The organism is Pseudomonas sp. A-RE-22 (assembly GCF_019956035.1).
GTDB lineage: Bacteria > Pseudomonadota > Gammaproteobacteria > Pseudomonadales > Pseudomonadaceae > Aquipseudomonas > Aquipseudomonas brassicacearum.
On the sequence record NZ_JAHBCZ010000009.1, the window covers coordinates 1 to 57671 of the forward strand.

Below are 57671 nucleotides of genomic sequence, written 5' to 3' on the forward strand. Positions count from 1 at the left end.
CTCCGCGTGGGAATGCCGCCAGGGACGCTCCGCGTTCCGCTTCTGGAAGGTGACGCAGAGCGTCACGGGATGCATTACCACGCAGAGCGTGGGAACGATCAGGCTGCGGCGGCGGTGGAAGATCGTTCCTCACGCTCCGCGTGGGAATGCCGCCAGGGACGCTCCGCGTTCCGCTTCTGGAGGCTGGGTTTATCGCTCGGATTTTGGCGTTGCGACTTTGTCCCGCAGGTAAACGGGTTGCGCATCATCGGCCGGGATGGCTTCACCACGGGCCCAGGCGAAGCGCGCCAGGGCCAGCAGGTCTTCGGCGTGAGGCAGCAAGGTGGCGTCCTGGCCGGTCAGGCTGACGGCGATGCGCTCGCCGTAGCCCCAGCCGGTACCGGCACCGAACCAATCACCGTCGGCCCCGCTCGGCAACGCCGCCGCTTCGGGCGGCAATACCGCTTCGGCACCCACCAGACGCATCTCGCCGTCGGTTTCGCGATAGCAGCCCCAGTACACCTCGTCCATGCGCGCATCGATGGCCGCTGCGACTTGGCGGGCGCCTTGTTCGCGTAAAGCGCGCTGGGCCAGCACCGCCAGGTTCGACACCGGCAACACCGGCCGCTCCAAGGCAAACGCCAGTCCTTGCACCACGCCGATGGCGATGCGCACGCCGGTAAAAGCCCCCGGCCCGCGACCGAAGGCAATCGCGTCCACTGCCTGCAAGGTCGTCCCGGCATCGCTCAGCAGTTTCTGGATCATCGGCAACAGCTTCTGCGCATGCAGGCGCGGGATCACCTCGTAATGGCTCGTGACCTTGCCGTCGTGCAGCAAGGCAACGGAGCAAGCTTCAGTCGCGGTGTCCAGGGCCAGCAAGGTGCTCATCGATGTGTCCGTAAATCAGGTGGAAAAAAAGTGCGCCAGTATAAACAACTACGGCCCGCAAGCGGGCCGTAGTTGTTGCAACTGATCAGACTTTTCAGCTCAGCGCTTCGAGCACCTTGCCGGTGATCGCATCGACCGTGCCAACGCCCGGGATGTGGCTGTACTTCGGCTTGCCCTGGGCAGCCGACAGATTCTGGTAGAACGCCACCAGCGGCTTGGTCTGGGAATGGTAGACCGACAGGCGATGACGCACGGTTTCTTCGGTGTCGTCCTTGCGCTGCACCAGCTCTTCACCGGTGACGTCGTCCTTGCCCGCGACTTTCGGCGGGTTGTAGACGGTGTGGTAGACACGGCCGGACGGCTCGTGGACACGACGACCGGCAATGCGCTGGACGATCTCTTCGTCGTCGACCGCGATTTCGACCACGTGATCAAGCTCAACACCGGCAGTCACCAGGGCTTCAGCCTGGGGAATGGTGCGTGGGAAGCCGTCGAACAGGAAGCCGTTGGCGCAATCGGCTTGCGCGATACGATCCTTGACCAGGGCGATGATCAGGTCATCCGACACCAGGCCGCCGGCATCCATGATGCTCTTGGCCTTGACGCCCAGCTCGGTGCCCGCCTTGACTGCGGCACGCAGCATGTCGCCAGTGGAAATTTGCGGGATACCGAATTTTTCGGTGATGAACTTTGCCTGAGTACCTTTACCGGCCCCGGGAGCTCCCAGCAGAATGACGCGCATCGATGTGCTCCTCAATTTTTTTATGTAAAACGCTCGGATTCGCCTCGTGGGGCCAATCTTCGAAAAACAGGATCGTGACCGCCCAAACGGCCAAAGGCTGATCAAGATACACAGCAGGCCCGACCCACACAAGCCGCCGAAAGTCGGAGGAACCCGCGCCCGATACGACCTTCGGAGGGGGTGGCGAGAGTCGCAACCGGGCAACGAACTGTCGCCTGGCCAATCTGTTCCCTCCCCCGAGGGACAACGCCCGGGAACGCCGGGAGAGCCGTTTCGGTGCGCTGCCTAACCTTAGCCGGTATTGCGCAAACCGGCGGCAATCCCCGCCACAGACACCAGCAACGCCTGTTCCACGGGGCTGCCCTGGGCTACATCCTGCTGCCGCGAGCGCGCCAACAGTTCGGCCTGCAACAGGTGCAGCGGGTCGAGGTAAGTGTTGCGCAGACGAATGAATTCCAGCGTGGCTGGGCTATGTGCCAGTAGCTGCGACTGACCGGTCAACCCAAGGACCACCGAGCAGGCCTGCGACAATAGGTCGCGTAAATGCGCACCCAAAGGCAGCAGCCCAGGTTCCACCAAACGCTCGTCGTAGGAGCGGGCAATATCGGCGTCGGCCTTGGCCAGCACCATCTCCAGCATGTCGATGCGGGTCCGGAAGAACGGCCATTGCTCGCGCATCTGCCCCAGCAACTCACCTTCGCCACGCTCCAGGGCCTTGCTCAGTGCGGTTTCCCAGCCGAGCCAGGCCGGCAGCATCAGGCGGGTCTGGGTCCAGCCGAAGATCCACGGGATCGCCCGCAGGCTTTCGATGCCACCGGCCCGACGCTTGGCCGGACGGCTGCCCAGGGGCAGGCGCCCCAGTTCCTGCTCGGGGGTGGACTGGCGGAAGTACTCGACAAATTGCGGGTTTTCCCGCACCACGGCGCGGTAGGCCTTGACGCCATCGGCCGCCAGTTCGTCCATCAGGTGCCGCCACTGCGGCGTGGGCGGCGGCGGTGGCAGCAGCGTCGCTTCAAGCACCGCAGCGAGATAAAGGTTGAGGTTCTGTTCGGCGATGTCCGGCAGGCCGAATTTGAAACGAATCATTTCACCTTGCTCAGTGGTACGGAAACGCCCGGCCACCGAACCCGGCGGCTGGGACAGGATCGCCGCGTGCGCCGGACCACCACCACGGCCCACGGTGCCGCCGCGACCATGGAACAACAGCAGTTCGACTTGCTGCTCGCGGCAGATGTCCACCAACCGCTCCTGGGCCCGATACTGCGCCCAGGCCGCCGCGGTGGTCCCGGCGTCCTTGGCCGAATCGGAATAGCCGATCATCACTTCCTGGGGGCCTTGCAGCCGCGAGCGATAGCCGGGCAGCAGCAACAGCCGCTCGATCACCGGCCCGGCGTTGTCCAGGTCGGCCAGGGTCTCGAACAGCGGCACCACGCGCATTGGCCGCAACACGCCGGCGTCCTTCAATAACAGCTGCACCGCGAGGACATCGGAAGCCGCACCGGCCATGGAGATCACGTAGGAACCCAGGGATGCCGCTGGCGCCGCAGCCACTTCCCGGCACGTCGCCAAAACTTCCGCCGTGTCAGCCGATGGCTTGAAATGGGCCGGCAGCAGCGGACGCCGGTTGCTCAGTTCCGCCAGCAAGAAGCTGATGCGCTGCTCCTCGTTCCAATCCTCATAGCGCCCCAGGCCCAGGTAGTCGGTTATTTCCGTCATGGCAGCGGTATGGCGCGTCGAGTCCTGGCGCACGTCGAGGCGCACCAGGAACAGGCCGAAGGTCACTGCCCGGCGCAGGCAATCTAGCAGCGGCCCGTCGGCAATCACGCCCATGCCGCATTCGTGCAACGAGTGGTAGCACAGTTCCAGGGGGTCCAGCAGCTCGCGGTTGTGCTGCAACACGTCGGCGCTTGGCGGCGTGGCGGCGCTCAGGGAGGCGTGGGCCCAGTTGCGGGTGGCGCGCAGGCGTTCACGCAGTTGCTTGAGCACTGCGCGATAAGGTTCGGCGCTGTCGCCGGCCTGGGCACGCAAGGCCTCGCTGGCGTGTTGCATCGACAGCTCGGCCGCCAGTTGATCGACGTCACGCAGGTACAGGTCCGCCGCCATCCACCGCGCCAGCAACAGCACCTCGCGGGTCACCGCGGCGGTGACATTCGGGTTGCCGTCACGGTCGCCGCCCATCCACGAGGCAAAACGGATCGGCGCGGCCTCCAGCGGCAGGCGCAAGCCGGTGGCGGCATGCAGCGCCTGGTCAGCCTTGCGCAGGTAATTGGGAATGGCCTGCCACAGCGAGTGCTCGATTACCGCGAACCCCCACTTGGCCTCGTCCACCGGGGTCGGCCGGGTGCGGCGGATTTCTTCGGTGTGCCAGGCTTCGGCGATCAAGCGTTGCAGGCGTTCGTGAATCTGCGCGCGCTCGGCGCTGGTCAGGTCGCGGTGATCCTGGGCGGCCAATTGCGCGGCAATGGCGTCGTATTTCTGGATCAGCGTACGGCGAGCCACTTCCGTGGGGTGGGCCGTGAGGACCAATTCGATCTCCAGCCGCCCCAATTGCCGGGCCAGGGCCTCTGCGCCATGGCCTTCGGCCCGCAACCGGGCGAGCAACTCGGGCAACACCCGCGCCTCGAAGGGTTCCGGCTGCGATTCTTCGCGGCGGTGGATAAGTTGGTATTGCTCGGCGATGTTGGCCAGGTTGAGAAACTGGTTGAACGCCCGCGCCACCGGCAGCAGTTCGTCCTCGCTCAACTGGTTGAGGCTGGCGCTGAGTTCGGCGTCCACGGAACCGCGTCGATCAGCCTTGGCACCCTTGCGGATCTGCTCGATCTTGTCGAGAAACGTGTCCCCGTATTGTTCACGGATGGTGTTGCCCAATAGCTCACCGAGCAGGTGAACGTCTTCGCGCAAGCGTGCATCGATATCGGTCATCAGCATTTCTCCAGCAAAAAGTCCGGACAGCTCTTGGATTAGAGAGTGCCGATGCCCACCGTTTCTGACAAGCGACGAAGGGACTTTAAACCTTGCAGGACAAAGCTAGTCTCATGATTAAGCCACACCACGGCTTGTCACTCACCGCGCCTGCCACGAGCAGGCTTATTGAGGTCATCATGAAAATTCGTGAGCTTGCCCAGCATTGGGAAGAAAACGCCAAGGGCCGTCTGACCCAGACTGGCTACACGATTCATCTGGACGTGGAAGCCGCCGCACGGCTGGCGGCGATCTGCGACATGTACCCCAAGCGCCAGCCCGAGGAGCTGCTCGGCGAGCTGATCGGGGCGGCACTGGAAGAGCTGGAAGCAAGCTTCCCCTACATCAAGGGTTCGCAAGTCGTCGCGACCGATGAAGAAGGCGACCCGCTGTACGAAGACGTGGGTCCGACCCCGCGATTCCTCGCCTTGTCCCGGCGGCATCTGCACGAACTTTCCTCGCAGAACGACAAATCCAAACACTGACCGCTTTCATTCCTGGTTGCGACTTTCCGGCGCGATGCTTTCCCACCCGCGCCGGAATACCGCTGCGCGCCTTGAAAGTTCAGCTTTTCTGCGACTGACCGATCAGTCAGTAATTCTTTTGGCGAATGGCCATCTTCGCTGAACTTTTGAAAAACGCCTCGGGTCACACCGAGTAACCATACTGGAACGGTTGTTTAAATAAACGCGCCTTGGCGCCAGCACCAAACCAGACGTCACGGCTTCGGTCCCAGCATGGATTTGTAGTTTTTTCAGGAGTTTTCCAATGGAGTTGAAGCCTATGAATACCTGCACTGCCAAACCCTCGTCCACTGGCCTGCGCGGCTTGAAGTTGGCTGCCCTGGCGATCGGTAGCAGCTTCATTCTCGCCGGTTGCGCCGGTAATCCACCTTCGGAGCAGTACGCGGTGACCCAATCGGCGGTCAATAGCGCCGTCAGCGCCGGCGGTACCGAATTCGCGGCTGTGGAAATGAAATCGGCCCAGGACAAACTCAAGCAGGCCGAAATCGCCATGCATGACAAGAAATACGACGAAGCCAAGCGTCTGGCCGAACAGGCCGAGTGGGACGCCCGCGTCGCCGAGCGCAAGGCTCAGGCCGCCAAGGCCGAACAAGCACTCAAGGACTCTCAGAAAGGGGTTCAGGAACTGCGTCAGGAAGGCATGAACAAGGTTCAGTAAGCCGTTCACGCCACGACGTACTTCTCATTGATAAAAGGACGACAGACTATGATGCACAAACACTTGATGATGCCCGCCCTGCTCGCTGCCTGCGTAGCCCTGGCCGCTTGCTCCCACGACCCTAACGCGAACCTGGAACAGGCACGGACCAACTACAACGGCCTGCAGGCTGATCCAGCGGCGACCAAAGTGGCTGCATTGGAAACCAAGGACGCCGCCGACTTCCTGGCCAAGGCTGACAAGGCCTACATGGACAAGGAAGACGAAGCCAAGGTCGACCAGTTGGCCTACCTGACCAACCAGCGCGTCGAAGTGGCCAAGCAGACCATCGCCCTGCGCAACGCCGAAGCCGAGCTGAAAAACGCCGGTGACGAACGTGCCCGTGCCCTGCTCGATGCGCGTAATGCGCAGATCAAGCAACTGCAGGACAGCCTCAACGCCAAGCAGACCGAACGCGGTACGCTGGTGACCTTCGGCGACGTGCTGTTCGCCACCAACAAGTCCGACCTGCGCGCCAGCGGCATGACGAATGTGAGCAAACTGGCGCAGTTCCTCCAGGAAAACCCGGACCGCAAGGTGATCATCGAAGGCTACACCGACAGCACCGGTTCGGATTCCTATAACCAGTCCCTGTCCGAGCGCCGCGCCAGCTCTGTGCAACTCGCGCTGGTGAAGATGGGCGTCGACCCGGCTCGCATCGTGACCCAGGGCTACGGCAAGGAATTCCCGGTGGCTGACAACACCAGCGTCTCGGGCCGTGCCATGAACCGGCGCGTGGAAGTGACCATCTCCAACGACAACCAGCCAGTGGCCCCACGTTCGACCATGAGCGCCAACTGATCGGCTGAGAGCAACAAAAAAGCCCCGCCTGATTTCTAGTCAGGCGGGGCTTTTTTCATGGCCGAATAGGTTTGGCTGTACACAACCCCTGTGGGAGCGAGCTTGCTCGCGATGGCGGCGTGTCAGGCACTATTTATGCTGCTGAACCACCGCTATCGCGAGCAAGCTCGCTCCCACAGGGGTCTCGCTTATGGCTGAAGCTTCTGCGGCGTTTCCTGGCCCATGCAGCGCACCGCGCGTTTCTTCTCGTTGATCAGCACGCCGGTCAGGCCTTTCTGCTCGGTGTCGAACAACACCAGCACACCATCGATGCATTGGGCGACCTGGGGGGCCGGCTCCAGGGAAACCTTGTAGTCCTCGCCCGGTACGGTCTTGAGCATGGTGAACTGGTTGAGCAGCAACGCGTCCTCGGGCTTGGCGAAGTGCAGGTAGCCGTAGTACCACAGCGTCGCAACGGTGCCGAGGATGCTGCAGATACCGGTGATGATCAGGGGGATGGCGTTACGTTCTTCGCTCATTGCGGACTCTCTGGTGATTCAACGGGTGATTTCGGGTAATTCGGGACCTCGCCCAGGCGGCGCAGGCCGTCGAAGTGCTGGGGGTCGTCGAGGTAGCGCAGCATCACGGTGCGCCAGGTTGGGTCGGCGAATGTCTGCACATGGCCGCCGCGTGTCAACTGCAAGACCCGCGGCGGCGGCGCAGCTTGATACAGGCGGATGCCATTGGAAAGGGGCACGATGGGGTCGTCCAGGCTGTGGTAGATCAATTTCGGCACGCCATTCAATTGCGCCACGGAACTGATCGCGCTGTCACCGTCCGGTACCAGCCAGGACAATGGCACCTGGAACGGCCAGGTCAACCACGAGGTGCTCAGGGCAAACCGGCCGACGTCACGATAGCTGGCAGGCACGCCATCGAGCACCAGGGCCTTGAGCTGCCGTTGGCGCTGCGGGTGCTCGACCAGATAATGCACCGCCAGCGCACCGCCCAGGCTCTGGCCGAGCAGCACCAGAGGCTTGCCCTGCACCTCGGGCGCCTGGTCGAGCCATTGGAACGCGGCGTCAATGTCCTGGTAAATCGCCGGCAGGCTCGGCTCGCCTTCGGACAGGCCATAACCCCGGTAGTCGACCATCAACACCTGGTAGCCCTGCTCCGGCAACCACCAGCTCCCGCCCAGGTGCCAGGCCAGGTTGCCGCCGTTGCCGTGCAAATGCAGGACCGTGCCCTTGACCTCCACACCCGGTTTGACCGGCAGCCACCAGCCGTGGAGCTTGAGACCGTCGGCGGTGGTCAGGGTGACGTCGCGGTATTCGAGCCTGGCCCGCTCCGGGGTGAACGGCAGGCCGTGCTCGGGGTAGAACAGCAGGGAGCTGCAACCGCTCAGGGTCAGCAGCAGGCAAATGATGCCGAGGGTTCGCATCCGGTGAAGCCTCGCAAGTCAGAAGTAAACGCAGTCCCCCTGTGGGAGCGAGCTCGCTCGCGATAGCGGCGGGTCAGTCACAGCCGTACTGACTGTGCTGACGCTATCGCGAGCAAGCTCGCTCCCACAGGGATTGGTGGTGCGATTAGAGGATATTGGAATAATCCGCTTCGATCCGGTCCAGGCTCAGGTGGTTCAGGAAGTTGGAGAAACACATCCAGGCCGACAGGGCGTTCATGTCGCGGAACTGCTCGGGCAGGTACTTGGGCGGTACGACCAGGCCTTCGTCCACCAGTTGCCGCAACGTGCGCATGTCCTCGAGGGTGGTCTTGCCGCAGAACAGCAGCGGCACCTGTTCCAGCTTGCCCTTGCGCACGGCCAACTGAATGTAGTTGTAAACCATGATGAAGCCTTTGAGGTAGGACAAGTCTTTGGTGAATGGCAGACCCGTCGGCACCGACCCTCGGAAAACCCGACTGGCGTTGCCGTAACTTTCGGCCATTTCAAAACCCTGCTCGCGGAAGAACTCGAAGACCTGCAGGAAATCGGCGCCCTCCTCCACCATGTGAATGGCCCGGGTGCGGTTGGTCAGTTTGCGCAGGCGGCTCGGGTAGGAGGCGAAGGTGATGATTTCCATCAGGATCGCCAGGCCTTCCTGAGTCACCGTGGACGAGGGTGGGCCCTTGGACAGGAAGGTGCAGATCGGCTGGTTGAGGCCGTTGAGGGTGGTGCCGACGTGCACCAACCCTTCGTGGACTTCCAGCGCTCGTACGTCGCGCTCGTTGAACATCGCATCGGTGCGGATCTTGATGTAGTCCGCGCCCGCCGCTGCGTCGGCCACGATGCCATCGGACTCGAACACCCGGATGGTTTCCTCGGCTTCGCCAAACACCCGGTTGAGGCGGTGTTGCAGCAGGCTGACGGCTTCCTTGGCGCTGAGGACTTTCGGCTCGTCCTTGAGGTCGCCACGGCCATCGATGTTGTTCAGGTAATCGGAGAGCATCAGGCCCAGGTCGGCCAGGGTCGGGTCGCCGGCGTGGAAAGCATCGGAGGCGGCGCCATAGAGCTCCTGGGAGATCAACCCGAAATCCTCGGTGCCACGCGCCTCGAGCATGCGCACCACCATGCGGTATTCCTTGCACATGCGGCGCATGATCTGGCCAACCGGGTTGAACTGCCCAAGCTGGCGGGTGATGTCGCGCTCGATGTTCTGGAACTCCAGCTTCACCTTGCTCGAATCGAAGGACAGTGGCCGGTTGAGGTAATAGTCGCGATCCACCGCGGGCATTTCCTTGCCCTTGGCCTTGAGAAAGCCCTTGCGGATGTTCTCGTCCCACTTCACCGCGTCGAGGATGCGAATCGGCGTTTGCGCCAGCACAATGCGATCGGACAAGGTGCGTATCGTCTGCTGGTAATCGTCCACCCGGAACTCCTGTGAAAAAACGTCCGCTTGTTGCTGTTATTGGGATTTGACCAGCCGCTGGTAGCGCACGGCCTCCGAGAACACATCGGAATTGGCCGGGTCGTCGAGGTAACTGAAAACCTTGTTCATGTCGCTGTCCACTAGCACGCCATCGCCTTCCTCGCTCCGGTTCGGCTGGCCGCTGAGGCGTTTCTGGGCGATGGCCTGGTTGATCTGATCCAGGTCCAGGTTGTAGACCACCAATTCTTGCTTGTCGGTCAACTCGAAACCGGCGATCAAATAATGGCCGCCAAACCGGGCCGGCACCTTGGCTGACACGTACCAGCGGCTGCCATGACGGGAAACGGTCAGCGGGATGGCTTCGCGCTCATGGGGCTTGGCCCTGAAGTAGCTGATGGCCTGGTAGCGGTGCTTGCCGACCTTCGTCAGCTCCAGGTTCAACGGTTCGCCCCAGGCATTGGTGCTGGTCCAGTGACCGAGCAGGCCTTCGGGCGCCGCTTCGCTGTCAGGCAACGGCGTCTTGAACGACACCAGGCAACCACTGAGCAGCAGCAACGACACGGCCAGTACAACGGCACGCCAGGCTTTCATTTGAACTCCCTATGGCACACAACGCGTTGATCGTTCCCACGCTCTGCGTGGGAATGCAGCCATGGACGCTCCGCGTCCACTGTGACGCAGAGCGTCACGGGATTCATTCCCACGCAGAGCGTGGGAACGATCAGTTCGGGGTTACACCGACGCCAGTACCAGGTGCATGTAGCGGGTCAGGATGCCGAGCATATCTTCATCGGCTACCGGCTCGGCGCCATTGAGCAAGCCCTGATATTCCATCCGTCCGATAATCGCCGTCAACACTTTGGCATCCTGTTGCGGCTCACGGGAGCCCAATACCTGGAAAAACTGACAGGTGCCGTGCAGCAAAATCTGCTGGTGGGAACGCACCAACACCGCCAGGCGCGGGTTGAGCAGCGCTTCCTGGCGGAAGGCCTGTTCGGCCATCAGGTATTCACGGCGACTGTCCAATTGGTGTTGCACGTAGTCGGCGGTCATCCGGGCAATGTCGTCCGCCAGCTGCGAGCGCGATTGGGCGCTGCCGTCACCGTAAGCGACCATTTCCCGCAGCAGGCCTTCGTTGTTGGTCCACAGCTTGGCCATGAACGCCGCGCTGCGTTCCACATACTGGGCGAAGGTATCGGTGAGCAAGTCATCGATGTCCTTGAAATAATACGTGGTGGCCGACAGCGGCACGCCCGCTTCGGCGGCCACGGCGCGGTGACGCACGGCTCGCACGCCGTCGCGCACCACAATGCGCATGGCCGCGTCGAGAATCTCCTGGCGACGCTGCTCACTGCCCTGTCGGCTGGCCTTGCGGCCCTGGTACTTAACACTTTCAGCGACAGCCGTGGCGACGCCCGCTGCACCTTCTGAAGCCATTGCACGATTCACGACAGGTCTTCCTCGCTCTTTGAAAAAGTAACCAATTGATACGTTTGTACCAGACAGGCAATAAAAAGCCGCCCTTCCAGGCGGCTTTTTTAGTTGAAGCACTTACGCTTGAGGCCGCATGTGCGGGAAGAGAATCACATCCCGGATCGACGGTGAGTTGGTCAACAACATCACCAGGCGATCGATACCGATGCCTTCGCCAGCGGTCGGCGGCATGCCGTACTCCAGGGCACGCACGAAGTCGGCATCGTAGTGCATGGCTTCGTCGTCGCCGGCGTCCTTGTCAGCCACCTGGGCCATGAAACGCTCGGCCTGGTCTTCTGCATCGTTGAGCTCGGAATAGGCGTTGGCGATTTCACGGCCACCGATGAACAGCTCGAAACGATCGGTCACGCTTGGGTTCTCGTCGTTGCGACGGGCCAGCGGCGACACTTCGAACGGGTACTGGGTGATGAAGTGCGGCTGTTCCAGCTTGTGCTCGACCAGCTCCTCGAAAATCATCACTTGCAGCTTGCCCAGGCCTTCGAAGCCGAGCACCTTGGCGCCGGCCTTCTTGGCGATGGCGCGGGCCTTCTCGATGTCGTTCAAATCATCGGCAGTCAGTTCAGGGTTGTACTTGAGGATCGAGTCGAACACCGACAGGCGCACGAACGGCTCGCCGAAGTGGAACACCTTGTCGCCGTACGGCACGTCGGTCGTCCCGAGAACAAGCTGGGCCAGCTCGCGGAACAGTTCCTCGGTCAGGTCCATGTTGTCTTCGTAGTCGGCGTAGGCCTGGTAGAACTCGAGCATGGTGAACTCGGGGTTGTGCCGGGTCGAAACGCCTTCGTTACGGAAGTTGCGGTTGATCTCGAAGACCTTTTCGAAGCCACCCACAACCAGACGCTTGAGGTACAGCTCCGGCGCGATACGCAGGAACATTTCCATGTCCAGGGCGTTGTGGTGGGTTTCGAACGGCTTGGCCGCCGCACCGCCAGGGATGGTCTGCAGCATCGGCGTCTCGACTTCCAGGAAGTCACGCTTCATCAGGAAGCTGCGGATGTGGGCGATGACTTGCGAGCGCACGCGGAACGTCTGGCGCACGTCTTCGTTGACGATCAGGTCGACGTAGCGCTGGCGATAGCGCTGCTCGGTGTCGGTCAGGCCGTGGTGCTTGTCCGGCAGCGGGCGCAGGGACTTGGTCAGCAGGCGCACGCTGGTCATCTCGACGTACAGGTCGCCCTTGCCGGAACGGGCCAGGGTGCCTTCGGCGGCAATGATGTCGCCCAGGTCCCAGGTCTTGACGGCGGCCAGGGTTTCTTCCGGCAGGGTCTTGCGGTTGACGTAGACCTGGAGGCGCCCGGTCATGTCCTGGATCACCATGAACGAACCACGATCGAGCACGATACGACCGGCCACCTTGACTGGAATCGCCGCCTCGGCCAGCTCTTCCTTGGTCTTGTCCGCATACTGCTTCTGCAAGACGTCGCAGTAGGCGTCGCGGCGGAAGTCGTTGGGGAAGGCCTGGCCCTTGGCGCGCTCGGCAGCAAGCTTTTCCTTGCGCAGGGCGATCAGGGAGTTTTCTTCCTGTTGCAGGGCTTGCGGGTCGAGTTCTAGGTCGCTCATGTCTTTAAGGATTCCATCACAGGTTCGTTGCCCCCGGCCCCGGGCCGGAGTTTGCGGGCGAGTCATGCTCCTTGATGGAAGCATGCCTGCCCGCCGCATGGGTGTCGCGTTACAGCCCTTGTTTGAGGCTGGCGATCAGGTATTCATCGATATCGCCATCGAGCACCTTGTCGCAATCGCTGCGTTCGATGCTGGTCCGCAGATCCTTGATCCGCGAGGCATCGAGCACGTACGAACGGATCTGGTGACCCCAGCCGATGTCCGACTTGGTGTCTTCCAGCGCCTGGGACGCCGCGTTGCGCTTCTGCACTTCCTGCTCGTACAGGCGAGCCCGGAGCATCTTCATCGCGGTGTCTTTGTTGGCGTGCTGGGAACGCTCGTTCTGGCAGCTGACCACGGTGTTGGTCGGTACGTGGGTAATCCGTACGGCCGAGTCGGTGGTGTTAACGTGCTGACCACCGGCCCCGGAGGAACGGTAGGTGTCGATGCGCAAGTCCGCCGGGTTGATCTCGATCTCGATGTTGTCATCGATTTCCGGCGAAACGAATACGGCCGAGAACGAGGTGTGGCGGCGGTTACCGGAGTCGAACGGGCTCTTGCGCACCAGGCGGTGCACGCCGATCTCGGTCCGCAGCCAGCCAAAGGCGTATTCGCCCTTGATGTGCACGGTGGCGCCCTTGATCCCGGCGACTTCACCGGCCGACAGTTCCATGATGGTGGCGTCGAAACCGCGTTTGTCAGCCCAGCGCAGGTACATGCGCAGCAGGATGTTGGCCCAGTCCTGGGCTTCGGTGCCGCCGGAGCCGGCCTGGATGTCCAGGTAGGCGTTGTTCATGTCCATCTCGCCGCTGAACATGCGACGGAATTCCAGCTTGGCGAGGTTCTCGTCGAGGCGTGTCAGCTCGGCGACGACATCGCCGACCGCGCCCTCATCGTTCTCTTCGACAGCCATGTCCAGCAGGTCGCGGCAATCGGCCAGGCCGCTGGACAACTCGTCCAGGGTCTCGACGATCTGCGCCAGCGCAGAACGCTCGCGGCCCAGTTCCTGGGCGTACGAAGGGTTGTTCCAGACATTCGGATCTTCAAGCTCGCGATTGACTTCGGTCAGACGCTCATGCTTTTGATCGTAGTCAAAGATACCCCCGAATAGTTTCGGAGCGCTCGGACAGGTCCTTGATGGTGTTAAGGATCGGGTTGATTTCCATGGCGGGCAGCACTCGTTGGCGAACTTTTGAAAGCCGGCGAGTATAACGTAATCAAGCGCCAGCGGCAGCCCGCCTGGCGGCTTTAGGGGTAATGAGGTTCAGGGATTGATCTGCACAATCCCCCTCACCACAAAAAGCCTCTTCGCCAAGCAGGGATTTATTCAACCCCCACCCGATTACGCCCATTGTGCTTGGCCAGGTACAGCCCCTTGTCCGCCGCCGAGATCAATTGCCGGCAATCGCTACCCTGCTGGGGGATGAAGGTCGAGACGCCGATGCTGACGGTCAGGTTTTCGCCGCCGTCGGGCGTGGTGTGGGGGATTTTCAGGGCGACGACGCCCTGGCGCAGTTTCTCGGCCATCAGCCGGGCGCCGCCCGGCGAGGTGCCGGGCAGGACCAGGGCGAACTCCTCGCCGCCGTAACGGGCCGGCAAGTCGGATGGACGGCTGCACGCCTCGCGGATCGCCGTGGCGACCTTGCGCAGCGCTTCGTCGCCTTCCAAATGGCCGAAGTTGTCGTTGTAGGCCTTGAAGTAGTCCACATCGATCATCAGCAGCGACAGCTGGCTCTGGTCGCGCATCGCCCTGCGCCATTCCAACTCCAGGTATTCGTCGAAGTGGCGACGATTGGACAACCCGGTCAGGCCGTCGGAGTTCATCAAGCGTTGCAGCACCAGGTTGGTGTCGAGCAGTTGCTGCTGGCTGACCCGCAGTGCCCGATAGGCCGCGTCGCGTTGCAAAAGCATCATGTAGGAACGCGAGTGATAGCGGATGCGCGCCACCAGCTCGATGTTGTCCGGCAACTTGACCAGGTAGTCGTTGGCCCCGGCGGCGAACGCCGCGCTCTTGATCAATGGGTCTTCCTTGGTGGACAGGACAATGATCGGGATATCGCGGGTGGCCGGATGGTTACGGTACTCGCGCACCAGGCTCAGGCCATCCAGGCCGGGCATCACCAGGTCCTGGAGAATCACCGTCGGCTTGATGCGAACCGCATGGGCGATGGCCTGGTGAGGATCGGAGCAGAAATGGAAGTCGATGTTGTCTTCGTTCGATAGCCCGCGCCGCACCGCCTCGCCGATCATCGCCTGATCGTCGATGAGCAAGACCATGGCGGCGTTCTCATCGCGCTTGAATTCGTCGAGCTGCAGATCATTCATGATGGCTTACCTGAGTATGCCCTGACGCAAGGCTGGCGGGGTTCATGGGGTAAAAATCTCCAACAGCCGTGGCGCGATAGCGTCCAGGGCGAGAATATGGGCGGCGGCGTCAATGGCGGCCGCCGCTTTGGGCATCCCGTACACCGCACTGCTGCGCTGGTCCTGGGCGATGGTCACATAGCCCTGCTGGCGCATGAGTTTAAGCCCTTGCGCACCGTCGCGGCCCATGCCGGTGAGCAATACGCCCACCGCGTCACCGCTCCAGTACTGGGCGACACTTTCAAAAAACACGTCGATGGAGGGCCGGTAGATCTCGTTCACCGGCTCGGCGGTGTAGGCCAGGGTACCGTCCTTCAACAAACGCAGATGATGGTTGGTCCCGGCCAGCAACACCGTGCCGCTCTGCGGCGTCTCGCCGTGCCGGGCCAGGCGCACCGTGTGGCCCGAGACACTGCCCAGCCACTCGGCCATGCCCGCGGCAAACACCTCGTCCACATGCTGGACCAGCACGATGGCCGGGGCAAAGTTACGCGGCAGCGCCTTGAGCAGCACCTCCAGCGCCGCCGGACCGCCCGCCGACGACCCGATGGCCACCAGGCTCTTGCGCGACACTGCCGCACGCTGCGCCGTCGGCACCGGTCGTTCACGCTTGTTGCGCTCACCGATCAGCCAGCCGATGTTGGTGATCTTGCGCAGCAACGGCGCCGCCGCATCTGCCGGGTTACCGACGCCCAGGGCCGGGGTATCGACCACATCCAGCGCGCCATGGCCCATGGCCTCGAACACCCGGTGGACGTTCTGCTGGCTGTCACCGGTGACGATCACAACAGCGCAGGGACTGTCGGCCATGATCCTTCGGGTGGCCTCCACGCCATCCATGATCGGCATGAACAAGTCCATGAGGATCAGGTCCGGGGTGTATTCGGCGCAGCGCTGCACCGCCTCGGCCCCATTGGCCGCCACCCAGACCAGTTGATGCGCCGGCTCGAACGCCAGGGCGCGGCGCAGGGCTTCGACCGCCAGGGGCATGTCATTGACGATGGCGATCTTCAAGCGCGTGCCCCTCCGATCAATTCAACCACGGCGTCGAGCAAGGCGTCGTCGTGGAAACTCGCCTTGGCCAGATAATAGTCGGCGCCAGCGTCCAGGCCACGGCGGCGATCCTCTTCGCGGTCCTTGTAGGACACCACCATCACCGGCAGCGATTGCAGTCGGTTGTCACGCCGCAACAGCGACACCAGTTCAATACCGTCCATGCGCGGCATGTCGATGTCGGTGATCAGCAAGTCGAAATCCTCCGAGCGCAAGGCGTTCCAACCGTCCATGCCATCCACCGCCACCGCCACGTCGTAGCCGCGATTGAGCAACAGCTTGCGTTGCAGCTCGCGCACGGTGAGGGAATCGTCCACCACCAGGATCCGCTTGCGTGGGGCCTGGGCCTGGTTCTGCCGGGCGATACGCTCCAGACGCCCGGTATCGAGCAACTTGTCCACCGAACGCAGCAGGTCTTCGACATCGACAATCAACACCACTGAGCCGTCGTCGAGCAAGGCCCCGGCGGAAATGTCCTGGACCTTGCCCAGGCGTTCGTCCAGGGGCAGGACCACCAGGGTCCGCTCGCCAATGAAGCGCTCCACCGCCACGCCGTAGATCGTCTCGCGCTCGCGGATCACCACGACCTTGAGGGTCTGGCTGCTGCCTTGCGTCGCCGCGCGATTGAGCAATTGGCTGGCGGCGACCAGCCCGATATGCCGGCCCTCGTGCCAGAAATGCTGGCGACCTTCGACCTGGACGATGTCTTCCGGCGCCAGGTCGCACATGCGTTCGATGTGGGCCAGGGGAAAGGCGTACGCTTCATCGCCGACTTCCACCACCAGGCTGCGCACCACCGACAGCGTCAGCGGCACCTCAAGATGGAAACGACTGCCCTCGCCCGCCGTCTGCTCCAGCACCACCGCACCGCGCAACTGCCGGACCATGTGCTGGACCGCGTCCAGGCCGACGCCGCGCCCGGACACTTCGGTGACCTTGTCGCGCAGGCTGAAACCGGGCAGGAACAGGAAGGTCAGCAGTTCCTCTTCGCTGAGGCTGGCGGCGGTTTGTTCAGGGGAAAGGCCACGCTCGACGATGCTGCGGCGCACCCGTTCCAGGTCCACCCCGACGCCGTCGTCCGCCAGCTCCAGCACCAACAGGCCAGCCTGATGGGAAGCCCGCAGGCGAATCAGGCCTTCGGCGGGCTTGCCGGCCAGTATTCGTTGCTCCGGGGATTCGATGCCATGGTCCACGGCATTGCGCAGCAAATGCGTCAGCGGCGCTTCGAGCTTTTCCAGCACATCGCGGTCCACCTGGGTCTTCTCGCCTTCAATGTCCAGGCGTACTTGTTTGCCCAGACTGCGGCCCAGATCACGGACCATTCTTGCCTGGCCCGACAGCACATCGGCGAACGGGCGCATGCGACAGGCCAGCGCCGTGTCATACAGCACCTGCGCCCGCTGACTGGCCTGCCAGGCGAATTCATCCAGCTCGGCGGTTTTCTGCGCCAGCAATTGCTGGGTTTCGGCGAGCAAACGGCGGGCATCGCCAAGGGCTTCCTGGGCTTGCAGGCTCAGGGCGTGGTCCCTGAGGTGCACGTTCAGCTCTTCAAGGGCGCGCAAACCGCTGCTTTGCTGGCGCTTGAGGCGTTGCATCGTCGCCAGCCAGGGCTTGAGGCGCTGGGTCTCCACCAGGGACTTGCTCGACAGATCGAGCAAGCTGTTGAGGCGTTCAGCCGTGACCCGCAAGACCCGCTCGCCGCCTTCGGTGACCCGTTTGCGCTTGGGGGCCGGCTCCGTTGCCGCGGGCGGTTCCACTTCCGGCAGCTCGACGCGTAGCGGCTCGACCGGCGTCTCGACGCTCGGTGACGCCACTGCCGGGGCCTGTGGCGCGTTGGGATCAAGCAGCCGCCCCATCAACGCCACATAGGCGTCGATATCCGGGGCACCGACGCTGTTGCCCGGGGTGGCGATGCGCGTCAGCAGGTCAGTACCTTGCAGCAAGGCATCAATGTGCTCAGCGCCCAGCACCAGGCGCCTCTCCTGGGCGCTGACCAGGCAATCTTCCATCACATGGGCCACGCTGACCCCGGCGTCCACCCCGACAATGCGCGCCGCGCCCTTGAGGGAATGCGCCGCTCGCATGCACGACTCCAGGTAATCGGCCTGGGTCGGATCGCGCTCCAGGGCCAGCAGATCAGCGCTCAGCACCTGGACCTGGGCTTCGGCTTCCAGGCTGAACAGCTCCAGCAATGAGGCGTCGCGCATCTGATCAGGGGTCATGACAGGCTCCGAGCCACGGCGGACAGCAGCTGTTCTTCATCCAGCCAGCGCAGGCTGCGGCCCTTGAAGGGCAGCACGCCACGGGTGTACTTGCCCGTCGATTGCGAAGCGCTCGCCAGGATGCGCTCATCGATGGCATGGATGCCGTCCACCTCATCCACCGGCACCACCACCGGCCCACCCTTGGCCGCGACAATCAACATGCGCGGCATCACCCGTGCGCCGGAAACCACCGCCGCGCCGGGCTCCAGGTCCAACAGTTCCACCAGCGACAGGCAGGCCACCAGCGCCCCGCGTACATTCGCCACGCCCAACAAGGCCCGCGAGCGCTGGTGGGGCAAGGAATGGATCGGCTGCAATGGTGCCACTTCCACCAGACTGCGCGTCGTCAGGCCCAGCCATTCCTCGCCGAGGCGGAACATCAGCAGCGAACGCGTGACAACATCGTCGTCCACCGGGGCAAGGGACAGATCCCGCTGATCCTGCGGCAAGGCATAACGGTCGAGCAGCCGGGTGGCGGCCGCCGAATACACCGAACAATTGCGGCAATGGATATGCTCGACCAGCAAAGGACAGGATTTGTCGCCATGCACCCCGATGCGATTCCAGCAGTCGTCGATAGCCTGGGCATCGTCATGGGTGACGGTATAAGAAGCCGAACCGCTCATCGTTTGTGCTCACTGTCTGCCGCGCGCCCGCTACGGGCGGCGCGTTCCTGCAATCGACGGGCTCCGGCCGCGTCTCCCTGGGAAGCCAGCAGCGCCGCCAGATGCACCAGGGCCTCGGCGTGTTGCGGTTCAAGATAAAGCGCCTTGCGATAAAAACCCTGGGCTTCAAGCGCGCTGCCAGCCATGTCGCTGAGCAGGCCCAACCAATAGAACACCTGGGCGTTTGGCGCGTGGCTGCGCAAGTAGGCTTCGCAAGCCACGCGGGCCTCGGCGCTTTTACCACCGTTGGCCAGGGCAGCGATATTGGCCAGCAAGGTCGCGGCGTCGCTGCTTTTGGGCTCGACAATCGGCGTCACGCTCGCCGCAAACGGTCGCGGCCGAATCACCGGCGCAACGACACGGGGCGGAAGCTGACGAACCGGCAGCGGGGTCGGCATCAAGGCCGGTAACGGTTGCGGCTCGGGTGCCCCCTGGCGGCTGAAGGCGAACGATTGGGCGACCCCGATCGAGCGCATGCCCAGTCGGCCGAGCAAGCTGCCCTCGGCGGGGCCGATAAACAGCACACCGTCCTGATGGGTCAGGCGCTTGAGCACCTCGAACACCTGCTGCTGGGTCGGCTGGTCGAAATAGATCAACAGGTTGCGACAGAACACAAAGTCGTAAGGTGCCTCGTTCGCCAACAAAGCCGGATCCAGCAGGTTGCCCACTTGCAAACGCACCTGTTCGCGCACCCGCTCGCTGAGGCGGTAGCCCTCGTCTTCGGCGTCGAAGTAACGCTCGCGAAAACCCAGCTCCGCGCCACGGAAGGAATTCCTGCCGTAACGCGCTTCCTTGGCCCGCGCCACCGACAGCGGGCTGACGTCCAGGCCGTCCACCTTGAACTGATGTGGCCCCAGGCCTGCGTCGAGCAAGGCCATGGCAATCGAATAAGGTTCTTCGCCGGTGGAACACGGCAAGCTGAGGATACGCAGCGCGCGCAGGTGCTTGATCTCGGCCAGGCGCTTGACGGCCAGCCTGGCGAGGGTCGCGAAGGATTCGGGGTAGCGGAAGAACCAGGTCTCCGGGACGATCACCGCTTCGATCAGCGCTTGCTGCTCCTGGGCCGAATGCTGCAGGCCTTGCCAGTACTCATCGGCGGTTCGCCCGGGCACGGCAATGATGCGTTGGCGCACGGCCCGCTCAATGATCGCGGTGCCGACGGAGGTCACATCCAGGCCGATGCGCTCCTTGAGAAAATCGAAAAAACGCTGGTCGTTGTTCATGGCGTTGCCTCGAGGTCGTCGAGGTTCAGCGGCGGCGCAGGAAACAGCAGCGCCCGAACGGATTCATCGAGCAGGTCATTGACCCGCACCCATTGCAGCAACCCGTGGGCATCTTCGCGCACCGGGCCGAGGTACCGCGCCTGCCGGTTGTCCAGGCCATAGGGTTTGAAATCGGCCGGGTCACAGCGAACGGTGTCGGTCGCCTGTTCCAGGATCAGGCCCAGCACCTGTCCCGTTTGTTGCGCGTCGCCCTGATAGCGCACCAGCACCAGTCGCGTACTGGTCCGGGCCTGTGCGCTCTGGCCAAAGGTCAGGGCGCACAGGTCGATCACCGGCACCACCGTGCCACGCCAGGCAAACACCCCCGCCACCCAGGACGGCGCCCGGGCAATCGGCTTGAGGGGTAGGCGCGGCAGCACTTCCACCACATCGATGGCCTGCAGGGCGTAACGTTCGTTGCCGATGCAGAACACCAGGAACAACGACTGGCGGGCCGTCGGTGCGGCGCCACGCCGGGTCTCGAGTTCGCCCATCAGACTTTGAAACGCGAGACGCCGCTGCGCAGCCCTACGGCTACCTGGCTCAGCTCGTCGATGGCGGAACTGGCCTGGCGCAGGGAATCCACGGTCTGGCTGCTGGCATCGCCCAACTGCACCAGGGCGTGGTTGATCTGCTCGGCACCGGTGGCCTGGGCCTGCATGCCTTCGTTGACCATCAACACCCGTGGCGCCAGGGCCTGGACCTGATGGATGATCTGCGACAGTTGCTCACCCACCTGCTGCACTTCGGCCATGCCCCGACGCACCTCTTCGGAAAACTTGTCCATGCCCATCACCCCGGCCGATACCGCGGACTGGATCTCGCGCACCATCTGCTCGATGTCATAGGTCGCTACGGCGGTCTGGTCAGCCAAGCGTCGTACTTCAGTGGCGACCACGGCGAAACCACGACCGTACTCGCCGGCCTTTTCGGCCTCGATGGCCGCGTTGAGGGACAACAGGTTGGTCTGGTCGGCCACTTTGACGATGGTCACCACCACCTGGTTGATGTTGCCGGCCTTCTCGTTGAGGATCGCCAGCTTGGCGTTCACCAGGTCGGCGGCACCCATCACCGAATGCATGGTTTCCTCCATGCGCGCCAGGCCTTGCTGACCGGAGCCGGCGGCCACCGAAGCCTGGTCGGCGGCGGTGGACACTTCGGTCATGGTGCGCACCAGGTCTCGGGAGGTGGCGGCGATTTCCCGGGACGTCGCGCCGATCTCGGTGGTGGTGGCGGCGGTTTCGGTGGCCGTGGCCTGTTGCTGGCGCGAGGTCGCGGCGATCTCGGTCACCGAGGTGGTGACCTGCACGGAGGAGCGTTGGGCCTGGGACACCAAAGAGGTCAGCTCGGCCATCATGTCGTTGAAGCCGGTTTCCACGGCACCGAATTCGTCCTTGCGCGCCAGGTTCAGGCGCCCGCTCAGGTCGCCGCTGCGCATGATCTCGAGGATCTCGACGATGCGGTTCATCGGCCCCATGATCGCCCGCATCAACAGCAGGCCACAGAGTGCGGCGACGATCAGCGCGACCAGTAGCGACAGGCCCATGGCGACCTTGGCCGCCGTTACCGCATCGCCGATGGTCTGGGTGGCGTTTTCCGCCAGCTCACGATTGCGCTCGATGATGTGATTCAAATGCCCGCGGCCGCCGATCCATGCGGGCGTCAGCTCTTTGTCCAAGGCCTGCCGCGCACCTTCGTAGTCCTTGCGCTGGTACAAATCCAGGACCTTGGCCATGGCCAGGTTGAACGCCTGGTGATTGACCTCGAACTCGTCGAAAGAGGCTTGGTCGGCCGGGTTCTGGATCAGCTTTTGGTAGTTCTGCATCTCTTCGCGCAGGTGCTGCTCGAAGCCCTGGTAGCGGGCCTTGTCCTCAGCGGTGATTTCCCGGTTGCCCGAAAGGCCGACGATTTGTTGGGTCAAGACGTAACTGTCAACCCAGCCACCGCGAATCATGGAGCTGTAATACACCCCTGGCACCGCATCGACCCGAACGTTTTCTTCACTGTCCTCGATCTTCAACAACCGTGAATACGAGACAACCACCATCAACAGCATGATGGCGATGATCACTGCAAAACTCGCCAGGATGCGTTGGCGCAATGTCCAATTCTTCACGGTAAAACCTCGGGCACTTGAAATGCTGGGGAGTATAGCCGAGGGCGGCACCGGGCCTGTATGGCGGTGTGAGGGGATTTTTGACGAAGGCGAGGCTCGTAGTTTTCTCAAGATGAGCAATGCCCCCGTGGGAGCGAGCTTGCTCGCGATAGCGGCGTGTCAGACCACGCGGCTGTGACTGACCGAACCCCATCGCGAGCAAGCTCGCTCCCACAGGGAATGAGGTGGGACTGATCTATACAGTCGCCTGGCGCACCTGTTTCTCCAACTCCACCTTCAACCCCGGCTCCAGCTTGAGTTGGCGCGCCAGTTCATCGAGGTAGGACTTCTCCATGAAGTTTTCCTCGTCCACCAGCATCACGCTGGCGATGTACATTTCCGCCGCCATTTCCGGGGTGCTGGCGGCGCGGGCAACGTCGGTGGGGTCCAGGGGCTTGTTGAGTTCGGCGTGCAGCCAGTGTTGCAGTTCCTGGTCGTTGTCGAGCTTGGTGAACTCGCCTTCGATCAACTGCCGCTCGCGCTCGTCCACATGGCCGTCGGCCTTGGCCGCCGCCACCAGCGCCTTGAGGATCGCCTGGCTGTGCTGCTCGACCTGCGCCGGGGGCACGCGGTCGAGGGTCTGCGGTTCGGTTTTCGGCGCGGTGCCTTGCTGGGCCTGCCAATTGCCATAGGCCTTGTAGGCGATCACGCCCAAGGCCGCGAGACCACCATAGGCCAGGGCCTTGCCACCGAAGCTGCGGGCTTTCTTGTTGCCCAGTAACAGGCCCATGGCCCCGGCGGCCAGTGCCCCGCCGCCCGCACCGGAAAGCATCCCGCCCAGGTTGCCGGAGCCGCCGAGCAAACCGCCCAGACCGCCGGAGGACTTGCCTTGGGACCCGCCAGCCTTGTTCTGCAACATTTCCTGGCCGGACTTGAGAAGCTGATCGAGCAATCCACGGGTGTTCATTTGTTGTCTCCACATTTCGGGTCAACGTAAGGCCACCAGCCTAGATCGAAAGTGCCCCGGCGCCGTTGGCGAGATTGCTTCCAGATGTTGCCTGGCTCATTCCAAGACACACTCCCCTTTCATTCTAAAAAAACGATATAAACTCCAGCACATCGATAAAACCGCCCACCGGATATTCGACCATGATGACCCTGCGCCAGATCCGCCATTTCATTGCCGTGGCCGAAACCGGCTCCATCTCTGCCGCTGCGCAAACGGCGTTCATTTCCCAGTCGACCTTGACCCTGGCCATCCAGCAACTGGAGCAGGAAATCGGCGTCAGCCTGTTCAACCGCCACGCCAAGGGCATGACCCTGACCCACCAGGGTCATCAATTCCTGCGCCAGGCCCATTTGATCCTGGCCACCGTCGACAACGCCAAGCGCAGCCTGCAACAGAGCACCGACCAGGTCGCCGGCCAGGTCACCATCGGCGTCACCAGCCTGGTCGCCGGCTATTACCTGGCGGACCTGCTGACCCGTTTCCAGCGCGCCTATCCCAACGTGGAGATCCGGGTGATGGAGGACGAGCGGCCGTATATCGAGCATTTGCTGGTCAGCGGCGAAATCGACGTCGGGGTGTTGATCCTGTCCAACCTGGAAGACCGCCACGCCTTGCAGACCGAAGTGCTGACGCATTCACCACACCGTTTGTGGCTGCCAGCGCAGCACCCGCTGCTGGAACACGACAGCATCAACCTGGCCGACGTGGCCCGCGAGCCGCTGATCCAGCTGAACGTCGATGAAATGGACCGCAACGCCCAGCGCCTGTGGCGCGGTGCCGGTCTGCAACCCAGGGTCACCCTGCGCACCGCCTCGACCGAAGCGGTGCGCAGCCTGGTGGCGGCAGGCTTGGGGGTGTCGATCCAGCCGGACATGACCTACCGCCCTTGGTCGCTGGAAGGCGACATCATCGAAGCGCGACCGATTGCCGACCTCAACCAGACCCTCGACGTCGGCCTGGCCTGGCGCCGGGGCACGGCGCGACCGGCGTCGGTCGACCCGTTCCTGGCCGTCGCCCGGGAACAACCCCATGGCGGGCGAAAGCCATCTATTTAATCGAACGCAGCCTTGAGTATTTCGAATTTGTCGGCCTCGGATCTGAGCACTAGTCTTGCTGCATCGCCGCAATCCATTGTGGGAGCGAGCCTGCTCGCGAAGCGGTGGTACAGATAGACCGCTATCGCGAGCAGGCTCGCTCCCACAGGTTTTGTGTTGTAACTGATAGCAGTAGTCACCTCTAAAAAAGAGAAGGCGAACATGGCTGGTACGCAAACCCCGTTGTGCACCGCGTTGCTGATCGACGGGGAACTGGTTCCCGGTGAAGGCATTGTCGAGCCGATCCTCAACCCGGCCACTGGCGAAGTGGTGGCACACATCGCCGAGGCCAGTACCGAGCAGGTCGAAGCCGCGATCCTCGCCGCCCACCAGGCCTTCGACGGCTGGTCGCGCACCACGCCGCAACAACGCTCTAACCTGCTGCTGGACATCGCCAGCGCCATCGAAAAGAACGCCGATGAGCTGGCCCGCCTCGAATCCCTGAACTGCGGCAAGCCGCTGCACCTGGCGCGCCAGGACGACCTCAGTGCGACGGTGGATGTATTCCGTTTCTTCGCTGGCGCCGTGCGCTGCCAGACCGGCCAGCTCAGTGGCGAATACCTGCCCGGCTACACCAGCATGGTGCGCCGCGACCCGATTGGCGTGGTGGCGTCCATTGCACCGTGGAATTACCCGATCATGATGGCCGCGTGGAAAATCGCCCCGGCCCTGGCTGCCGGTAATACGCTGGTGTTCAAGCCGTCGGAACACACACCGCTGTCGATCCTGGCCCTGGCGCCGACACTGGCCCAGATCCTGCCACGGGGCGTGATCAACATCCTCTGCGGGGGCGGCGAAGGTGTGGGCAGCCATCTGGTCAGCCATCCCAAAGTGCGCATGGTCTCGTTGACCGGCGATATCGTCACCGGGCAGAAGATCCTCCAGGCAGCTGCGAAAACCCTCAAGCGCACGCACCTGGAACTGGGCGGCAAGGCGCCGGTGATCGTGTGCAACGACGCCGACATCCAGGCCGTGGTCGAAGGCGTGCGCACCTATGGTTATTACAACGCCGGGCAGGATTGCACGGCGGCGTGTCGGATCTACGCCCAAGGCGCAATTCACGACCGCCTGGTGGCCGAACTCGGCGCGGCGGTCAGCAGCCTGCGCTTTGCCGGCAAGCGCGACGCCGACAATGAGATCGGCCCGCTGATCAGCACCCGCCAGCGCGACCGGGTCGCCAGTTTTGTCGAGCGCGCCCTCGGCCAGCCACACATCGAACGCATTACCGGCGCGGCGGTGCATTCCGGCGCCGGTTTCTACTACCAACCCACGCTGCTGGCCGGCTGCAAGCAAAGCGATGAAATCGTCCAGCGCGAAGTGTTCGGCCCGGTCGTCACCGTGACCCGCTTCGACGAACTCAGCCAGGCGGTGGACTGGGCCAACGATTCCGAATACGGCCTGGCTTCTTCGGTATGGACCCAGAACCTCGACAAGGCCATGCAAGTGGCGGCGCGGCTGCAATACGGCTGCACCTGGATCAACAGCCATTTCATGCTGGTCAGCGAAATGCCCCACGGCGGCCTGAAACGTTCGGGCTACGGCAAAGACCTGTCCAGCGATTCGCTCCAGGACTACAGCGTGGTGCGCCACATCATGGCCCGCCACGGCCAGCATCTGTAGATAACAGCACTACTCTAATAACAGGCCATCCATGGCGCTTCACTCTGTTCGAACACTGCCCCGACCATAATTAAAGCAAGAGGGATTTCCATGTACGCGCACAAGACCGTATTGCTCAGTGCAATCACCACGGCGCTGCTGACCAGCGTCAGCCTCCAGGCCGCCGAACCGCTCAAGGCCGTTGGCGCCGGTGAGGGCCAACTGGATATCGTCGCCTGGCCGGGTTACATCGAACGCGGCGAAAGCGACAAGGCCTACGATTGGGTCACCGGTTTCGAGAAGGAAACCGGTTGCAAGGTCAATGTGAAAACTGCCGCTACGTCCGACGAAATGGTCAGCCTGATGACCAAGGGCGGCTACGACCTGGTCACCGCCTCGGGCGACGCCTCGTTGCGGCTGATTGCCGGCAAGCGCGTGCAGCCGATCAACACCGCGCTGATCCCCAACTGGAAAAACCTCGACCCGCGCCTCAAGGATGCACCGTGGTACGTGGTCAACCAGCAGACCTACGGCACCCCGTACCAGTGGGGCCCGAACGTGCTGATGTACAACACCGACGTGTTCAAGCAGGCGCCCGCCAGTTGGAGCGTGCTGTTCAGCGCCCAGAACCTGCCCGACGGCAAGCCGAACAAAGGCCGCGTGCAAGCCTACGATGGCCCGATCTACATCGCCGACGCGGCGCTCTACCTCAAGACCGCCAAGCCTGAGCTGGGCATCAAGGACCCATACCAACTCGACGAAGCCCAGTACAAGGCCGTGTTGGAATTGCTGCGGGCCCAGCAGCCGCTGATCCACCGCTACTGGCACGACACCACCGTGCAGATGAGCGATTTCAAGAACGAAGGCGTGGTGGCCTCTGGCGCCTGGCCATATCAGGTCAACGGCCTGATGAACGAGAAGCAACCGATCGCCTCGACCATTCCGAAAGAAGGCGCCACCGGCTGGGCCGACACCACGATGTTGCACGCCGAGGCCAAGCACCCCAACTGCGCGTACAAGTGGATGGACTGGTCGCTGCAACCGAAAGTCCAGGGTGACGTGGCGGCGTGGTTCGGCTCGTTGCCGGCGGTGCCCGCGGCGTGCAAGGGCAGCGAACTGCTGGGCGCCGAAGGCTGCAAGACCAACGGTTTCGATCAGTTCGACAAGATCGCCTTCTGGAAAACCCCACAGGCCGAGGGCGGCAAGTTCGTGCCGTACAGCCGCTGGACCCAGGACTACATTGCGATCATGGGCGGGCGCTAAGCCCAATCAGTCGGTGTAGTTCACTGTGTGGGAGCAAGGCTTGCCCGCGATGAAGATGATGCGGTCTCCCGGGGAACCGAGGCGCCTGTATCGCGAGCAAGCTTTGCTCCCATAGCGTTGCTCTCACAGGTCTGGTGCACGGCAACCCACCCACGATCCAATAGAAGTCGCACTTTTTGGAGCCCCGCACCATGACGCTTGCAGTCCAATTCACCCAGGTATCCCGTCAGTTCGGCGATGTGAAGGCCGTTGACCGGGTTTGCATCGACATCCAGGACGGCGAGTTCTTTTCCATGCTGGGCCCGTCCGGTTCGGGCAAGACCACCTGCCTGCGACTGATCGCCGGGTTCGAACAACCCAGTGCCGGATCGATCCGCATCCACGGCGAAGAGGCCACCGGGCTTGCGCCGTACCAACGGGACGTCAACACGGTGTTCCAGGATTACGCCCTCTTCCCCCATATGAACGTGCGCGACAACGTGGCCTACGGTCTGAAAGTCAAAGGCGTCGCCAAGGCCGAGCGCATCCAGCGCGCTGACGAAGCGCTGGAGATGGTTGCCCTGGGCGGCTACGGCGAACGCAAGCCGGTGCAGCTCTCCGGCGGCCAGCGCCAACGCGTGGCCTTGGCCCGCGCGCTGGTCAATCGCCCGCGGGTGTTGCTGCTCGATGAACCCTTGGGCGCCCTCGACCTGAAGCTGCGTGAGCAAATGCAGGGCGAATTGAAGAAGCTGCAACGCCAGTTGGGCATCACCTTCATTTTCGTCACCCACGACCAGACCGAAGCGCTGTCGATGTCCGACCGCGTGGCGGTGTTCAACAAGGGCCGCATCGAACAAGTCGATACCCCACGCAACCTGTACATGAAACCGGCGACCACCTTCGTCGCCGAATTCGTCGGCACCTCCAACGTGATCCGTGGCGAGCTGGCCCGGGAACTGAGCGGTTATCCACAACCGTTCTCGATTCGCCCGGAACACGTGCGTTTCGCCGAAGGTCCGCTGGCCAGCGGTGAGATCGAAGTCCACGGCCTGCTGCACGACATTCAGTACCAGGGCAGCGCCACACGCTACGAGTTGAAACTTGCCAACGGCCAGACCCTGAACCTCAGCCAGGCCAACACCCAGTGGCTCGACAACACAGCCCAGCACCAGACCGGCCAGCACCTGAGCGTACGCTGGGCGCGGGAGGCGATGGTCGCGCTGCACGACACTGTCAGTGGCGAGGTGTGAGATGAACACCCTGGCCATCGCTCAAACGCCCACACCCGGTTCACCGTTGCGACGATTTTCCAACCTGCTGTACCGGCGCCCCAACCTGTACCTGTCGATGTTGCTGGTGCCACCGCTTATCTGGTTCGGCGCGATCTACCTGGGCTCGCTGCTGACCTTGCTGTGGCAGGGTTTCTACACCTTCGACGACTTCACCATGGCGGTCACGCCGGACCTGACCCTGGCGAATTTCGCGGCGCTGTTCCAGCCGTCGAACTTCGACATCATTTTGCGCACCCTGAGCATGGCGATAGCGGTGTCCATCGCCAGCGCCATCGTCGCGTTCCCGATTGCCTACTACATGGCGCGCTACACCAGTGGCAAGACCAAGGCGTTTTTCTACATCGCGGTGATGCTGCCGATGTGGGCCAGCTATATCGTCAAGGCCTATGCCTGGACGCTGCTGCTGGCCAAGGGTGGCGTGGCGCAGTGGTTCGTCCAGCACCTGGGCCTGGGGCCGGTGTTGCAGTTCGTGCTGGGAATCCCGGGCGTGGGTGGCAGCACCTTGTCCACCTCACACCTGGGGCGTTTTCTGGTATTCGTCTACATCTGGCTGCCGTTCATGATCCTGCCGATCCAAGCGTCCCTGGAGCGTCTGCCGCCATCGCTGCTGCAAGCCTCGGCAGACCTGGGCGCCAGGCCACACCAGACGTTCATGCAGGTGATCCTGCCGCTGTCGATCCCCGGCATCGCCGCCGGCTCGATCTTCACCTTCTCGCTGACCCTGGGGGATTTCATCGTGCCGCAACTGGTGGGCCCGCCGGGCTACTTCGTCGGCAGCATGGTCTACGCCCAGCAAGGCGCCATCGGCAACATGCCCATGGCCGCGGCGTTCACCCTGGTGCCCATCGTGCTGATCGCCATCTACCTGTCTATCGTCAAGCGCCTGGGGGCTTTCGATGCACTCTGACTCTCAAGACCGGGCCTCGTGGGGCTTGCGGATCGCGGCGTGGGGCGGGCTGGTGTTCCTGCATTTCCCGATCCTGATCATCTTCCTCTACGCCTTCAATACCGAGGACGCCGCGTTCAGCTTCCCGCCCAAGGGCCTGACCCTGAAGTGGTTCAGCGTCGCCTTCGCGCGCCCGGATGTGCTGGAGGCGATCAAGCTGTCGTTGCAGGTCGCAGCCATCGCCACGCTGATCGCCATGGTGCTTGGCACGCTGGCCTCGGCGGCGCTGTACCGGCGCGATTTCTTCGGCAAGCAAGGCATTTCGCTGATGCTGATCCTGCCGATTGCCTTGCCGGGCATCATCACCGGCATTGCGCTGCTGGCGACCTTCAAGACCCTGGGCATCGAGCCCGGCATGTTCACCATCATCGTCGGCCATGCCACTTTTTGCGTGGTGATCGTCTACAACAACGTCATCGCCCACCTGCGCCGTACCTCCCACAGCCTGATCGAGGCTTCGATGGACCTGGGGGCCGACGGTTGGCAGACCTTTCGCTACATCATCTTGCCCAACCTCGGCTCGGCGTTGCTGGCCGGCGGAATGCTGGCGTTTGCGCTGTCATTCGACGAGATCATCGTCACCACCTTCACCGCCGGCCACGAACGCACGCTGCCGCTGTGGCTGCTCAACCAACTCAGCCGCCCTCGCGATGTACCAGTGACCAACGTGGTGGCAATGCTGGTGATGATGGTCACGATGTTGCCGATATTGGGCGCGTATTACCTGACCCGAGGCGGAGAGAGCGTGGCCGGTAGCGGCGGGAAGTAGAAGGGCTTTTTGTGGGAGCGAGCTTGCTCGCGATGACTGACAAATATTCAACACAGATGTCGACTGTAAGACCGTTATCGCGAGCAAGCTCGCTCCCACAGGGATCGGTTCCAGCAGACACAAGACTGCTTCGATGAGGACAATGCTATGCAAACCAAACTGCTGATCAACGGCCACCTGGTGAACGGCGAAGGCCCTGGCCAAGCGGTGTTCAACCCGGCGCTGGGCCGGGTGCTGGTGGAAATCAATGAAGCCAGCGAGGCCCAGGTCGATGCCGCCGTGCGCGCCGCCGACACCGCCTTCGAGTCTTGGTCGCAAGTGCCGCCCAAGGACCGTTCGCTGTTGCTGCTCAAGCTGGCCGATGCCATCGAAGCCCACGGCGAGGAACTGGCGAAGCTGGAGTCGGACAACTGCGGCAAACCCTTGAGCGCCGCACTGAATGACGAGATCCCGGCGATTGCTGACGTGTTCCGTTTCTTTGCCGGCGCCAGCCGCTGCATGAGTGGTTCGGCGGGCGGTGAATACCTGCCGGGGCATACCTCGATGATCCGCCGCGACCCGGTGGGCGTCATCGCCTCCATCGCGCCGTGGAACTACCCGTTGATGATGGTCGCCTGGAAAATCGCCCCGGCCCTGGCCGCCGGTAATACCGTGGTGCTCAAGCCATCGGAGCAGACTCCGCTGACCGCGCTGCGCCTGGCAGAACTGGCGTCGGAAATTTTCCCAGCAGGCGTGCTCAACGTGATATTCGGTCGTGGGCAAACCGTCGGCAACCCGCTGGTCACCCACCCGAAAGTGCGCATGGTGTCGCTGACCGGCTCCATCGCCACCGGCTCGAACATCATTTCCAGCACGTCCGACAGCGTCAAGCGCATGCACATGGAGCTGGGCGGCAAGGCCCCGGTGATCATTTTCGACGACGCCGACATTGACGCGGCCGTGGAAGGCATCCGTACCTTCGGTTTCTACAACGCCGGCCAGGACTGCACCGCCGCCTGCCGCATCTATGCCCAGCAAGGCATCTACGACCAGTTCGTCGAGAAGCTCGGCGCCGCGGTGGGCAGTATCAAGTACGGCCCGCAAACCGCGCCAGACACCGAGATGGGCCCACTGATCACCGCCCAGCACCGCGACCGCGTGGCCGGTTTTGTCGAACGGGCCATTGCCCAGCCGCATATTCGCCTGATCACCGGCGGCAAGGCCGTGGACGGCAACGGGTTCTTCTTCGAGCCGACGGTGTTGGCCGACGCCCAGCAGGATGACGAAATCGTCCGTCGGGAAGTCTTCGGGCCTGTGGTGTCCGTCACGCCGTTCCTCGACGAGGCACAAGTGCTGGCGTGGGCCAACGATTCGGACTACGGCCTGGCCTCATCGGTATGGACCGCCGACATCGGCCGAGCCCATCGTCTGTCGGCACGCCTGCAATATGGCTGCACCTGGGTGAATACCCACTTCATGCTCGTCAGCGAAATGCCCCATGGCGGTCAGAAACGTTCCGGCTATGGCAAGGACATGTCCATGTATGGACTGGAGGATTACACGGTAGTGCGGCATGTGATGTTCAAGCATTGACGACAAGACAACCTTGGCAACACATGCTTGCGCTTGCCCTGCGTTCGTCCTGCTAAGGTTTTCGTCGATCGGTGCACGCTCGCCGGTTGACGGAAATCCTGACAGCACCTAGGGTGTCTACAACGTATACACCCTGGAGATCAGCCATGGCCTCGCCCGTTTTGTCCTTTCGTGTGGAAGAAGGTCTGGCCCAACAGCTGGACTTGCTGGCTGCCGCCACCGACCGCGACCGTCAGTATCACCTCAAGCGTGCATTGGTCCGATATGTGGAGGCCGAATCCTGGCATCTGCAAGCCATCAGCGAAGGCATAGCCGATGCCGACGCTGGAAACCTGACCGATCTGGACGCCGTGAAGGCTAAGTGGGCAAAACGTGCCGAGCATCGTACTGACCGACAAAGCACAGAGTGACCTCGACTCGATCCACGAACATTACCAAAGCGTCATCGGTGCAGAAGGCGCCGATGATGTCATCAGCGCCATCCTGGAGACACTGCGCCAACTGCAACGCTTTCCCGGCTCGGGGCGTCCGTCAGTCGCTCCTGATATTCGAGAGCTGGTACTGACGCGCTACCCATTCGTAGCCCCCTACCGGCTCAAGCATGGACAACTGCAGGTCCTGCGGATACTGCACCAGCGCACCGAACGTCCCCAGGACTGGTCGGTGGAGTAACGCCGGCCGGTGCTCCCCGCCCCGGCCGCTCACCTGCGCCACGCTTCAAAACCGCGAAACACTGCGCATCGCATCCACCAGATAGCGCATGGCAATGCGGTCGTTTTCCGACAACTCCCGATAGCGCTCCACCAGTCTCAATTCTTCCAGGCTGAGCCGGCGTGTCCTGCGCGGGTTGGTCAGGCCTGGAAAGATCCCCAGCATTTCGGTAATGCCCTGTATTTTTGTCATGAGTTGTCCTTCTTACGTCGAGGTTGACCTGATAGCGCCGTCTGAATCCGGGCCAGATCGCCTATCACGCTAAAGAATAGGGAGGATTCAAAGCGTGAAAAGGGAGTTTTAGAGTAATTAGTCAAAAAAAATCGAAATCGACATAAAAAAAGAAATAACTGTAAGAAAATTTGACCAAGCCACGCTTTCCTTGCTCTCAAAGCCCGTATTTCCCCTATGATTTTGCGCCTCGGTGAACCGATCCAGCTCTCAGGCATCTGTTCTAACGTTCGTCGCGTTTGGCCAAAGGCATGTCCGAACTCCCTTATCAGTCTCTGTTGCCAGGATCGGCTCGGGACTGTTTCGAGAAAGGTTGTATTTATGCACCGCAGGAATCTGCTCAAGGCCTCCATGGCCTTCGCCGCCTACACTGGGCTATCGGCCTCCGGGCTCATGGCCGCACGCGCCTGGGCCGCCGATCAGACCGCCGACGGCGAAGCCCGTCCTTTCGACTTCAACGGTTTGAAAGATCAAGCCCGGCGGCTGGCCGAGAGCCGCTATGTCGACACCAAGCAAGTCCTGCCAGAAACCTTGGCCCAGATGTCGCCGTTGCAGTTCAACGCCATCCAGTACGACGTCAACCACTCGCTGTGGAATGACCTCGACGGGCGGCAACTGGACGCGCAGTTCTTCCATGTTGGCATGGGCTTCAAGCAGCCGGTGCGCATGTACAGCGTCGATCCGAAGACGCGTATGGCCCGTGAGGTGCACTTCCGCCCGGAACTGTTCAACTATCAGAAAACCACGGTCAACACCGCGCAATTGAAGGGTGACCTGGGTTTCGCCGGCTTCCGCGTCTTCAAGGCGCCGGAGCTGGACCGGCACGACATCGTTTCGTTTCTGGGGGCCAGCTACTTCCGCGCCGTGGATGCCAGCGGCCAGTACGGGCTGTCGGCCCGCGGCCTGGCCATCGACACCTATGCGAAGAAGCGTGAGGAGTTCCCGGACTTCACCAAGTTCTGGTTCGAAACCCCGGAAAAGAACAGCACCCGGTTCGTGGTCTATGCCCTGCTCGACTCCCCCAGCGCCACCGGTGCCTATCGGTTTGACATCGATTGCCAGCCGACCCGGGTGGTGATGGAGATCGACGCGCACATCAATGCCCGTACCGCCATCGATCAACTGGGTATCGCGCCCATGACCAGCATGTTCAGCTGTGGCACCGTCGAACGGCGCATGTGCGACACCATTCACCCGCAAATCCACGATTCCGACCGGCTGGCCATGTGGCGCGGCAACGGCGAATGGGTGTGCCGTCCGTTGAACAACCCCGCCACCCTGCAATTCAACGCCTTCGCCGACAAGGACCCGAAAGGATTCGGCCTGGTACAGACCGACCACGACTTTGCCAGCTACCAGGACACCGTGGACTGGTACAGCAAGCGCCCAAGCCTGTGGGTCGAACCGACGACGGCCTGGGGCGAAGGCTCGGTCGACCTGCTGGAGATTCCTACCACCGGCGAAACCCTGGACAACATTGTCGCGTTCTGGACACCGAAAAAACCGGTGGCCGCCGGCGACTCGCTGAACTATGGCTACAAGCTCTACTGGAGCGCGCTGCCGCCAGTCAGCACGGACCTGGCCCACGTCGACGCCACCCGCTCAGGCATGGGCGGTTTCATCGAAGGCTGGGCCCCGGGCGAGCATTACCCGACCGTCTGGGCCCGTCGTTTTGCCGTGGACTTCAGCGGCGGCGGCCTCGACCAACTGCCGCCGGGCACCGCCATCGAACCGGTGGTGACCTGCTCCCACGGTGAAGTGAAGGACTTCAACGTGCTGGTGATGGATGCAATCAAGGGCTACCGCATCACCTTCGACTGGTACCCGACCGACGACAGTGTGGAGCCGGTGCAGATGCGCCTGTTCATTCGCACCAAGGACCGCACCTTGAGCGAGACCTGGTTGTACCAGTACTTCCCGCCAGCGCCGGATAAGCGCAAATATCCCTGAGCCCTGCTGCGTCAGGGATGACGCCTTCGCGAGCAGGCTCGCTCCCACATTGAGCCTTGTTGTGAACGCTATCCACGCCACACAACAGATCCACTGTGGGAGCGAGCCTGCTCGCGATGAGGCCGGTACAAGCACCAATTTTTTTCAAACAAACAAAAAGCCCCGGCCAATGACGACCGGGGCTTTTTGTTTTACCAAGCACTCAATCGCGCAAATCCGACTCATGAATCGGCTGGTCCCGATGCGTTGCCCGCTGGTACTGCGCCGGCCACGTGGCCTTGCGGCCGCCCAGGTCATCATCGGCATGCAGGGCCCAGTACGGATCGCGCAACAATTCGCGCGCCAGGAAGATGATATCGGCCTGGCAGGTGCGCAGGATGTGTTCGGCCTGGGCCGGTTCGGTGATCATGCCGACGGTGCCGGTGGCGATTTCCGACTCCTTGCGCACCCGCTCGGCAAAGCGTGTCTGGTAACCCGGGCCGGTGGGAATTTCCGCATTGGCCGCCGTGCCACCCGATGACACGTCGATCAAATCCACCCCCAGGGCCCTGAATCGCCGCGCCAGCTCCACGGTTTCGTCCGGGTTCCACCCGTCCTCGACCCAATCGGTGGCGGAAACGCGAACGAACACCGGCAGTTCTTCAGGCCATACGGCCCGCACCGCTTCGGTGACTTGCAGCACCAGGCGGATGCGATTCTCGAACGAGCCGCCGTATTGATCGCGGCGCTGATTGCTCAACGGCGAGAGGAATTGATGCAGCAGATAACCATGGGCAGCGTGAACCTCGACCACTTTGAAGCCGGCCGTGAGGGCGCGCTTGGCCGAATCCACGAAGGCCTGGATCACATCGGCGATCTGCCCTTCGTCCAACTGCACCGGCGGGGTGTGTTGCGGGTCGAAGGCAATCGGCGACGGGCCGACCGGAACCCAGCCGCCGTCCGCCGGTTTTACGCTGCCATGCTTGCCCAGCCAGGGTCGCCAGGTGCTCGCCTTGCGTCCGGCATGGGCCAGTTGTATGCCCGGCACGGCCCCTTGGGCGGTGATGAACCGGGTGATGCGTTGCAAGGGTTCGATCTGTTCATCATTCCACAGCCCCAGGTCCTGGGCGGTGATGCGACCGTCGGCGGTGACGGCGGTGGCTTCGGTGAACACCAGGCCGGCACCGCCCACGGCACGGCTGCCCAAGTGCACCAGGTGCCAATCGTTGGCCAGGCCATCGGTGCTCGAATACTGGCACATCGGCGATACCGCGATGCGATTGGGCAGGGTCAATTGGCGAAGGGTATAGGGTTCCAGCAGCAGACTCATGGGGCACCTCTCGAATCAGTGGGCAGGCTCCAGGGTTCTGTTTGAAAAGTCGACGAGTGACAAAAGGTGCAACACCCGCCCCCGCGGGCAAAAAATTCGACAAGACGTCACAAGGGCTATCAAGCAGTGCTTAGAGCCTAGTCGACAACCCGCAAGGACGGAGGGTTCAGAACTTAAAAACCGACGGTGTGGCGCACTGCAGTTCACTTAAGGCGACCCTCGCCACAAAGGCCGATCGGCGTATCGGCTACCGCGGCTCGATATGGGCAATCATCAACTGCACCGTTTCCTGGCCGCGGAACTCGTTGAGGTCGAGCTTGTAGGCCAGTTCCACCCAGCGCACGGTAGGGTTGGGCCAGATCTCGCGGTCGATGCCAAAGGCGATGCCATCGAGCTTCACCGAGCCGCACTCGCTCTTGAGGATGACCTTCAGGTGCCGTTCGCCCACCACGCGCTGTTCGACCAACTGGAACAGGCCGTGGAACATCGGCTCAGGAAAATGCTGGCCCCAGGGGCCGGCGTGGCGCAGTGCCCGGGCCAGCTCCAGGTGGAACTCCTCCACCGCCAGGGTGCCATCCGACAACAGCCGGCCGGTCAGGTCTTCTTCGCGCAACTGCCGGCGCACTTCCGCATCGAACGCTTCGGCGAACAACGGAAAATTAGCCTCCGGCAGCGTCAGCCCCGCCGCCATGGCGTGACCGCCGTACTTGCTGATCAGGGTGGGATGCTGCGCCGCCACCACGCTCAGCGCATCGCGAATGTGAAAGCCCGGCACCGAGCGACCCGAGCCCTTGAGCAAACCGTCCCCGGCATCGGCAAAAGCAATGGTCGGACGGAAATAGCGCTCTTTCATCCGCGAGGCGAGAATGCCGATGACCCCCTGGTGCCACTGCGGATCGAACAGGCACAAACCGAATGGCATCGACTCCACCGGCAGGTCCTTGAGCTGGGCCAGGGCTTCGCGCTGCATGCCCTGCTCGATGGACTTGCGGTCCTGGTTCATGCCGTCCAGTTGCGCCGCCATCTCCCGCGCCAGGGCCGGATCGTTGGTGAGCAGGCATTCGATGCCCAGGCTCATGTCGTCCAGGCGCCCTGCCGCATTCAGACGCGGCCCGAGGATAAAACCAAGGTCGGTGGAGGTAATCCGTGACGCATCGCGCTTGGCCACTTCCAGAATAGCCTTGATGCCGGGCCGGGCACGTCCGGCGCGAATCCGTTCCAGGCCCTGGTGCACCAGGATCCGGTTATTCGCGTCCAGGGGCACCACGTCGGCCACGCTGCCCAGGGCCACCAGGTCGAGCAATTCGCCGATGTTCGGCTGAGGTGTGCTGGCATACCACCCCAGGCTGCGCAGACGCGCCCGCAGGGCCATCAGCACATAAAAAATGACGCCGACACCGGCCAAGGCCTTGCTCGGAAACTCGCAGCCCGGCTGGTTCGGATTGACAATGGCATCGGCTGCCGGCAGCTCGAGGCCGGGCAAGTGGTGGTCGGTGACCAGCACCTGAAGTCCCGCCGCTTTCGCCGCCGCCACGCCTTCCACGCTGGAAATACCGTTATCCACAGTGATCAGCAACTGCGGTTCGCGAGCCAGGGCGACTTCGACGATTTCCGGGGTCAGCCCGTAGCCATATTCGAAGCGATTGGGCACCAGGTAATCGACATGGGCCGCACCGAGCAGGCGCAGCCCGAGCATGCCCACGGTGCTGGCGGTCGCGCCATCGGCATCGAAGTCGCCCACGATCAGGATGCGCTGGCGTTGCTCCAGCGCCGTCACCAGCAGATCCACCGCGGCGTCGATCCCCTTGAGCTGCTGGAAGGGAATCAAGCGCGCCAGACTCTTGTCCAGTTCAGCCTCGGACTGCACGCCACGCGCTGCGTACAGGCGGGTCAACAGGGGCGGCAGGTCACCGAGGAATGGCAGGGTGTCGGGCAGTTGGCGGGGTTCTATGCGCATGGGGTGACAAAGTTTTCTCTGGAAATCGTGAAGATTGTGGCAAGGAGAGCTCGCTCCCACAATGGCTCATTCAATACCGGGTCAATGGCTCAACCACGCTCGCCCAGCAACCATTGCAGCTGGACTTCATGCTGGCCACGGTCGTCGGTCACGAAAATCGTGCCCTCGCTGATCATCACATCCCACTTGATCACCCGGGGCATGTCCTGGGCCAGGGTTTCTAGCACTTCCTGGGGCACCGCGGCGATGTTGACGTTTTTCAGGTTCTTGACCGCCGGGATCACCTTGCCTTCCCAGACCCGCAGGCTGCCGTAAGCCAGCAGGCTGGTGCGCTCGGTCCGGCGCGAGCACCAGGTCAGGCGATCGGCATCCGGCTGGCCGACTTCGATCCAGTGCAGCACACGGTCATCCAGGCTTTTTTCCCACAGCGCAGGCTCGTCGACGTCTGACAGACCACGACCAAACGCCAGCAGCTCGTTGTACCAGAACGCGTAAGCCAGCAGGCGCACAGTCATGCGCTCTTCGGTTTCCGAAGGGTGGCGGGCGATGGTCTGCTTCACATTCTCATACACATTGCGGTCGAGATCGGTGAGGTTCAGTTCAAACTTGTAAGTCGTGGACGGCTGGGCCATGAACGGGCTTCTTGATACGAGGAAAGGCGGCAAGTCTAACCGATGACGCGGGCAATCCACGAATTGCCGACCATCAACCTGCGGCGACTGACCTTGGCCTATGATAAAACGCTCTATTCGTTCTGCCTTTGTCCTACAGGATCTGTCATGTCGCTTACTGCCAAACCCCTTGCCGGTGTCAAAGTCATCGAACTCGGCACCTTGATCGCCGGGCCCTTCGCCTCGCGCATCTGCGGTGAATTCGGTGCCGAAGTCATCAAGGTCGAATCGCCCGACGGCGGCGACCCCCTGCGCAAGTGGCGCAAGCTGTACGAAGGCACCTCGCTGTGGTGGTTCGTCCAGGCTCGCAACAAGAAGTCCCTGACCTTGAACCTCAAGCACCCTGAAGGCCTGGCGATCCTGAAAAAACTGATTGGCGAAGCCGATATCCTGATCGAGAATTTCCGCCCCGGCGTACTGGAAAAGCTCGGCCTGGGCTGGGATGTATTGCACGCACTGAACCCGAAACTGGTGATGGTGCGGCTTTCGGGCTTCGGCCAGACCGGGCCGATGAAAGATCAACCGGGGTTTGGTGCGGTGGGCGAGTCCATGGGCGGCCTGCGCTACATCACCGGCTTCGAAGACCGCCCGCCGGTGCGCACCGGGATTTCCATCGGCGACTCCATCGCCGCGCTCTGGGGCGTGATCGGCGCATTGATGGCCCTACGTCACCGCGAGATCAATGGCGGAACCGGGCAAGTGGTGGACGTGGCCTTGTACGAGGCGATTTTCGCCATGATGGAAAGCATGGTGCCGGAGTTCGACGTGTTCGGCTTCATCCGCGAGCGCACCGGCAATATCATGCCCGGCATCACCCCCTCGTCCATCCACACCAGCGCTGACGGCAAGCACGTGCAGATTGGGGCCAACGGCGACGCGATCTTCAAGCGCTTCATGCAGATCATCGGCCGTGACGACCTGGCCAATGACCCACAACTGGCCAGCAACGATGGCCGTGACAGCCGCCGTGACGAGCTGTACGGCGTCATCGATCGCTGGGTCAACTCGCTGCCGCTCGACAGCGTTATCGACCAACTGAACCAGGCCGGAGTGCCGGCCAGTCGGATCTTCAGCGCCGAGGATATGTTCAGCGACCCGCAGTTCCTGGCCCGTGAAATGTTCCTGCAGGCCAAGTTGCCCGACGGCAAGGCATTCAAGATGCCGGGGATCGTACCGAAGCTCTCCGACACCCCGGGCACCTCCGAATGGGTCGGGCCGGCGCTGGGTGAACACAACGCACAAGTGCTCGGCGAACTTGGCTACGATGCACAGCAGATCGCCAAGCTGCGCAGTGACGGGGCCATTTGACACACCGCAACGGGCAGTCACTGAAGATCAAACTGTGGGAGCGAGCTTGCTCGCGATAGCGTCCGTTCAATCGATTTGATGCTGACTGACACACCGCAATCGCGAGCAAGCTCGCTCCCACATTAAGCTTGGCTTCATCCGGGAGAATCAGGCCGGCTGTCGGGCCGCCTCGCGAGCAAGCTTTGCTCCCACAACGGCGCCAACACCTGACAAACCACGCTAAAACCACAAAAGCCAGGCAAAAAGAAACCCCGAGAAGTGGGGAGACGACTCGGGGTTAAACGTGACCACTCATGGTCCGTACAACAAGCGACAAGCACCGGAGCACAATGCTCGCTCTTGTTGGTAAAGAGTCTGACTCATCAGGACGTAGGAAGGTTCCCACAAAACCCCAGTCAATTCGCCCCGACCATGACCTTGTCGCGCGCCAGATTGCGCAGCGCCGCAATCACACAGGGCTCCAGGCGCCCCTCGGCAATCAGCACATCGCGATGCAGGCCATCGACCACATCCGTCAACTGACGCTTGTCGGTCAATTGGGCCTGATTGAACACTCGCTCGACCATGATGGCCCCGGAGGCATTCTTCAGCGTCACCAGGCATTCGCCCTTGGCGCCGGAGGGAGTCAGCGTGACCTGATACGGGCTCAAAGCCTCACCCAGCAATAGGCTGATACTTTCCATTCGCTCACCCTTCAATAGTCCGAAAACAACTGCATGTTCACAGTAAGTGACCGTGAGCCGCAGCAGAAAGTTCGTCAGCGCACCGAACCGGCACGCCTTCAACCTGTTCAACCGAGCATGCGCGCCCAATATGACAGGCAAACAACAGCCTTTTCTTGAAACCTTGGCGTGGTGACGGTCGGCGTCAGGCCATCAACTTGTCGCAACGGCGCCACCGACGCCCGGCATCGGTCCAGCCCCCCAGAATGCCGCGTAACTGCCCGTCGGCTCCATAAAAGGGTACCGACCAATGATAGATTTCCCGCAAGCCGCTGCTGAACATCAATTGCCGGTCGACGAACCGAGACTGGCCGGTGCGCAATTGCTCCATCACCTCCCCATGGAGCAACTCGGCGGTGGCCGGTGGGAATGCCGCCGAATCTGTCAGCCGCGTGCCCCGCAGCTTTTCGAAGCGGGTCGCAAACTGGTCCTCGTAGCTTTTGTTGCACATGATCAGGCGCCCTTCCAGATCCCGGATGAAAATCGGGTCGGGAATGGCATCCATCAAGGCCCGCTGGAGCATCAACTGGTCCTTGAGGATCGCCTCGGCCTTGAGGCGCTGATCGATCTGTATCTGCAGGCGGCGGTTCCATAGCAGGGACAGGAGGCCGAACACCACGACCACGACCACGCACCAGTAACCCCAGCGGGACACCCGCTCCCAGATCGATGGCGCCTGGACGGGTGTGATACCGGCCACCCATTTGGAACGCAGCGCGCGCATGTCCTTGGCCGGGAAGGCTTCCAGCGCTTTATTCAAGATACCCAGCAGCACGGTCAGGTCTTGGCGTACCGCGAGGTAATCGGGTTCCCACTTGCCCTCCAGGCCCCTGCCTACTTGCAATTGACCCGCCGGATAGAGATGCACCCCGGTTTCATTTTCGATGGTGGCATAGGCTTCCCGGCTCTCGACCAATGCCCGCGCTTCGCCATAGGTCTTGGTCGTGCGCAATTTGATGGCCGGGTAGTCGCGCCTGATCTCCGCTTCCAAGGCATGCCGCGCCGGCAACGCCAGGACCTTCCCTTCCAGCTGCTCCAGCGAATGGAGGATCGATTCTCCGTCACGGCCAACAAATACCCAGCCCGAGCCACCAAATGCATGGCTGAAACTCAGGAAATCCCTGCGTTCGTCATTCATCGCCAGGAGGGTCGTCATGTCGGCTTCGCTGTTTTCCAGCAGCGTCAGCAACTCGCCGGGGGAGAACGACTCCCGATGCACGAACTCAAGGCCCGTCATTTGCGTAATGCGTTGGAGAATGTCGTGGTTCAGACCGCTCCACTGCCCCAGCTCATCCTTGAACAGGTACAACGGAAACTGCATCGTGGCCACGATGACGCGGGGGTTATCCTTGATCCACTTCAATTCCTGCGCATCCAATACCAGCCGCTCGCCAGGATTGAACGGCGGCGTTTCGAAAGCCGCCAACTGCGCCGCATCGCCCCCTTGCGCCCAGTACATCAGGGCCAGGCCCATTACCCAGCCCAAGGCTGGCTTGCCTTTGCTAAAAAACGACATCTGCATTTCCTTCGAGATGACTCGCCCGTTCCTCCAAGGGCGAAAACCCGACCAGTTTGGCATGCAGAAACAAGAAAGCCCGTCAGGAGACGGGCTTCAAAATGTGACAGGTTTACGCGCTCAGAGCGGCTTGCCGCGGTTGCCATGCTGGCTGACAAAGGCCTGCACAGCCTTCAAGTCGTTGGGCAACACGGTGCAACGCTCATCTCGCTCAAACAAATCAGAAAGATGTGCAGGTAGTTCAAGCGCTTTTCCTACACCGGCTTTCTCCACGGCTTCCGGGAACTTGACCGGATGCGCCGTGCCCAGGATCACCATCGGGATGTCCAGGCTACGACGGCACTCACGAGCGGCCCTGACACCGATGGCCGTGTGCGGATCGAGCAACTCACCGCTCTGCTCGAACACCTCGGCGATGGTTTCGCAAGTCTGCTCATCGTCCACGGCCAGGGAGTCGAACAACTTGCGGGCTTCGGTCCAGCGCTCAGGCTCGACGCTGAAACCGCCGCCCTGGCGGAAGCTGTCCATCAGGCCGGCAATCGCCGCACCATTGCGACCGTGCAGGTCGAACAGCAGGCGTTCGAAGTTCGACGACACCATGATGTCCATCGACGGCGACAGGGTGGCGTGCAGGGTTTCCTTGACGTACTGGTTGCCGCTCATGAAGCGGTGCAGGATGTCGTTGCGGTTGGTGGCGACGATCAATTGATTGATCGGCAGGCCCATGTTGCGCGCCAGGTAGCCGGCGAAGATATCGCCGAAGTTGCCGGTCGGTACCGAGAACGATACGGAGCGAGCTGGGCCGCCCAATTGCAGGGCCGCATGGAAGTAATAAACGATCTGGGCCATGATCCGCGCCCAGTTGATCGAGTTTACCGCCACCAGCCGCGTGCCCTTGAGGAAACTCTGGTCGGCGAAACTGGCCTTGACCATTTCCTGGCAGTCATCGAAGTTGCCTTCGATGGCGATGTTGTGGATGTTATCGCCGAAAATCGTCGTCATCTGCCGACGTTGCACTTCCGAGACCCGGTTGTGCGGGTGTAGGATGAAAATGTCGACGTTCTCGCAATGCTTGCAGCCTTCGATGGCCGCCGAACCGGTGTCGCCAGAAGTCGCACCGACGATCACCACACGCTCGCCACGCTTTTGCAGCACGTAGTCCAGCAGGCGACCGAGCAACTGCAGGGCGAAGTCCTTGAACGCCAGGGTGGGACCGTGGAACAGCTCCATGACCCATTCGTTCCCGTTGAGCTGACGCAGCGGTGCGATGGCGTTGTGGGAAAAGACGCCATAGGTCTCTTCGAGGATTTTCTTGAAATCGGCGTCCGGGATGCTGCCGGTGACGAACGGGCGCATGACCCGGAACGCCAGCTCGTGATACGGCAGGCCGGCCCAGGAAGCGATTTCTTCCTGGGTGAAGCGCGGCAGGTTTTCCGGCACATAGAGACCGCCGTCCGTGGCCAGGCCGGCCAGGAGGACATCTTCGAAATTCAGGGCCGGTGCCTGGCCGCGGGTGCTGATATAGCGCATGGGGCAAACCTTCGGTTTGGGCTTCAAGCGTTGAAGCTGCAGGCGACACACTCAAAGGCAAGTTTGCCTTCGTTCGCAGCCTGCAACTTACCGCTTGCCGCTAAATTAATTCAAATGTTCGACGCGGATACGGACCACCGGGCCAACGACACCCTGGAGCGCTTCCAGCGCCGCAATCGCGTCGTTGATGCGCTGCTCGACCACACGGTGGGTCAGCAGGATCATCGGCACCAGGCCATCGTGTTCCTCGACTTCCTTCTGCATGATCGACTCGATGTTGATGCCGCGTTCCGAAAGGATGCTCGCCACTTGGGCCAGCACACCTGGATGGTCCTTGGCCTGGATGCGCAGGTAGTAGGAGCTTTCGCATGCCTCGATCGGAAGAATCGGGTGAGCCGACAGCGAGTCTGGCTGGAAGGCCAGGTGCGGCACACGGTTTTCCGGGTCCGAGGTCATGGCGCGAACCACGTCCACCAGGTCGGCGATCACCGAAGAGGCAGTCGGCTCCATGCCCGCACCGGCGCCGTAGAACAGCGTCGAGCCGGAGGCGTCGCCGTTGACCATCACCGCGTTCATCACGCCGTTGACGTTGGCGATCAGGCGATCGGCCGGGATCAAGGTCGGGTGCACGCGCAGCTCGATGCCATTGGCGGTGCTGCGTGCCACGCCCAGGTGCTTGATGCGATAGCCCAAGGCTTCGGCGTAGTTCACGTCAGCGGTGGTCAGCTTGGTGATGCCTTCGGTGTAGGCCTTGTCGAACTGCAACGGAATGCCGAACGCAATGGAGGCCAGGATCGTCAGCTTGTGCGCTGCGTCGATGCCTTCCACGTCGAACGTCGGATCAGCCTCTGCGTAGCCCAGGGCCTGGGCTTCGGCGAGCACGTCTTCGAAGGTGCGACCCTTCTCGCGCATCTCGGTGAGGATGAAGTTGCCGGTGCCGTTGATGATCCCCGCGACCCAGTTGATGCGGTTGGCCGACAGGCCTTCGCGGATCGCCTTGATCACCGGGATGCCACCGGCCACGGCGGCTTCGAAAGCCACGATCACGCCCTTCTCGCGGGCCTTGGCGAAAATTTCATTACCGTGAACAGCGATAAGCGCCTTGTTCGCGGTGACCACATGCTTGCCATTCTCGATGGCCTTGAGTACCAGCTCACGGGCAACGGTGTAGCCGCCGACCAGCTCTATGACGATGTCGATCTCAGGGTTCGTGGCCACTTCGAAGACATCGTTGGTAATCGCAATACCGGTCGTCTGGAACTGAGGCTTTGGCGTGCGCATGGCAATTTGTGCCACTTCGATCCCACGCCCGGCACGACGAGCAATTTCCTCGGCGTTGCGCTGAAGTACGTTGAAGGTGCCGCCACCGACGGTACCTAACCCACAGATGCCTACTTTGACCGGATTCACTCTTGACTCCCCATGAAACGGCCGACGCAAGGTCGGCCGTGAAATACAGCCGCGCAGCAACGCGACTTTGTGTTTAACGGCCCGACGAAGGTTTTCGCCGAGCCGTGATCTTCAGAAGCGGATCGCCCATGATCATTTTGCGCCCAGGGCCAGTTTGGCGACTTGTGGCGCCGGCTGGTAGCCCGGAATCACCTGGCCGTCGGCCAAAACGATGGCCGGCGTGCCGTTCACACCAATGGACTGGCCAAGGGCGAACTGCTTGGAAACCGGGTTCTCGCACTTGGCGGCCTTGATTTCCTTGCCATCGACCATTTTGTCCATGGCCGCTTTCTTGTCCTTGGAGCACCAGACCGCCTGCAACTGCTCATCGCCCGGCGAGCCCAGGCCCTGGCGCGGGAACGCAACATAGCGCACTTCGATGCCGCGCTTGTTCAGCTCCGGTACTTCGGCGTGCAGCTTGTGGCAATACGGGCAGGTGGTGTCAGTGAACACGGTGATGTGCGACTTGGTTTCGCCAATCGCCGGATAGACCACGGTTTCAGCGACTGGAATGCCGTTGATCAACTTGGAAATGCCCTGGCGCTCGGTCATCTCGGTGAGATTGACCGGCTTGCCGTCCTTGAGCTCGAACAGGTTGCCCTGGACGATGTACTGACCGTCGGCGCTGGCGTAAAGCACGCGGCTGCCCTTGAGCTTGACCTCATACAGGCCGGCCATGGGGCTGGCCGAGATGGTTTCGATCGGCACTTCGAGCTGAAGGTTTTCCAGGCTCTTGCGGATAGCCTTGTCGGCCGCGTCGTCGGCGATGGCAAAGGTACTGGCCAGCGCAATGGCGGCGGCGGTGAACATCTGGATCAAACGCATGGGGACTCCTGAGGCGAACAAATGAGACGGGAAACGCCGACCCGCAGATTCGGGTTCCAACCGCCCACTGTGCAAACCGGGAAAGCCTACCACATAAGGCCCGCGTGACCGAATGCCGCTGATGCAAGACGCTTTGAAGATCAATGCTGGCTGACACACAGCCATCGCGAGCAAGCTCGCTCCCACACTTTGGTCGGTGCAAGACAGCAATTGCGCATCCACCACCCAATCCCTGTGGGAGCGAGCTTGCTCGCGATGGCGGCAGCACTGACAACATCGCGGCAGGTTTCAGCCGCGCGGATGGTGTTTGGCATGCAGGTCCTGCAGCCGCGCCCGGGCGACGTGGGTGTAGATCTGGGTGGTGGACAGGTCGCTATGGCCGAGCAGCATCTGTACCACCCGCAGGTCGGCGCCGTGGTTGAGCAGGTGCGTGGCGAAGGCATGGCGCAGGGTGTGGGGCGAGAGGGATTTGTTGATCCCGGCCACCTTGGCCTGGTGCTTGATGCGGTGCCAAAAGGTCTGGCGGGTCATCTGCTCGCCGCGCAGGCTGGGGAACAGCACGTCGCTGGGGCGCCCGCCCAGCAGTTCGTGGCGGGCATCGCGCATGTAGCGCTCGACCCAGACGATCGCTTCCTCACCCATCGGCACCAGGCGCTCCTTGCTGCCTTTGCCCATCACCCGCAGCACGCCCTGGCGCAGGTTGACCTGCTCCAGCGTCAAGCTGATCAACTCGGTGACCCGCAGGCCGCAGGCGTACAAGACTTCCAGCATGGCCCGGTCGCGCTGACCGATGGCTTCGCTGAGGTCGGGCGCCGCCAGCAGCGCTTCCACATCGGCTTCCGAGAGGGACTTGGGCAATGGACGTCCCAATTGCGGCATTTCCACGCGCAAGGTCGGGTCCACCGCGATCAGCTTTTCCCGCAGCAAATAGCGATAGAACCCACGCAGGCCGGAGAGAAACCGAGCCGTCGAGCGCGGTTTGTAGTTCTGCTCCAGGCGCCATGCCAAGTGATCGAGGATCAGCTCCCGGCCGGCATTGATCAGTTCCAGGTGGTTTTCCTGCAGCCAACCGTTGAACAGCGCCAGGTCACTGCGATAGGCATCGCGGGTGTTATCGGACAGGCCCTTCTCCAGCCACAGGGCGTCGAGAAACTGGTCTATCAGCGGATGATCGATGGCTGGCATAAAAACTCTTGAAGGATGCGGGCACACACAGCATCAAAATGGCAAATGAAGCTATGCAGGGTGCTCAAAGAGCAAATCGCAGGCAACAAAAAAGCAGCCCGCAGGCTGCTTTTTTTGCATCGGAAGCTGGACTTAAGCCAGTTTTTCCTTGATGCGAGCTGCTTTACCCGACAGGTCACGCAGGTAGTACAGCTTGGCTTTACGTACGTCACCGCGACGCTTGACAGCCATGCTGTCGATTTGCGGGCTGTAGGTCTGGAAAGTACGCTCTACGCCAACACCGTTGGAGATTTTACGAACGGTGAATGCACTGTTCACGCCACGGTTACGCTTGGCGATAACGACGCCTTCGAACGCTTGCAGACGGGAACGGTCGCCTTCCTTCACTTTCACCTGAACGACAATGGTGTCGCCTGGGGCAAAGGTAGGGATTTCTTTGGTCATCTGCTCTGCTTCGAGTGCAAGGATGATTTTGTTAGTCATGCTGTGCTCCTAAGGCAAGTCGTCGGACTCACCATCGATACGTTGTTAACTATCGTCCCGCTCGCGGATGTATTCCTCGAGCAGCTTCTTCTCTTCTCCAGAAAGCGAGCGGCTTTCCAGAAGATCGGCGCGTCGTTCATAGGTCCGACCAAGGGACTGCTGTAAACGCCAACGCCGGATGTGCGCGTGGTTGCCACTTAGCAACACGTCGGGAACACGCTGATCCGCATACACCTCCGGTCGGGTGTAGTGCGGGCAATCCAGCAGACCATCCGTAAAGGAATCTTCCTCAGCGGAATCTGCATGCCCTAAAGCTCCAGGCAGCAGTCGTGTAACCGCATCGATCAGGACCATCGCCGGCAGCTCGCCGCCAGACAGAACATAGTCGCCAATCGACCACTCTTCATCGACATGAGCTTCAATGAAACGCTCGTCAATGCCTTCATAACGGCCGGCAATCAGGATCAATGCATCCGAATTCGCCAGCTCGCGTACCGCCGACTGAGTCAGTTGGCGGCCTTGGGGCGACAGGTAGATCACCTTCGCACCCTCCCCGGCTGCCGTCCTGGCCTGAACCAGCGCATCTTCCAGGGGCTTGATCTTCATCACCATGCCCGGACCACCGCCAAACGGGCGATCGTCCACAGTGTGATGTCGATCCGTGGTGTAGTCCCGCGGATTCCAACAGGTGAGCTGCAACAGCTCCTGTTTCACCGCGCGGCTGGTTATGCCGTACTCGCTGATGGCGGAAAACATCTCGGGAAACAATGTGATGACTTCAACGCGCAAGTTAGCCACGTTTAGAAATCCGCATCCCATTCCACCTTCATCTCGCCTGCGGCAAGGTCGACGGCCAACACGCATTGCTCGGTATAGGGCAACAGGCGTTCGCGATCATCCAGGCTGCCGACGCAAGGCTTGACCACCATGACATCGTTCGAACCGGTCTCGAGCAGGTGATCGATTTTCCCGAGCAATTGCCCGAGGTGGTCGATGACCTTCAGACCCACCAGCTGGTACCAGTAGTACTCGCCGTCGATCAGTTCAGGGAACAGGTTGCGCGGCACGCAGATCTCATAACCGGCCAGAAGACGCGCTTCCTCACGATCATCGAGATCCTTGAGCTTCGCGACCAGGAACTTGTCGTTCCCGCGTCCGCTGACCAGCTCCACCTGTTTCACGCTACCTTCGCGCTTGAGCGTCCAGGTTTTGTAGTCCAACAGGTTCTTGATCGGATCAGTAAAGGAATACACCTTCACTTCGCCGCGAACGCCATGTACAGAGTAGATCTTGCCGACAACGATCAAATCATCAGCATCTTTTGGCGTCGCGTTCATATTGCTCAGGCCGCAGCCTTAGCCGATTCCTTCAACAACTGAGCAACGCGCTCAGAAGGTTGTGCACCAACGCTCAGCCAGTAGGCTACGCGCTCTTGGTTCACGGACAGACGTACTTCCTGACCACGGGCAACAGGGTTGAAGAAACCAACCTGTTCCTTGTGGGAACCGTCACGCGGGTTGCGGCTGTCGGTTACGGTCAGGTGGTAAAACGGGCGCTTTTTGGAGCCGCCAAGGGCAAGACGGATTGTTAGCATGTGAACATCGTTCCTGTAGTCGGTGCTGCAAATCTAAATGCACAGCGGGCATAGGTGCCCGAAAGGCCGCATATTCTAAGGAATATCCGGACTTTTGCAAATGTCTTTTTCCGGCGCCTGGCGCCATGCGATCAAGATTTGCCATAGAGCCGTCATGAAAAACGGCAAGTCAGCTCCCGCGTAGCGCGGGTTTGCTGGAGATCCCCGCATCCGTGCGGGGCAACGCCGACATGACAGCCGGCGCAGATTCTTTACATTTTCGGCATGCCGCCGCCGGGCAACATACCGCCCATGCCGCGCATCATCTTGGCCATTCCGCCCTTGGCGGAGAATTTCTTCATCATCTTCTGCATCTGCTTGTGCTGCTTGATCAAGCGACCGATGTCCTGCACCTGGGTGCCGGAACCCATGGCGATACGGCGTTTGCGCGAACCGCTGATCAGCTCAGGGTCGCGGCGCTCGGCCGGGGTCATGGAGTTGATGATGGCTTCCATCTGCTTGAACTGCTTTTCAGCCGCGCCCTGGGCATTGCCCATCTGCGCCAGGTTCACGCCACCGATGTTCGGCAGTTTGTCCATGAGGCCGCCAAGGCCGCCCATGTTCTTCATTTGTTGCAGTTGGTCGCGGAAGTCTTCAAGGTCGAAGCCCTTGCCCTTCTTCAGCTTCTTGGCCAGTTTGTCGGCCTTGTCCTTGTCGAGGGTCTGTTCGGCCTGCTCGATCAGGCTGAGCACGTCGCCCATGCCGAGGATGCGCGAAGCGATACGCTCGGGGTGGAACGGCTCGAGCGCTTCGCTCTTCTCGCCCATACCGATGAACTTGATCGGCTTGCCGGTGATGGCGCGTACCGACAGCGCGGCACCGCCACGGGCGTCACCGTCGACCTTGGTCAGGATCACGCCGGTCAACGGCAGTGCATCACCGAACGCCTTGGCGGTGTTGGCCGCGTCCTGGCCGGTCATGGCATCGACCACGAACAGGGTTTCCACCGGGTTGATCGCGGCATGCAGCGCCTTGATCTCGCCCATCATTTCTTCATCGATGTGCAGGCGACCGGCGGTATCGACGATGACCACGTCGATGAATTTCAGTTTTGCTTCTTTAATAGCCGCCTGGGCGATGTCCACCGGCTTCTGGCTCAGGTCGGACGGGAAGAACGTCACGCCGATGTCGTTGGCCAGGGTTTCCAGTTGCTTGATCGCCGCCGGACGGTAGATGTCCGCCGACACCACCATCACCGACTTTTTCTTGCGCTCTTTAAGGAAGCGCGCCAGCTTGCCGGCTGTCGTGGTCTTGCCCGCGCCCTGCAGACCAGCCATCAGCACGACTGCTGGCGGTACGGCGCTCAGGTTCAGGTCTTCGTTGGCGGCGCCCATCAGGCTTTCGAGTTCGGCCTGGACGATCTTCACGAACGCCTGGCCCGGTGTCAGGCTGCGCGACACCTCGGTGCCGACGGCGCGTTCCTTGACCGAATTGACGAAGTCCTTGACCACCGGCAGGGCGACGTCGGCTTCGAGCAACGCCATGCGCACTTCGCGCAGGGTGTCTTTGATGTTGTCCTCGGTCAGTTTCGCCTTGCCGGTGACATGGCGCAGCGTCTGCGAGAGACGGTCGGTTAGGTTTTCAAACATGCGCGATCCTTTCAGGCCCAGATGAGACCGGGATAATGGCGGCCCAGACCGTGAAAAATGTGCTCGGCGAGCCTGCGGCGTGGGCAGGTCGCGGATTATAGCGAAGAAGCGGGCTACGTACACCTTACTGTCAGTTGCTGTGGTCTTTCGTGCGGAGGGGGTTCTATGCCAAACTCAGCGCCTTTCGGGCTTGCCTAACAGGATTTATGCTCCCCTTGTCACCCAGCTTGCTTGCCACGCTCGCCGCCGCCTGCCTTTATGCCGCTGCGACCCTCTATCAAGGCACCCGCCTGGCCACCGGTGCCAAGGCGAACAAACGCCTGCTGGTCACGCTTGGCGTGCTGGCGGTGCTCGGCCACGCGGCCAGCCTTTATACCCACCTGATGACGCCGATCGGCCTGGGCCTGGACTTTTTCAACGCCGCCAGCCTGATCGCCGTCGCCGTGATCGCCCTGACGCTGCTGGCCTGCTCGCGCATCCCGGTGGAAAACCTGCTGGTGCTGCTGTTTCCGCTGGGGCTGGCCACGGTGCTGCTGGCGCAATTCGCGCCGTCGGGCACGGTGCAGATCATCGACGAAGAGCCGGGCATCCTTGCCCACATCCTGCTGTCGATCCTTGCCTACGGCCTGTTCACCATCGCAGTGTTCCAGGCCTTGCTGCTGCTGGTGCAGGACCACCAGCTCAAAAACAAGCACCCGTCCGGGCTGATTCGCAACTTCCCGCCATTGCAAACCATGGAAAGCCTGCTGTTCGGCTTCCTCTGGGCCGGCTGGAGCCTGCTGTCGCTGTCGCTGATTTCCGGCTGGCTGTTCGTCGAGAACCTGTTCGCCCAGCACCTGGTGCACAAGACCCTGCTGGCCTGCCTGGCCTGGATAGTCTTCAGCGTGCTGCTGTGGGGCCGCAACCGCCTCGGCTGGCGCGGCCACAAGGCGATTCGCTGGACCCTGGCCGGTTTCTGCCTGCTGATGCTCGCGTACTTCGGCAGCAAGCTGGTTCGCGAATACATCCTGCATGTGTGACGGACGGCCCTGATGGATACGTTGCCCGTGGCGCCGCTGCTTGCCGTGCTGGTGGTGTTGATCCTCTGGTCGGCCCTGTTCACCGCCATCGAAGCCGCCCAGCAACACCTGCTGGCCCAGCGCACGGCCTCACGCGCCAGTGACAAACCGCTGGCAACGCTGACATTCCCGCTGGCCAGCCTGATCCTGTGCAATACCCTCTGTCGCACCCTGGCCGTGGTCATCGGCACCTTGCTGGCGATTTTTACCTGGCTGGAAAACGGCCCTTGGGTGGCCTGGCTCGGCACCAGCGCCGCCCTGCTGGTGTTTGCCGACTACCTGCCGCGCACTTTGGCCACCCGCAAGCCCGAAGCGGTGTTGGCGCTGGGCAACGCCTTGCTTGGCATACCGTTGAAGATCCTCTATCCGTTTGCCTGGCTGTTGAATGGTGCCAGCCAATTGTTGCTGCGCCCCTTTGCGCGCAAAGCCAGCATGGTGCAGCAGAGCGACGACGAGATGCCCGCGCCACCGCGCAGCGAACACGAATCTGAGCACGGCAACAGCCGACTGCATCCGATTTCCGGCATCCATGCCCTGGACAACATCACCGTCAACGATATCCTCGTGCCCCGCAGCGAGGTCGACGGAATCAACCTCGACGACCCCATCGGCGAGATCATCGAACAGCTGCGCCTGAACCGTCGCACCCGCCTGCCGGTGTTCCACAGCGACATCAACCAGGTCGAAGCGGTGCTCAACACGCGCCAGATCCGTCATTTGCTGGCGGATGCGAGCCTGACCCAGGAAGCGCTACTGGCCGCCTCCCACGAACCTTACTTCGTCCCTGAAAGCACGCCACTGCAACTGCAATTGCTGAATTTCCACAAGCAACAGCGGCGCCTGGGCATGGTGGTGGACGAATACGGCGAAGTGCTGGGCATCGTCACCCTGGAAGACATCCTCGAAGAAATCGTCGGTGAATTCGAAAGCGAGCACAGCCTCGACAACCCGCACGTGCACCCCCAGCCCGATGGTCGCCTGATGATCGATGGCGCGGCGTCGATCCGCGAACTGAACAGGACCCTGGGCTGGCATCTGCCTTGCGACGGCCCCAAGACCCTCAACGGGCTGGTGACCGAAGCCCTGGAAACCATCCCCGAAAGCCCGGTGTGCCTGAAGATCGGTCGTTATCGGCTGGAAATCATCGAAACCGTGGACAACCGTGTCAGCCAGGTGCTGGCGTGGCATAACAGTTCGGTGCCCACGGCTTCCTGAATCCCCCCAGGCTCAAGGTAAAACACAGTTGTGGCGAGGGATTTATCCCCTCGCCACAAAAAGCCCAGCGCACGCTTCAATATTGTGTGCGAGCTCACTTGTTGAATCGTTAGCCTCCTTCCTATACTCAATCCGCTTACCCAGCCCCGCCCGAACCCCGTGCTTACCCGCACCCAGCCGGTTCATCGGCAAAGTCCGCATCAGTCCTGCGATTGTTCCTACCCGAAACAGCGAAAGGATACCCGCCCACATCCCTGGGTGTTCGACCATAATAATTCGCTCCAATGGAGCACATGACTGTCAGGGATAACCGCATGACGACCGCTACCTGCAACGAGGCTGTGTCTGCCCAGCCGACAAACTCGACCACACGCGTGGCCACCGCGAGTTTCATCGGCACCGCCATCGAGTTCTACGATTTCTACGTCTACGCCACGGCTGCGGCCCTGGTGATCGGGCCGGTGTTCTTCCCGCAAACCTCAGGCACGGCACAGATGCTGTCGTCCTTCCTGACGTTCGGCATCGCCTTCCTTGCCCGCCCGCTGGGCTCTGCGCTGTTCGGCCATTTCGGCGACCGGATCGGGCGCAAGTCGACGCTGGTGGCGTCCCTGCTGCTGATGGGCGTGTGCACCACCCTCATCGGCGTGCTGCCCGGCTACGCCAGCATTGGCGCCTGGGCGCCGATCCTGCTGTGCGTGCTGCGTTTCGGCCAGGGCCTGGGGTTGGGCGGTGAATGGGGCGGCGCGGCGCTGCTCGCCACCGAGAACGCGCCCAAGGGCAAGCGCGCCTGGTTCGGCATGTTCCCCCAACTGGGGCCCTCCATCGGCTTCCTGGCGGCCAACGGGCTGTTCCTGACCCTGGCCATGAGCCTGGACGATGAGCAATTTCGCGCCTGGGGTTGGCGGATTCCGTTCCTGCTCAGTGCCGTACTGGTGATCGTCGGCCTCTATGTTCGACTCAAGCTCCATGAAACCCCGGTGTTCGCCAATGCCATGGCCCGCCAGGAGCGGGTGAAAGTGCCGTTGGTCGAGCTCTTCAGCCAGTACTGGGCGCCAACCTTGCTGGGCGCGGCGGCGATGGTGGTGTGTTACGCACTGTTCTATATCTCGACGGTATTTTCCCTGAGCTACGGCGTATCCACCCTCGGCTACAGCCGCGAGACCTTCCTGGGCCTGCTGTGCTTTGCCGTGCTGTTCATGGCCGCCGCGACGCCCCTGTCGGCCTGGGCCAGCGACCGCTACGGGCGCAAACCGATACTGATCGTCGGCGGCGTGTTGGCGATTGCCTCGGGCTTCCTCATGGAACCCTTGCTGACCCACGGCTCGACCGGCGGCGTGGCGCTGTTCCTGTGCATCGAGCTGTTCCTGATGGGCGTGACCTTCGCCCCCATGGGCGCCTTGCTGCCGGAACTGTTTCCGACCCACGTGCGCTACACCGGCGCCTCGGCGGCCTACAACCTGGGCGGCATCGTCGGTGCCTCGGCCGCGCCGTTCTTCGCCCAGAAACTGGTGGCAATGGGTGGTTTGAGTTATGTCGGGGGCTACGTTTCAGCGGCCGCGCTGCTCAGCGTGATCGCCGTGCTGTGCTTGAAGGAAACGCGTCATAACGACTTGAACCGGGTTGCCTGACGCGAACCAGCAGGCGCGGCTGCAGGCTGCGATCTTTTGAGCTTTCGCTTGAGGTTCAAGCGTCAGGGGAAAGATCGCAGCCTGGCTTCGCTCGGCAGTTCCTACGGGGCAAAACCGGCCAATGAAATAACCGCTAACAATCACCCGCCATTGAAACCACCCCCCACCTGCCCCATCTAAGACCCATACTCCATTGCGCAGGTGCCCCATGAGCGACCAGCACTCTACCGAAGCCACCAACGAATACGCTGACTCCGAACACATCGAACACACCTCCTCCGGCACCGGCCTGGCCCTGCCTGGCCAGAATCTGCCGGACAAGGTCTACATCATCCCAATCCACAATCGTCCGTTCTTCCCGGCCCAGGTGTTGCCGGTCATCGTCAACGAAGAACCATGGGCCGAGACCCTGGAGCTGGTGGCCAAGTCCGACCATCACTCCCTGGCGCTGTTCTTCATGGACTCGCCCCAGGAAGACCCGCGTCATTTCGACACCTCGAAACTGCCGCTGTACGGCACACTGGTGAAGGTGCACCACGCCAGCCGGGAAGGCGGCAAACTGCAATTCGTCGCCCAGGGCCTGACCCGTGTGCGTATCCGCACCTGGCTCAAGCACCATCGCCCACCGTACCTGGTGGAAGTCGAATATCCGCACCAGCCGAGTGAGCCGACCGACGAGGTCAAGGCCTACGGCATGGCGCTGATCAACGCGATCAAGGAACTGCTGCCGCTCAACCCGCTGTACAGCGAAGAGCTGAAGAACTACCTCAACCGCTTCAGCCCCAACGACCCTTCGCCACTGACCGATTTTGCCGCTGCGCTCACCTCCGCCACCGGCAATGAACTGCAGGAAGTGCTCGACTGCGTGCCCATGCTCAGGCGCATGGAAAAAGTCCTGCCGATGCTGCGCAAGGAAGTCGAAGTGGCGCGGCTGCAGAAAGAGATTTCCGCCGAGGTCAACAACAAGATCGGCGAACATCAGCGCGAGTTCTTCCTCAAGGAGCAGCTCAAGGTCATCCAGCAGGAGCTGGGGCTGACCAAGGACGACCGCAGCGCCGATATCGAACAGTTCGAGCAGCGGCTCGAAGGCAAGGTGCTGCCGGCCCAGGCGCAGAAGCGCATCGAAGAGGAAATGAACAAACTCTCGATCCTGGAAACCGGTTCGCCGGAATATGCCGTCACCCGCAATTACCTGGATTGGGCAACCTCGGTGCCGTGGGGCGTGTATGGCCAGGACAAGCTTGACCTCAAGCACGCGCGCAAAGTGCTCGACCAGCACCACGCCGGCCTGGACGACATCAAGGACCGCATCCTGGAGTTCCTCGCCGTCGGCGCCTACAAAGGCGAGATCAGCGGTTCCATCGTGCTGCTGGTCGGCCCGCCGGGCGTGGGCAAGACCAGCGTCGGCAAATCCATCGCCGAATCCCTGGGGCGGCCGTTCTACCGCTTCAGCCTCGGCGGCATGCGCGACGAAGCCGAGATCAAGGGCCATCGGCGCACCTACATCGGCGCCCAGCCGGGCAAGCTGGTGCAGGCGCTGAAAGATGTCGAAGTGATGAACCCGGTGATCATGCTCGACGAGATCGACAAGATGGGCCAGAGCTACCAGGGCGACCCCGCCTCGGCCTTGCTGGAGACCCTCGACCCGGAGCAGAACGTCGAATTCCTCGACCACTACCTGGACCTGCGCCTGGACCTGTCGAAAGTGCTCTTCGTCTGCACCGCCAACACCCTGGACTCGATCCCCGGCCCGCTGCTGGACCGGATGGAAGTGATCCGCCTGTCGGGCTACATCACCGAAGAAAAAGTCGCCATCGCCAAGCGTCACTTGTGGCCCAAGCAACTGGCCAAGGCTGGCGTGTCCAAGGGCAGCCTGAGTATCAACGACAACGCCCTCAAGGCCCTGATCGACGGTTATGCCCGTGAAGCCGGGGTGCGACAGCTGGAGAAACAGCTGGGCAAACTGGTGCGCAAGGCGGTGATGAAGCTGATCGACGACCCCAAGGCCGTGATCAAGCTCGGGCCGAAGGACCTCGAAGCCTCCCTGGGCAAACCGGTATTTCGCAACGAGCAGGTGTTGTCCGGCATCGGCGTGATCACCGGCCTGGCCTGGACCAGCATGGGCGGCGCGACCTTGCCGATCGAGGCGACGCGCATCCACACCCTCAATCGCGGCTTCAAGCTGACCGGGCAACTGGGGGACGTGATGAAGGAGTCGGCGGAAATCGCCCATAGCTATGTCAGTTCGCACCTGAAGCAATTTGGTGGCGATCCGAAGTTCTTTGACGAGGCCTTCGTTCACCTGCACGTCCCGGAAGGCGCCACGCCCAAGGACGGACCGAGCGCCGGCGTGACCATGGCCAGCGCCTTGCTGTCCCTGGCCCGCAACCAGCCGCCGAAAAAAGGCGTGGCCATGACCGGCGAACTGACCCTCACCGGGCACGTCCTGCCGATTGGCGGGGTGCGCGAGAAGGTCATCGCGGCGCGGCGGCAGAAAATCAACGAGCTGATCCTGCCGGAAGCCAACCGGGGCAACTTCGAAGAACTGCCGGACTACCTCAAGGAAGGCGTTACGGTGCACTTTGCCAAGCGGTTTGCGGATGTGGCCAAGGTGTTGTTCTGATGTTCCTCTAGCGGCTTGTACCGGCCTCATCGCGAGCAAGCTCGCTCCCACAGGGTTTGGTGTGGATCACAAATGCTGTGAACACCACAAATCCCCTGTGGGAGCGAGCTTGCTCGCGATAGCGGCATCAGCAACAACATATGCCCAGCTGACACACCCAGTAGCATCTTCGGTTATGCTCGCCGTTCGTCGTAAATGCCGGAGCCACCACCCTTATGTCCCTCACCCGCCTGCTCGTCCCCCTCAGCCTCGCCCTGCTGAGCGCCTGCGCCACGCAAACCGGCAACAACGTGACCGTGGAAAAACTGAGCCAGTGCCCGGTAA

At 62.0% G+C, this 57671-nt stretch carries 52 protein-coding genes (1 of these 52 running past the window's edge); 19 read left to right on the forward strand and 33 right to left on the reverse strand.

Features of this window, described 5'->3' with window-relative positions; all coding sequences use genetic code 11:
• Positions 1–189: 189 nt before the first annotated feature.
• The 3 genes from tsaB to ppc form a co-directional block, all read right to left on the reverse strand.
• Positions 190–867, reverse strand: a complete 678-nt coding sequence (tsaB, locus tag KGA89_RS05250; RefSeq protein ID WP_223470822.1) for a tRNA (adenosine(37)-N6)-threonylcarbamoyltransferase complex dimerization subunit type 1 TsaB — start codon at positions 865–867, stop codon at positions 190–192.
• Between the two features lie 94 nt (positions 868–961).
• Complete coding sequence (gene adk / locus KGA89_RS05255) at positions 962–1609, reverse strand: adenylate kinase (protein ID WP_003198170.1); 648 nt, start codon at positions 1607–1609, stop codon at positions 962–964.
• 291 nt (positions 1610–1900) lie between these two features.
• A complete protein-coding gene (gene ppc, locus KGA89_RS05260; RefSeq protein WP_003198168.1) occupies positions 1901–4531 on the reverse strand; it encodes a phosphoenolpyruvate carboxylase in 2631 nt (876 codons plus the stop codon).
• A gap of 179 nt (positions 4532–4710) precedes the next feature.
• On the opposite strand from ppc, the gene KGA89_RS05265 reads away from it, so the two are divergent.
• The 3 genes from KGA89_RS05265 (at position 4711) to KGA89_RS05275 (ending at position 6592) form a co-directional block, all read left to right on the forward strand.
• Positions 4711–5055, forward strand: coding sequence for a hypothetical protein (locus tag KGA89_RS05265; protein ID WP_003198166.1), 345 nt, complete (start codon positions 4711–4713; stop codon positions 5053–5055).
• 283 nt (positions 5056–5338) lie between these two features.
• Complete coding sequence (locus KGA89_RS05270; RefSeq protein ID WP_003198164.1) at positions 5339–5752, forward strand: DUF4398 domain-containing protein; 414 nt, start codon at positions 5339–5341, stop codon at positions 5750–5752.
• Positions 5753–5803: 51 nt separating this feature from the next.
• Positions 5804–6592, forward strand: coding sequence for an OmpA family protein (locus KGA89_RS05275; RefSeq protein WP_027913149.1), 789 nt, complete (start codon positions 5804–5806; stop codon positions 6590–6592).
• 188 nt (positions 6593–6780) lie between these two features.
• On the opposite strand, the gene KGA89_RS05280 is transcribed toward KGA89_RS05275, so the two are convergent.
• From KGA89_RS05280 to KGA89_RS05350, 15 genes are all read right to left on the reverse strand, one after another.
• Positions 6781–7110, reverse strand: a complete 330-nt coding sequence (locus KGA89_RS05280) for a hypothetical protein (protein ID WP_003198160.1) — start codon at positions 7108–7110, stop codon at positions 6781–6783.
• Positions 7107–8012 carry an alpha/beta hydrolase gene (locus KGA89_RS05285; RefSeq protein ID WP_223470824.1) on the reverse strand — a complete coding sequence of 302 codons (906 nt, stop codon included), beginning with the start codon at positions 8010–8012 and terminating at the stop codon, positions 7107–7109. Before KGA89_RS05285 ends, KGA89_RS05280 begins: the two co-directional genes overlap by 4 nt.
• Positions 8013–8157: 145 nt before the next feature.
• Positions 8158–9435: a flavohemoglobin expression-modulating QEGLA motif protein gene (locus KGA89_RS05290; RefSeq protein ID WP_003185001.1), complete on the reverse strand. Its 1278-nt coding sequence runs from the start codon at positions 9433–9435 to the stop codon at positions 8158–8160.
• Positions 9436–9471: 36 nt separating this feature from the next.
• Positions 9472–10026: a hypothetical protein gene (locus KGA89_RS05295; protein ID WP_223470826.1), complete on the reverse strand. Its 555-nt coding sequence runs from the start codon at positions 10024–10026 to the stop codon at positions 9472–9474.
• A 141-nt stretch (positions 10027–10167) separates the two neighbouring features.
• Complete coding sequence (locus tag KGA89_RS05300; protein ID WP_223470828.1) at positions 10168–10884, reverse strand: TetR/AcrR family transcriptional regulator; 717 nt, start codon at positions 10882–10884, stop codon at positions 10168–10170.
• 102 nt (positions 10885–10986) lie between these two features.
• The gene (gene lysS / locus KGA89_RS05305; protein WP_003198151.1) at positions 10987–12489 is read right to left on the reverse strand and encodes a lysine--tRNA ligase; all 1503 of its coding nucleotides are present in this window, start codon (positions 12487–12489) and stop codon (positions 10987–10989) included.
• 109 nt (positions 12490–12598) lie between these two features.
• Positions 12599–13694, reverse strand: a protein-coding gene (gene prfB, locus KGA89_RS05310; RefSeq protein ID WP_095963568.1) for a peptide chain release factor 2 whose coding sequence is annotated in 2 segments (ribosomal slippage) — positions 12599–13621 and positions 13623–13694 — 1095 coding nt in all. Because the reading frame shifts where the segments join, the coding sequence is not laid out codon by codon here.
• 157 nt (positions 13695–13851) lie between these two features.
• Positions 13852–14853, reverse strand: a complete 1002-nt coding sequence (locus tag KGA89_RS05315; RefSeq protein ID WP_223470830.1) for a diguanylate cyclase domain-containing protein — start codon at positions 14851–14853, stop codon at positions 13852–13854.
• Positions 14854–14895: 42 nt separating this feature from the next.
• Positions 14896–15906 (reverse strand): chemotaxis response regulator protein-glutamate methylesterase, encoded by a 1011-nt coding sequence (locus KGA89_RS05320; RefSeq protein ID WP_223470832.1) that lies wholly within the window; start codon positions 15904–15906, stop codon positions 14896–14898.
• Positions 15903–18167 carry a hybrid sensor histidine kinase/response regulator gene (locus KGA89_RS05325; RefSeq protein ID WP_223470834.1) on the reverse strand — a complete coding sequence of 755 codons (2265 nt, stop codon included), beginning with the start codon at positions 18165–18167 and terminating at the stop codon, positions 15903–15905. The genes KGA89_RS05320 and KGA89_RS05325 overlap by 4 nt, the downstream gene beginning before the upstream one ends.
• On the reverse strand, positions 18164–18835 hold the full coding sequence (locus tag KGA89_RS05330) for a chemotaxis protein CheW (RefSeq protein WP_223470836.1): 672 nt from the start codon (positions 18833–18835) through the stop codon (positions 18164–18166). Before KGA89_RS05330 ends, KGA89_RS05325 begins: the two co-directional genes overlap by 4 nt.
• A complete protein-coding gene (locus KGA89_RS05335; protein WP_223470838.1) occupies positions 18832–20097 on the reverse strand; it encodes a CheR family methyltransferase in 1266 nt (421 codons plus the stop codon). Before KGA89_RS05335 ends, KGA89_RS05330 begins: the two co-directional genes overlap by 4 nt.
• Positions 20094–20630: a chemotaxis protein CheW gene (locus tag KGA89_RS05340; RefSeq protein WP_223470840.1), complete on the reverse strand. Its 537-nt coding sequence runs from the start codon at positions 20628–20630 to the stop codon at positions 20094–20096. Before KGA89_RS05340 ends, KGA89_RS05335 begins: the two co-directional genes overlap by 4 nt.
• Positions 20630–22252, reverse strand: coding sequence for a methyl-accepting chemotaxis protein (locus KGA89_RS05345; protein WP_223470841.1), 1623 nt, complete (start codon positions 22250–22252; stop codon positions 20630–20632). Before KGA89_RS05345 ends, KGA89_RS05340 begins: the two co-directional genes overlap by 1 nt.
• 235 nt (positions 22253–22487) lie before the next feature.
• Positions 22488–23198, reverse strand: a complete 711-nt coding sequence (locus KGA89_RS05350) for a tellurite resistance TerB family protein (RefSeq protein WP_003198134.1) — start codon at positions 23196–23198, stop codon at positions 22488–22490.
• A 182-nt stretch (positions 23199–23380) separates the two neighbouring features.
• Between KGA89_RS05350 and KGA89_RS05355 the strand changes: the two genes are divergently transcribed.
• The 9 genes from KGA89_RS05355 (at position 23381) to KGA89_RS05395 (ending at position 32426) form a co-directional block, all read left to right on the forward strand.
• Complete coding sequence (locus tag KGA89_RS05355; protein ID WP_003198132.1) at positions 23381–24295, forward strand: LysR family transcriptional regulator; 915 nt, start codon at positions 23381–23383, stop codon at positions 24293–24295.
• A gap of 201 nt (positions 24296–24496) precedes the next feature.
• The gene (locus tag KGA89_RS05360) at positions 24497–25954 is read left to right on the forward strand and encodes a gamma-aminobutyraldehyde dehydrogenase (RefSeq protein WP_003198130.1); all 1458 of its coding nucleotides are present in this window, start codon (positions 24497–24499) and stop codon (positions 25952–25954) included.
• Positions 25955–26044: 90 nt separating this feature from the next.
• The gene (gene ydcS, locus KGA89_RS05365) at positions 26045–27196 is read left to right on the forward strand and encodes a putative ABC transporter substrate-binding protein YdcS (RefSeq protein ID WP_003198128.1); all 1152 of its coding nucleotides are present in this window, start codon (positions 26045–26047) and stop codon (positions 27194–27196) included.
• A 191-nt stretch (positions 27197–27387) separates the two neighbouring features.
• Positions 27388–28425, forward strand: a complete 1038-nt coding sequence (locus KGA89_RS05370) for an ABC transporter ATP-binding protein (protein ID WP_003198125.1) — start codon at positions 27388–27390, stop codon at positions 28423–28425.
• A gap of 1 nt (position 28426) precedes the next feature.
• The gene (locus KGA89_RS05375) at positions 28427–29374 is read left to right on the forward strand and encodes an ABC transporter permease (protein WP_013692364.1); all 948 of its coding nucleotides are present in this window, start codon (positions 28427–28429) and stop codon (positions 29372–29374) included.
• Entirely contained in the window at positions 29364–30182 is an 819-nt protein-coding gene (locus KGA89_RS05380) for an ABC transporter permease (RefSeq protein WP_223470843.1), read from the forward strand. Before KGA89_RS05375 ends, KGA89_RS05380 begins: the two co-directional genes overlap by 11 nt.
• 147 nt (positions 30183–30329) lie before the next feature.
• A complete protein-coding gene (locus KGA89_RS05385) occupies positions 30330–31754 on the forward strand; it encodes a gamma-aminobutyraldehyde dehydrogenase (RefSeq protein ID WP_003198121.1) in 1425 nt (474 codons plus the stop codon).
• Positions 31755–31900: 146 nt separating this feature from the next.
• Positions 31901–32164 carry a CopG family ribbon-helix-helix protein gene (locus KGA89_RS05390; RefSeq protein WP_003198119.1) on the forward strand — a complete coding sequence of 88 codons (264 nt, stop codon included), beginning with the start codon at positions 31901–31903 and terminating at the stop codon, positions 32162–32164.
• The gene (locus KGA89_RS05395) at positions 32127–32426 is read left to right on the forward strand and encodes a type II toxin-antitoxin system RelE/ParE family toxin (protein WP_223470844.1); all 300 of its coding nucleotides are present in this window, start codon (positions 32127–32129) and stop codon (positions 32424–32426) included. The genes KGA89_RS05390 and KGA89_RS05395 overlap by 38 nt, the downstream gene beginning before the upstream one ends.
• A 45-nt stretch (positions 32427–32471) precedes the next feature.
• On the opposite strand, the gene KGA89_RS05400 is transcribed toward KGA89_RS05395, so the two are convergent.
• On the reverse strand, positions 32472–32657 hold the full coding sequence (locus tag KGA89_RS05400; RefSeq protein WP_003198116.1) for a hypothetical protein: 186 nt from the start codon (positions 32655–32657) through the stop codon (positions 32472–32474).
• A 360-nt stretch (positions 32658–33017) separates the two neighbouring features.
• Here KGA89_RS05400 and KGA89_RS05405 point away from each other — a divergent pair, with 360 nt between their 5' ends.
• Positions 33018–34646 carry a glucan biosynthesis protein D gene (locus tag KGA89_RS05405; protein WP_223470846.1) on the forward strand — a complete coding sequence of 543 codons (1629 nt, stop codon included), beginning with the start codon at positions 33018–33020 and terminating at the stop codon, positions 34644–34646.
• A 202-nt stretch (positions 34647–34848) separates the two neighbouring features.
• Here the strand turns inward: KGA89_RS05405 and KGA89_RS05410 are convergent, their stop codons facing one another.
• From KGA89_RS05410 to KGA89_RS05420, 3 genes are all read right to left on the reverse strand, one after another.
• Positions 34849–35955, reverse strand: coding sequence for an NADH:flavin oxidoreductase/NADH oxidase (locus KGA89_RS05410; RefSeq protein WP_003198112.1), 1107 nt, complete (start codon positions 35953–35955; stop codon positions 34849–34851).
• Positions 35956–36202: 247 nt separating this feature from the next.
• Positions 36203–37912, reverse strand: coding sequence for a single-stranded-DNA-specific exonuclease RecJ (recJ, locus tag KGA89_RS05415; protein WP_003198111.1), 1710 nt, complete (start codon positions 37910–37912; stop codon positions 36203–36205).
• An 89-nt stretch (positions 37913–38001) separates the two neighbouring features.
• The gene (locus KGA89_RS05420; RefSeq protein ID WP_003198109.1) at positions 38002–38544 is read right to left on the reverse strand and encodes a YaeQ family protein; all 543 of its coding nucleotides are present in this window, start codon (positions 38542–38544) and stop codon (positions 38002–38004) included.
• A gap of 147 nt (positions 38545–38691) precedes the next feature.
• Here KGA89_RS05420 and KGA89_RS05425 point away from each other — a divergent pair, with 147 nt between their 5' ends.
• Positions 38692–39891, forward strand: coding sequence for a CaiB/BaiF CoA transferase family protein (locus KGA89_RS05425; RefSeq protein WP_003198107.1), 1200 nt, complete (start codon positions 38692–38694; stop codon positions 39889–39891).
• A 395-nt stretch (positions 39892–40286) separates the two neighbouring features.
• On the opposite strand, the gene KGA89_RS05430 is transcribed toward KGA89_RS05425, so the two are convergent.
• The 11 genes from KGA89_RS05430 to ffh form a co-directional block, all read right to left on the reverse strand.
• A complete protein-coding gene (locus KGA89_RS05430) occupies positions 40287–40574 on the reverse strand; it encodes a DUF3509 domain-containing protein (protein ID WP_003198105.1) in 288 nt (95 codons plus the stop codon).
• Between the two features lie 184 nt (positions 40575–40758).
• Complete coding sequence (locus KGA89_RS05435) at positions 40759–42129, reverse strand: transporter substrate-binding domain-containing protein (protein ID WP_013692360.1); 1371 nt, start codon at positions 42127–42129, stop codon at positions 40759–40761.
• A gap of 120 nt (positions 42130–42249) precedes the next feature.
• On the reverse strand, positions 42250–43659 hold the full coding sequence (thrC, locus tag KGA89_RS05440) for a threonine synthase (protein WP_013692359.1): 1410 nt from the start codon (positions 43657–43659) through the stop codon (positions 42250–42252).
• Positions 43660–43764: 105 nt separating this feature from the next.
• Positions 43765–45069 carry a homoserine dehydrogenase gene (locus tag KGA89_RS05445; RefSeq protein ID WP_003198098.1) on the reverse strand — a complete coding sequence of 435 codons (1305 nt, stop codon included), beginning with the start codon at positions 45067–45069 and terminating at the stop codon, positions 43765–43767.
• Between the two features lie 132 nt (positions 45070–45201).
• Positions 45202–45933: a DsbC family protein gene (locus KGA89_RS05450; RefSeq protein ID WP_063322825.1), complete on the reverse strand. Its 732-nt coding sequence runs from the start codon at positions 45931–45933 to the stop codon at positions 45202–45204.
• 288 nt (positions 45934–46221) lie between these two features.
• Positions 46222–47118: a site-specific tyrosine recombinase XerD gene (gene xerD / locus KGA89_RS05455; RefSeq protein WP_003198093.1), complete on the reverse strand. Its 897-nt coding sequence runs from the start codon at positions 47116–47118 to the stop codon at positions 46222–46224.
• Positions 47119–47250: 132 nt separating this feature from the next.
• Positions 47251–47601: a 50S ribosomal protein L19 gene (gene rplS / locus KGA89_RS05460; RefSeq protein WP_003175895.1), complete on the reverse strand. Its 351-nt coding sequence runs from the start codon at positions 47599–47601 to the stop codon at positions 47251–47253.
• Positions 47602–47646: 45 nt separating this feature from the next.
• Positions 47647–48420, reverse strand: a complete 774-nt coding sequence (trmD, locus tag KGA89_RS05465) for a tRNA (guanosine(37)-N1)-methyltransferase TrmD (RefSeq protein ID WP_170845966.1) — start codon at positions 48418–48420, stop codon at positions 47647–47649.
• On the reverse strand, positions 48402–48938 hold the full coding sequence (gene rimM / locus KGA89_RS05470) for a ribosome maturation factor RimM (protein ID WP_223470847.1): 537 nt from the start codon (positions 48936–48938) through the stop codon (positions 48402–48404). The genes trmD and rimM overlap by 19 nt, the downstream gene beginning before the upstream one ends.
• A 5-nt stretch (positions 48939–48943) precedes the next feature.
• Positions 48944–49195, reverse strand: a complete 252-nt coding sequence (rpsP, locus tag KGA89_RS05475; protein ID WP_003198088.1) for a 30S ribosomal protein S16 — start codon at positions 49193–49195, stop codon at positions 48944–48946.
• A 251-nt stretch (positions 49196–49446) separates the two neighbouring features.
• Positions 49447–50823, reverse strand: a complete 1377-nt coding sequence (gene ffh, locus KGA89_RS05480) for a signal recognition particle protein (RefSeq protein WP_003198085.1) — start codon at positions 50821–50823, stop codon at positions 49447–49449.
• Between the two features lie 206 nt (positions 50824–51029).
• On the opposite strand from ffh, the gene KGA89_RS05485 reads away from it, so the two are divergent.
• The 5 genes from KGA89_RS05485 to KGA89_RS05505 all read left to right on the forward strand — a co-directional run.
• Positions 51030–51842 carry an inner membrane protein YpjD gene (locus tag KGA89_RS05485; RefSeq protein ID WP_003198083.1) on the forward strand — a complete coding sequence of 271 codons (813 nt, stop codon included), beginning with the start codon at positions 51030–51032 and terminating at the stop codon, positions 51840–51842.
• 12 nt (positions 51843–51854) lie between these two features.
• Positions 51855–53096: a CNNM domain-containing protein gene (locus tag KGA89_RS05490; protein WP_223470848.1), complete on the forward strand. Its 1242-nt coding sequence runs from the start codon at positions 51855–51857 to the stop codon at positions 53094–53096.
• A 314-nt stretch (positions 53097–53410) separates the two neighbouring features.
• Positions 53411–54724 carry an MFS transporter gene (locus tag KGA89_RS05495; protein WP_223470849.1) on the forward strand — a complete coding sequence of 438 codons (1314 nt, stop codon included), beginning with the start codon at positions 53411–53413 and terminating at the stop codon, positions 54722–54724.
• Positions 54725–54932: 208 nt separating this feature from the next.
• Positions 54933–57347 carry an endopeptidase La gene (gene lon, locus KGA89_RS05500; protein ID WP_223470850.1) on the forward strand — a complete coding sequence of 805 codons (2415 nt, stop codon included), beginning with the start codon at positions 54933–54935 and terminating at the stop codon, positions 57345–57347.
• Between the two features lie 215 nt (positions 57348–57562).
• Positions 57563–57671 carry the start of a protease inhibitor I42 family protein gene (locus KGA89_RS05505; protein ID WP_003198077.1) on the forward strand. The gene runs 284 nt beyond the window's last position, so only the first 109 of its 393 coding nucleotides appear in the window; the start codon lies at positions 57563–57565; its stop codon lies beyond the right edge, outside the window.

Bases quoted from the DNA above. Each gene is read 5' to 3' on its own strand.
- KGA89_RS05485 (WP_003198083.1), top strand. From the start codon at position 51,030: ATGCTCCCCTTGTCACCCAGCTTGCTTGCCACGCTCGCCGCCGCCTGC.
- KGA89_RS05405 (WP_223470846.1), top strand. From the start codon at position 33,018: ATGCACCGCAGGAATCTGCTCAAGGCCTCCATGGCCTTCGCCGCCTAC.
- rimM (WP_223470847.1), bottom strand. From the start codon at position 48,938: ATGAACGCGACGCCAAAAGATGCTGATGATTTGATCGTTGTCGGCAAG.
- KGA89_RS05270 (WP_003198164.1), top strand. From the start codon at position 5,339: ATGGAGTTGAAGCCTATGAATACCTGCACTGCCAAACCCTCGTCCACT.
- KGA89_RS05350 (WP_003198134.1), bottom strand. From the start codon at position 23,198: ATGAACACCCGTGGATTGCTCGATCAGCTTCTCAAGTCCGGCCAGGAA.
- KGA89_RS05425 (WP_003198107.1), top strand. From the start codon at position 38,692: ATGTCGCTTACTGCCAAACCCCTTGCCGGTGTCAAAGTCATCGAACTC.
- KGA89_RS05490 (WP_223470848.1), top strand. From the start codon at position 51,855: ATGGATACGTTGCCCGTGGCGCCGCTGCTTGCCGTGCTGGTGGTGTTG.
- KGA89_RS05325 (WP_223470834.1), bottom strand. From the start codon at position 18,167: ATGACCCCTGATCAGATGCGCGACGCCTCATTGCTGGAGCTGTTCAGC.
- xerD (WP_003198093.1), bottom strand. From the start codon at position 47,118: ATGCCAGCCATCGATCATCCGCTGATAGACCAGTTTCTCGACGCCCTG.
- KGA89_RS05265 (WP_003198166.1), top strand. From the start codon at position 4,711: ATGAAAATTCGTGAGCTTGCCCAGCATTGGGAAGAAAACGCCAAGGGC.
- thrC (WP_013692359.1), bottom strand. From the start codon at position 43,659: ATGCGCTATATCAGCACCCGCGGCCAGGCACCGGCCCTGAATTTCGAA.
- rpsP (WP_003198088.1), bottom strand. From the start codon at position 49,195: ATGCTAACAATCCGTCTTGCCCTTGGCGGCTCCAAAAAGCGCCCGTTT.
- lon (WP_223470850.1), top strand. From the start codon at position 54,933: ATGAGCGACCAGCACTCTACCGAAGCCACCAACGAATACGCTGACTCC.
- KGA89_RS05410 (WP_003198112.1), bottom strand. From the start codon at position 35,955: ATGAGTCTGCTGCTGGAACCCTATACCCTTCGCCAATTGACCCTGCCC.
- KGA89_RS05295 (WP_223470826.1), bottom strand. From the start codon at position 10,026: ATGAAAGCCTGGCGTGCCGTTGTACTGGCCGTGTCGTTGCTGCTGCTC.
- KGA89_RS05380 (WP_223470843.1), top strand. From the start codon at position 29,364: ATGCACTCTGACTCTCAAGACCGGGCCTCGTGGGGCTTGCGGATCGCG.
- KGA89_RS05315 (WP_223470830.1), bottom strand. From the start codon at position 14,853: ATGAATGATCTGCAGCTCGACGAATTCAAGCGCGATGAGAACGCCGCC.
- KGA89_RS05495 (WP_223470849.1), top strand. From the start codon at position 53,411: ATGACGACCGCTACCTGCAACGAGGCTGTGTCTGCCCAGCCGACAAAC.
- KGA89_RS05355 (WP_003198132.1), top strand. From the start codon at position 23,381: ATGATGACCCTGCGCCAGATCCGCCATTTCATTGCCGTGGCCGAAACC.
- KGA89_RS05340 (WP_223470840.1), bottom strand. From the start codon at position 20,630: ATGGGCGAACTCGAGACCCGGCGTGGCGCCGCACCGACGGCCCGCCAG.
- KGA89_RS05435 (WP_013692360.1), bottom strand. From the start codon at position 42,129: ATGTCGTTTTTTAGCAAAGGCAAGCCAGCCTTGGGCTGGGTAATGGGC.
- adk (WP_003198170.1), bottom strand. From the start codon at position 1,609: ATGCGCGTCATTCTGCTGGGAGCTCCCGGGGCCGGTAAAGGTACTCAG.
- KGA89_RS05285 (WP_223470824.1), bottom strand. From the start codon at position 8,012: ATGCGAACCCTCGGCATCATTTGCCTGCTGCTGACCCTGAGCGGTTGC.
- lysS (WP_003198151.1), bottom strand. From the start codon at position 12,489: ATGAGCGACCTAGAACTCGACCCGCAAGCCCTGCAACAGGAAGAAAAC.
- ydcS (WP_003198128.1), top strand. From the start codon at position 26,045: ATGTACGCGCACAAGACCGTATTGCTCAGTGCAATCACCACGGCGCTG.
- ppc (WP_003198168.1), bottom strand. From the start codon at position 4,531: ATGACCGATATCGATGCACGCTTGCGCGAAGACGTTCACCTGCTCGGT.
- KGA89_RS05400 (WP_003198116.1), bottom strand. From the start codon at position 32,657: ATGACAAAAATACAGGGCATTACCGAAATGCTGGGGATCTTTCCAGGC.
- KGA89_RS05330 (WP_223470836.1), bottom strand. From the start codon at position 18,835: ATGAGCGGTTCGGCTTCTTATACCGTCACCCATGACGATGCCCAGGCT.
- KGA89_RS05360 (WP_003198130.1), top strand. From the start codon at position 24,497: ATGGCTGGTACGCAAACCCCGTTGTGCACCGCGTTGCTGATCGACGGG.
- KGA89_RS05450 (WP_063322825.1), bottom strand. From the start codon at position 45,933: ATGCGTTTGATCCAGATGTTCACCGCCGCCGCCATTGCGCTGGCCAGT.
- trmD (WP_170845966.1), bottom strand. From the start codon at position 48,420: ATGGGATGCGGATTTCTAAACGTGGCTAACTTGCGCGTTGAAGTCATC.
- KGA89_RS05420 (WP_003198109.1), bottom strand. From the start codon at position 38,544: ATGGCCCAGCCGTCCACGACTTACAAGTTTGAACTGAACCTCACCGAT.
- KGA89_RS05430 (WP_003198105.1), bottom strand. From the start codon at position 40,574: ATGGAAAGTATCAGCCTATTGCTGGGTGAGGCTTTGAGCCCGTATCAG.
- KGA89_RS05370 (WP_003198125.1), top strand. From the start codon at position 27,388: ATGACGCTTGCAGTCCAATTCACCCAGGTATCCCGTCAGTTCGGCGAT.
- KGA89_RS05275 (WP_027913149.1), top strand. From the start codon at position 5,804: ATGCACAAACACTTGATGATGCCCGCCCTGCTCGCTGCCTGCGTAGCC.
- KGA89_RS05375 (WP_013692364.1), top strand. From the start codon at position 28,427: ATGAACACCCTGGCCATCGCTCAAACGCCCACACCCGGTTCACCGTTG.
- KGA89_RS05385 (WP_003198121.1), top strand. From the start codon at position 30,330: ATGCAAACCAAACTGCTGATCAACGGCCACCTGGTGAACGGCGAAGGC.
- tsaB (WP_223470822.1), bottom strand. From the start codon at position 867: ATGAGCACCTTGCTGGCCCTGGACACCGCGACTGAAGCTTGCTCCGTT.
- rplS (WP_003175895.1), bottom strand. From the start codon at position 47,601: ATGACTAACAAAATCATCCTTGCACTCGAAGCAGAGCAGATGACCAAA.
- recJ (WP_003198111.1), bottom strand. From the start codon at position 37,912: ATGCGCATAGAACCCCGCCAACTGCCCGACACCCTGCCATTCCTCGGT.
- ffh (WP_003198085.1), bottom strand. From the start codon at position 50,823: ATGTTTGAAAACCTAACCGACCGTCTCTCGCAGACGCTGCGCCATGTC.
- KGA89_RS05390 (WP_003198119.1), top strand. From the start codon at position 31,901: ATGGCCTCGCCCGTTTTGTCCTTTCGTGTGGAAGAAGGTCTGGCCCAA.
- KGA89_RS05335 (WP_223470838.1), bottom strand. From the start codon at position 20,097: ATGAACAACGACCAGCGTTTTTTCGATTTTCTCAAGGAGCGCATCGGC.
- KGA89_RS05280 (WP_003198160.1), bottom strand. From the start codon at position 7,110: ATGAGCGAAGAACGTAACGCCATCCCCCTGATCATCACCGGTATCTGC.